Genomic DNA, 56,423 nt, shown 5'->3' on the forward strand with positions numbered 1-56,423 from the left:
GTCATCCGTTTTTTCATGGCCATCCGCTTGCCTGAAAGAGAAGGAAAGCCGGACTCTACCACCGGTTTTTACCCGAATGGATTTGACGATAATTTTCTGGGAAGCGCCTCGGAGAATAGCATGGCGGCCAGCCCGGCTGGCCGCCATCAACATGGCTTAGTAATCAAACTGACGGTAGTAACGGCGGATATTGAGGTCGTGGCCGGTATGGTGTTCAAAGTGGGCCGCCAGCCGATCCACCAGCAGGGTGGACACCACGCACGGCGCCATAATCCAGCGGAACGCGTCATCAATGCCGTTCAGCGGATAGTCGCGCGGGTCGATCACCACCAGATGGTCAGTTATCTTTTCGGCAAAGCGTTCGACGCGCTCGTCCAGCGCCCGGCATTTCCCCTCTCCTTTCACCAGAAACAGCGGGACCTCTTTTTCCAGCAGCTCCAGGGTGCCGTGGAAAAATTCAGCCGAGCTCACGGATTTCGTCCGCTTCCACTGCATCTCTTCGAGAATACACATTGAGAACAGGTAAACCTCGCCCCACATTTCCGCGCCGCCAATCCACATCATATAGTCGCAGTCGTGGTATTGTGCGGCAATGCTATCCGCCTGGAGATCGAACTGGCGTTTGGCCTGCAGAAGATTTTCCGGCAGTAATTCGAGCTGGCTGGCAAATCGCGCATAATTTTCAAACTCGCCGTGACGATAAATAACGCGGAAGAATAACCAGTACAGCAGCATATATTCATATTCCACACCGTTTTTGTGGCACATCGGAATATGCCAGCTGGCGGCGGCGGCCAATGGCGAGTCGGCATGACGGGTAATAGCCACCACGCGGATCCCCTGCGCCTTGCACCACTCGGCAATAGCTACCGACTCTTTGGTATCACCGGATTTAGATAACGTTACGACAACTGCATCTTTATTTAATTTTTTATGTCCGCGATGAATTAATTCGGCCGCCTGCTCAAGATATACCGGCACACTGGTTAATTCTTTGGCAAACTCATTAATGGCCATCATCGGTGCCAGAGAACCGCCTACCGAGGCAAAAAATAATGCGCTGCAGCCGCTGTCATAAATATCGTCGGCCACGGTTTCAGCCTGTTTACGCGCAGCGATGATCTCGCGAGCACTGGTCAGGTACTCGTCCTGATTAAAACCCAACATAGTTTTCTCCTGAATATTCAGATTTTACTTTTTAATACGCGGTCAAAATCGTCAAAAATACGTTTAGCCAGATCGATGCCTTTCAGTCCGGCGGTATGCCAGGCCAGCATCTGGACGGGAACAATCAGCAACAGCGGCGCCAGGTGATGCTCGCACGGACAGTTTAGCGCCAGCGTCTGCGCATCCTCGTCATCGCTCAGCGTTAGCGTAAAAGCCCGGGCAATGGACGGCGCCATATAGTCCCGCAGCGCCCGGGTTCGCGCATCCGGCGCATCTTCAATAAACAGCATCACATGGCGGGCGTTGGCTTCCAGATAGGGACCGTGCATATAGGCTTCCAGCTCAAAGCCGCTGGAAGGCACGCGCACCGTTTCAGTAAATTTGGTTTCAAATTCCTTCGCCACGCCAACCAGCGCACCGTAGCCGGTGGCGACAAAGCGCTCCCCGCTCCGCAGCGTTTCGCTATACCGGTCGATAAAGCGCGAGGTGCGGGCGATAACATCCGGGATCGCCGCAAGCAGCCGCTGGAATTCAGCGAGATAGTGCTGCTCCTCGACCTCGCTGACTTTCCCCTGCTGACGAGCAATGATCAGCGCTATCAGCAACAGATTCAGCACCGTCGCGCTAAAACCGCGGGTCACAAACCCTACGCTCTCGATCCCGGTATTGATATCCAGAACGCCATCGCAAGCGCGGGCTATCGGGCTTTGCGGGTCGGAGGTCAGGGCAAACACCGGCAGTCCTGAGGCCTGTACCTTACGCATCGCCTCCAGCGTTGACGCGCTTTTCCCGCTCTGTGAAATCGCCACCACCAGATCGGTATGCGGGTCGATCGCTTCGTAATGGATAAAGTTGTACGGCTCTTTAATGTCAACCAGCACGCCGAAGCGTTGTTCAAAGAAATAGCGCGCGCACAGCGCGGCATTCAGCGACGATCCGGTCGCCAGCAGCAAAATTCGGCGTACCGGGTGCTGGCGGGCAAAGGTCTCAATCGCCGCCAGCTTTTGCCGGTAGCCACGCAGGATCTGCGCCAGGCAGGCCGGCTCTTCACTGATATAGGTCATCATTGTTGGTCGCATAACTCACTCCCGTTAAAACAATCCGATCCACGAACCCAGAATGCCCACCAGCGCCATGCCGCCAATAATTGAGAGCGGTTTAACTTTCCGTCCCAGCAGCCAGTAGACGATGCCAAAACTCACCAGCGGCAGCATGCAGGGCAGAATGTCATTGATAATGTCCTGCACCTGAGTTTTGGCTTCTCCGGCACCAAAGGAGAGAGGGATGGTGATATCGATCATTGAGGCGGTCATCGCCCCGACCACCATCAGGCCGATAATCGACGCTCCGTAGGTCAGGCTCTCCATCATTCCGCTCTTCTGGATCCGCTGCAGGACCCCGGTTCCCAGCACGTAGCCCCAGCGGGTAAAGCACCAGCGCACCAGAATGTGCGGCACGTTAAACACCAGCAGAAACAGGATCGGCCCGAGGATGTTGCCCTTCAGCGCCAGGCTGGTGCCGATCCCGGTGGCGATCAGGCGCAGCGTCCCCCAGAAGAAAGAGTCCCCCAGCCCGGCCAGCGGCCCCATCAGCGAGGCTTTGACGTTATCAATCGCAGTGGCATCCATGTTTTTCTGCTGGCTGTTTTTCTCCTCCATCGCCGTGGTGATCCCCAGCAGCAGGGTGACGATATGCGGCGTGGTATTGAAAAACACCAGATGACGTTTCAGCGCCCTGGCTAGCTCCTCTTTGCGCGGATAGAGCTTTTTCAGCACCGGAATCAGCGCGTAAACAAAGGCGAGATTCATCTGCCGCTCATAGTTCCACGAGAACTCCATCTGGAAGGAGCGCCAGAACACCCGGCGTAAATCTCGTGGCGTAATCCGGGTTTCTTCCTGCTCCTGCGGTTGCAGGGTCTCTTCAGAAATCGTCTTCGTCGTCATCGCTGACTCCTTGTTCTGTCGTCGTACGAGGTGAATTCAACGCGGTGACGTTAACCATGACCACCGCCACGATGGCGCCGAGAATGGCGATGCCGGTCACCGGGATTTTCAAATAAGCCATTAGCACAAAGCCGAGGAAAAAGTACGGCGCAACTTTCTTGTTAATCAGCAACCTGGCAAGCATCGCGAAGCCGAGCGCCGGGATCATGCCGGTGGCGACGCTGAGCCCGTGTTTGATAAATTCCGGGATGGTATCGAGCAGGGATTTCACCGCGTTGCTGCCCACCAGGAATGAAACGGTGACCACCGTGGCCAGCATCAGCGACAGCCCGAAGCCGGCAATCAGATGCATCCGCTCAATGCCCCGCGTATCCGCCCGTTCCGCATACCCGTCCGCCTTCTGGCTGAGCATCGGGATAAACATCCCCAGATAAACGTTTTTCAGGATCAGGGTCAGGGTGGCGATAGGCAGGCCGAGCAACAGCGCCGTTTCCGTGCCCGCGCCGGAGGTGATGGCGAACGCCACGCCGAGAATACCGCCCGTCACCACGTCGGGCGGGATCGAGGCACCAACGGAGAAAGAGCCGATAAACGCCAGCTCCAGCGTCGCGCCCATAATGACGCCGGTCTGTACATCCCCCAGCACCAGTCCGGTCAGCAGCCCGGTGACGATAGGCCGGGAAATCAGCGACGTCCCTAAGGCATATTCCGATTGCGCGATAAACGCCACCAGACCCAGTAAGAGAGCCTCTACCATAATCTGTCCTCCGGAATTACACGCATTCCGTAAAAAGCTGTTTGCGATCGTTCGGGACCTGGCGAATCTCCACCTCGACGCCCTTCCCCACCAGTTGTTGTAGCTGCTCTATTTCTGTCGGCAGTAAATTAATCGCCTTAGAGATATTTTTACTGCCCTCTTTAGCCTTAATTCCACCGAGATTTATGCTTTTTATTTCCCCGATAGCGCTGGCAATACGCCAGGCGTCATTGACCGATTCCACGACAATAAATAAATTATATTTATCGGTCACCCCACTTTTTATCGCCTCAATAGCATCATTGATATTTTTAATCACCAGTTTTACCGAGGGCGGTTTGGCAAGCTTAATGGTGGTTTTCCGCAGTTCATCTTCAGGGACACTGTCGTTGGCGATCAAAATGCAATCGGCGCCGACATATTGGGTCCAGGAAAAGGCCACCTGGCCGTGAAGTAATCGATGGTCTACCCTTAATAACGTAATCATCATGCTTCCTCATTTCAGAAGTCTTTATCCATAGTCATCGCACTGGCAATCGTTTGATTGCAGTACTGAATGCTCTCTTTGGCGCTGGTTAATGCTTCAGTAATTAATTTTTCAGTATTCTCTTCCGCTGCGGAAATCAGCAAGTCAATAATTAACGGCAGATTTAAACCGGATAATAAATGGAAGTGTGGGCGTGATAAAAAACGCACAAACTCGTTATTCACGCTACCGGCAAAAATATCCGTAATCACTATCAGCTCATCCTGCGCCGGGAAACGCGCCAGTAGCGCCTCCACCTGCTGCGTGAGATCGGACTCCTCTTCTACATAGGCGCACAGGGTATGAATATCCGGCTGTTTACCGAGGATTAGCTCCACGGAGTTCAGCAAACCGTTAGCAAAGGTGCCATGGCTGGCAAAAATATAGTGTCGTTTCATCCTTACCTCGAAAGCGCATTCCACTGCTTTCTTAATTGCAACCGGCGTGCCAGAAACAGTGGCGCGCTGGTTAGCGCAAAGACGAACGGACTGAGGGAACTAAAACTCTTGATCTTCCTGAATAAATTCCGTTTCCCGCGTCAGAATATCGTGAATGTAGCAGAGCTCGACGACGGGGATTTTGACACTATACCCGCTCTCTATGACACTAAAAGCCTCGCGGAGCGTCGCCAGCTCGCTCTGCGGACACTGCCTTCCGGAATAATGGGATGGCGACGCGTTGCGGATCAGGCGCTCTATCAGACAGCTGATATGCACATACAGCGCCACCTTGCGATCGTTGGGCACGTCGCAGCCGGCCAGATGCTCATAGCGCAGTAAAAACTGCTCGACCTGATTGATGACCTTTGCGGTATCGAGGATCGTCACCGACTCGATCACCCGGCGCAGCGAGAAATTTTTCAGGATCAGGTTATTGATCTCGCTGACTTGTTCAGAGGAGGTCAGCTCGCCGAAGATACGCATCAGCGGGCGGCTGCCCTGACCGGAAATCAGCGAATCCAGCGAGATCCACGGCAGATCGGCAAGCTGCGGATCCAGGGTACCGACGATCGCCAGCACCTCATAGCGGCTGAGCATCGGTTGCCGCCGCGCAGGATCGGCGAGCGTTTCCACATCACAGGCCACAATATCGATCCCCAGCGCTTCAGGAATGCTGGCTTTTAACAGCGCCGACAGATTCGCTGCCGCGCCCAGACCGGTCGCGCAGGTCGTAAGAATCGCCCGCGGTTTATCGGTTTGCGGGTAATAGAGCTGGTGCTCAACCGCAAGGTCATCGCCGATGTCGCGGACGATATCTTCCAGCATAACGCCCTGCAAAATGCGCTCCCCAACGTACATCGCCATCCCGGTCGAGACGTTATTAATTATCGCCATCGGCGTACTCAGCCGACGATTAAAATGGCGATGAATGGCGTTCAGCGATCCCATATCGACCAGAATGATCAACCCTGACGCCAGAGCGTGGCTCTCAATATAGGCCATCACCTGGTTAGCAATAGCCTCCGGCGTCACGTCGAGCGGCATATCGAATGACTCAAACAGCTGGCTTTTCAGCAACCGGTTCGCCACGTTGGCGATGCTGCTGGCGGTGGCGTAACCGTGGGCGAGGATAATTGCCCGGGTCACCTGCTGCTGGCTGATGGCGCCATTTTTATGTAACCACAGCACCAGCAGCAGCAGGTCAATGCGCCGGGGTTCAATGTCCAGCTTCAGCGCCAGCGCAGCGAGGATCTCTTCGCAAAAGCGATACAGCAGCGGATATTTCTGCGCCAGAAAATCCTCCAGCAGGCGGCTTTTCTCGTTGCTCATCGTGGAAGGCCCCTGCCGGGAACGATGTATCAGGTAGTGGCTTAAAGCGTAGATACAGTTGCCGTTAAACTGGATATTGAAGCGCTTTTCAAGGCGATAAAACTCCTCCCGCACCTGATGCGTTATCAGCAGCAGCATATGCGAACTATTGGCATCGTGATTATCGAAAATCAGCCGATCGAAGAGGGTTTCAATCTCCTCGCCCATGCTTTTTTGCGCCTCTTCCCAGAGCGTTTTTTTACTCTGCACCGCCTCATACAGCGCGAGAACGCGGCACTGAGTATCGTAAATCAGCCCCTGAATCGGGTCGCGCGCGCGCAGCAGCCAGACCAGGCTGGTCTGCGGCTCGATAAGCAGCGGCTCCTGCTGGCCCATCGCTTCACTGAGCGCTGGCGTCGCAGCCATGATATTTTCCGGCAGATCGTGCAGCGTCACGGTAAGCATCTCGCTGCCCGGACACCTGGCCCAGGCCGACGCCACGGCGTATTTCACCACATTCTTCAGCTCACCGACGTTACCGCGATAAACATAGTGCGTCAGCACCTGTAGCAGCCGGGGCGTCAGCTGCAGCCGGGTAGCCAACGTGCGCGCCTCCTGCCAGAAAAACTGCAGCGTGAGCGCGTCTTTTTCGTGGCGGCTGCGGGTCTGTAAATCAGGCAGGCTAACGAGGATCGGGATACGACGAATAAAGGTGGTCAGAAACGTGCTGTGAATATCTTCGGTGGTGGCAAACACCAGCCTCAGCGAAATCGGCATCCCCTGCGCCGTTTCCCCCACCCGATAGATCTCCTTACGGTCCAGCCAGGTGAACAGCTTCTCCTGCCCCTGCGCATCCAGGCGGTGGACTTCGTCGAGAAACAGCACGCCGCCGTTTGCCGCTTCAAACGCCCCGGCTTTATCGCTCTGCGCGCCGGTAAACGCGCCTTTGACGTAACCAAACAGGTTGGCGGCCAACAGCTCCGGGTTGCTGGCATACTGGGCGCAGTTAAAGCTGACAAAAGGCGCATCGGGCGGCAGCAGCCCCTGGGCGATAGCAAACTCATGCATCAGCTCCGCCATATAGCTCTTGCCAGTTCCGCTGTCGCCAACGATCAGCAGCGGAAGCCCACCGTTGGGATAAAACAGCGCGGTTTTCATCTGTTCGATAGGCTTGCGCAGGCTACCGTCATGGCCGGTCAGCAATGAGAAATGATCCGCCTGCTCCGGCTGCCGGTCGCTCTCTGCGAGCAGCTCCGCCATGCTGGCGTACTCGCTGCGGGAAAGAGGGAAGAACTGCTGGCAGAAGGCGGCCTTATGCAGGAAATAGACTGGTCGAGTATTGATCTTCACCAGCACATCCTGGGCCACCAACTGATTGAGATAGTGGCTGGCGGTATTTCTTTGCATCGCGAAACGCTGAGCCAGGTAGCCAGCGGTGAAGACCTCGCTCAGGTTATCCGGATCGAAAAAATCGGTCTGATTTTGCAGAAAAGCCAACAGTTCCGTTTTACGCATGACATCCCCCTCTTCACCTTACAGAGGCTTATGATGCGGGAAATCCACCAGGCGTTGGCGCTAAATTCACTTTTTGCGGTTCGGAGCACAAAAAAACGGCGCCCAAATCCGCGGACGCCGCATAACAAAACCGTTACAGCCGCGCCAGGGCCTCCCGCATTCCTGAGCGCAAAATCATTTCCAGATAGCGCATGACCTGGTCGGAAAGGCCGGGAATAGCCGTCAGATCCTCGCCCCAGTGCGCGTTATCCTGTAAAACCTCCAGCACCAGTCCATGCAGTGGGCTCCCGTTCGCCACCTGCTTCCATCCTTGCGAGAAGCGGGTTAACCAGACGTCATCATCCTGCAGCGGATACACCTGTCCGTCGCGCTGGCCGCGATAGAAGGCGATAAGCGCCGCCAGGGCAAACGTTAGCCGCGGCGGGATCGCGCCGTGCTGGCGGATTGTCGTCAGCAGCTGCGGCAGGATCCGGGTGCGGAACTTAGTCATGCCGTTCAGGGCGATGGCGAGCAATTGATGGCGAATATAGGGATTAAGAAAGCGCCCGGTGACCGCATCGGCAAACTGACGAAGCTCCTCGGCCGGTAAATCGAGCGCCGGGATAATCTCTTCATCAATCGTCTGCTGTACATAATGGCGAATGGCTTCGTCCTGCATCGCTTCGCCAACGGTATCCACCCCGCACAGCCATGCTACCGGCACCAGCGCGGTATGCGCACCGTTAAGAATGGCAACCTTGCGCGCTTTATAGGGCCGGATATCCTCTACGATGCGGATATTAAGCGGGTAGCGATCCAGCCGCAGCGTTTCCGCCAGCGCCTGCGGACCCTGAATGACGAATAACCAAAAGTATTCGGCGGTATCAAGGAAAGCATCATGGTAGCCCAGCTCCGCCTCCAGCTTTTCCGCATCCTCACGCGGATAGCCGGTGACGATGCGGTCAACCAGCGTCGAACAAAATGTATTGGCGGTCTCAACCCAGTCGCGAAAAGCCGCAGGCAGTTGCCACTCTTTGGCGTAGCGTAGCACCAGCGCCTTCAGCGCTTCGCCGTTGTAGTCGATCAGCTCGCAGGGGATAATCGTCCACCCCTTATCCGCAGCGCCATTGAAATGGCGGAAACGTTCGAGCAGCAGTTGGGTCAGCTTCGCCGGGAAGCTAACCGGCGGCTTATCGTCAGGCCGGTCTCCGGCATGATAGCTAATACCCGCTTCGGTAGTATTTGAAAATACGAACGCGATCGCCGGATTACGAGCCAGCGCCAGATAGCTGGCAAAATCCTGCCAGGGATTGAGCTCGTTATTAACGGAGCGAATAATCCGCGATTCGCTCACCGCCTCGCCGCGTTCATTCAACCCACGAATGATCGTGGTATAGAGTCCGTCCTGGGTATTTAACGACGGCGGAAACGCGGTGTTGATCGGGCGAATAATGGTCACGCCCGCCGCCAGATCGGTTTGCTCATTCAGCAGATCCAGCTGCCAGTCAATAAATGCCCGCAGGAAGTTGCCCTCGCCAAACTGAATCGCGCGCGTCGGGTACTGCGGCCCGGGAAAATCTTGTCGGTTTAACGATTTCATAAGCTTACCTGCTAAAAATGAATAACGCCTTTGATCAGCTGACGATTGTTAATCACGTCGCTTTCGTAAATTTCCGCCAGCGATTTGAAGTCGTAACGGTGGGTTAACATCATCCTGGCGGTGATTTTCCCCTCGGCCATCAGCCGCCCGACCTTGGCAAAGTCCTCTTCCGTCGCATTACGACTGCCCATCATCGTCGTCTCTTTCTTATGAAATTCCGGATCAGAGAACTGCAGTTCCCCCTTAAACAGACCAACAAAAATGATGCTGCCGCCGTGACGGATTAAATTAACGGTGTTATTCATCGCCTGCTGATTTCCCGTCGCGTCAATCACTTTCTGCGCCAGAGAACCGCCAAACGTGGCAGACAGTTGCTCGATAAACAGCGGATCGGAGGGATCGAGGGTGGTCAGGCCGAGATGCTGTGCCACATGATCGCGCCGCGCCGGGCTGGTATCCGCCACTACTACCTGCGCACCGTCAGCCTTAGCGATCGCCGCCGCCCCGAGCCCAATCGGGCCCGCGCCGACCACCAGCACCTGCTCCCCTGCCCGGATAGCGGCACGACGCACCGCGTGGGCGCTAATGGCGAATGGCTCAATCAACGCCACGGCTTCAGGGTCGACGTCATCCACCACCAGCAGATTGTTTACCGGCACGCAGAGATACTCGCTAAACCCGCCGTCCCGATGCACGCCGATCACCGAAATCTTCTCGCAGCAGTTTGTCCGGCCGTTCAGACAGGCCGGACACTGGCGGCAGGCGACATAGGGAATCACAGCAACCTGTTGGCCGCTCTTCAAATTAAGAATATTTTTACCCAGCCCAATTATCTCACCGCATATTTCATGTCCAAGAACACGCGGATAACTAAAAAAAGGCTGATTGCCGCCCCATGCATGAATGTCTGTCCCACAAATCCCCACTGCCTTTATTTTAATGAGCACTTCATCATCGCCGGGAATGGGAATCTGGCGTTTTTCCCAGTGTAGTTTTTTAGGTTCCTGACACACTAAAGTATTCATCGATGTCATAATAATTGCCTCCGTATTTGTTGGCTTAGATATCGATGAAAAATAGAAACAGAGTGAAACTCATTGCAAAATCTGTGAAATGTCGCGCACAAAACTGTTTTAAATCCGGCTTTAATGGATAAAAAAGGAAAACGTTATGAGTCGCTCACAAAACCTACGTCACAATGTTATTAACCAGGTCATCAACGATATGGCGCGTGGCTTTATCCCCTCGCCGCTACCCTCGCAAAGCGCACTGGCGGAGATGTATAACATCAGCCGCACCACGGTGCGCCATATCCTTTGCCACTTATGCGAGCGCGGCGTCTTGAGCCAGGTCAATCACGACTACCAGATCCTTCGTCAGCCGGAAGTACAGGACGGCTTCGATGGTTCCAGCGCCTCGCTGACCGAACAAAACCGTCTCTTTGAACAAGCGTTTTTTACCATGATTAACCAGCGTCAGCTACGCGCCGGGGAGCGGTTCTCCGAACTGCAACTGGCGCGTGCCGCGGGCGTCAGCCCGGTCGTGGTCAGAGAATTTTTACTGAAATTCAGCCGCTACAACCTGATTGAAAGCGAAAAGCGCGGCCAGTGGAACATGAAAAAATTTGAGCAATCCTGGGCCGAGCAACTGTTCGAATTGCGGGAAATGCTGGAAACCCACGCACTTCAACATTTTCTTAATCTGCCGGACAGCGATGCCCGCTGGCTGCAGGCCAAAACCCTGCTCGAGCGCCACCGCACCCTGCGGGACAGCATCGGCAACAGCTTTCGTATGTTCTCCCAGCTCGATCGTGATTTTCATTCGCTGCTGCTTTCCGCTGCTGATAATATATTTTTTAATCAATCACTTGAAATTATTTCCGTGATCTTTCACTTCCACTATCAGTGGGATGAAAGTGACCTTAAACAGCGCAATATCATCGCCATTGATGAACATATGACGATCCTGAGCGCACTCATCTGTCGCAGCGATCTGGATGCCAACCTGGCGCTACGTAACCACCTGAACTCCGCGAAGCAATCCATGATTAACTCTCTCAAGCAAAGTGAATCGCTGGCACATTAAGTACCGATTAAAAACAGAAAATGATTAGCAACAGCACAAATCCAAAAACGTAATCCGGCGCCCTCAAAAAGGTTATTTATGCTGAAAACAAGTCGACTTACTTTACTGTGAAACAGGTGGGTGATGTTTACCCCCTTCGTTGTCACTTGGTATTCAAAAATAATAATCAGGAGTCAGGCGTGGAATCACAAAATATAACCATAGACCCGCAGACCGACTTTAAAAAGGGGGAAGCGGAAACCCTTTCAGTTCCCTTAGAAAATACACTACAACGTAGTTCTCGTATTAAAAAGATTCAAACAACGGCAATGATTCTGTTATTTCTGGCGGCGGTGATTAACTACCTCGACCGAAGTTCATTGTCCGTTGCGAACTTAACGATTCGCGAGGAGTTAGGGCTTACCGCCACTGAAATCGGGGCGCTGTTATCGGTTTTCTCTCTGGCCTATGGCATTGCGCAACTGCCCTGCGGGCCGTTGCTGGATCGCAAAGGTCCACGCATCATGCTGGGGCTGGGCATGTTTTTCTGGTCGCTATTTCAGGCGGTCTCCGGGATGGTGCACAGCTTTACGCAGTTTGTCCTGGTGCGTATCGGCATGGGGATCGGCGAAGCGCCGATGAACCCGTGCGGCGTCAAGGTGATCAACGACTGGTTTAATATTAAAGAGCGCGGTCGCCCAATGGGCTTCTTTAACGCCGCCTCGACGATTGGCGTGGCGATCAGCCCGCCGATCCTTGCCGCGATGATGCTGATGATGGGCTGGCGCTGGATGTTTATTACCATCGGCGTACTGGGGATCTTTGTCGCTATCGGCTGGTATATGCTTTATCGCAACCGGGAGGATATCCCCATCACCGCCGATGAGCAGGCCTACCTTAATGCCGGAAGCGTCAACGTGCGCCGCGACCCGCTGAGCTTTGCCGAATGGCGCAGTCTGTTTAAAAACAAAACCATGTGGGGAATGATGTTCGGCTTCAGCGGCATCAACTATACCGCGTGGCTATATCTGGCATGGCTGCCGGGTTACCTGCAAACGGCGTATAACCTCGATCTGAAAAGTACCGGGTTTATGGCCGCCATTCCTTTCCTGTTTGGTGCCGCCGGTATGCTGATCAATGGCTACGTCACCGACTGGCTGGTCAAAGGCGGCATGGCCCCGATCAAAAGCCGCAAGATCTGCATTATTGCCGGGATGTTCTGCTCCGCGGCGTTTACGCTGATCGTGCCGCATGCCACCACCTCAATCGCGGCGGTACTGTTAATCGGTATGGCGTTGTTCTGCATTCATTTTGCCGGAACGTCCTGCTGGGGGTTGATCCACGTCGCTGTAGCATCAAGAATGACGGCTTCCGTCGGCAGTATTCAGAATTTCGCCAGCTTTATCTGCGCTTCATTCGCACCGGTGGTGACCGGATTTATTGTCGATACCACCCATTCCTTCCAGCTGGCACTGGTTATATGCGGCTGTGTGACCGCTCTCGGCGCACTGGCCTACATTTTCCTGGTTCGCCAGCCGATTAGTGACCCGCGTAACGACTGAATCTTAACGCCCTGCTGACCGCAGGGCATTCATCGTTGCGCTCATTTCATACTGTTGCAGCGATAGCGGCGCATATCCCGCCGCGGCAAACAGCGGTGTAAACGTTTCCGGGACCGTCACCGCAGTCCCCACACCCGGGAACTGCTGCGCCAGCGTCACCAGCAGCTCACGCGCCAGCCCCTGACGGCGGGCGGCGGGCTCCACCCACAAAAATTGCAGTACAGGCCGTAACCCCGCCGTCGTTAGAACCGCGAAGGCGCGCTGTTCCAGCGTCACGACCTGACATGGCAGGGTGGCGAAGGTGAGCGGATCCAGCAGCCAGGGGAGCTGACTGTTACTCTCGTCAATGGCGCGCCGTAGCAGGGCCAGGGTGGGATAAAGCTGTAATACGCCCGCTACCGGAGCCAGAGGTTCATTGCTCAGGTAGCCGCAGAGCCCGTAGCGTCGCGTAAAGCCCAGCGTCTGATATAGCGCGACGGCCGCATGGTTATCGCGGATCACCTCCAGAGATACCGTCTCAACCCCCTGCTGTTGCAGGAGCATTAGCAGATCTTGCATCAGTTCCCGGCCCAGGCCTTTGCCGCGCCAGGCCGGGCGCAGGGCAAAGGCCGCCAGGCGAGCGGCACTTCCCCGGCGGGCGACAATCGCGATCGCCGCCGGTTCATCTCCGGCCAGCCAGACGCGGGAATCGATCAGGCTCATCCCCTCGGCGCTGAAACGCTGTACAAATCCCGCCACCGACTGGGTAACAGGCACCAGATAGGCTTCAAAACAGGCGTTGAGAATATCCGTTAACTGCACGCTGCTGAACTGCGTGGCGGGAACGGCGGTCAGCTCCATACTTTTCTCCCGAAGGCTGCTATGCTGAGGTGATGAAAACTAACACTATAACTGCCGGTGCCGTATTACGCCTGACTCAGGAGAGCGATATCGCCCTTCTGCCCACCATTGAACGTTCTGCCGCCCAGGCATTTCGCCAGATCCCCTCTCTCGCCTGGCTGGCGGACAGCGAGGTGATTAGCGTTGCGCGTCATCATGATTATCTGGAAACCGAGCATAGCCTGCTGGCGGAAGCCGCCGGGCAGCCGATTGGCTTTATTCTGACCGAACCGCTCGACGATGCGTTATTTATCGTCGAAGTCGCCGTCCATCAGGACTGGCAGCATCAGGGCATCGGCCGGATGCTGCTGAAGCAGGTTATTGAGGGCGCACAGCAGATGGGCTACCCGGCGGTAACCCTCACCACCTTCCGCGAGGTGCCGTGGAATGCGCCGTTTTATACCCGTCTGGGATTCACCATGCTCGATGAGCTGACCCTGCCTGCCGGACTGGCGGCAAAAAGGGAACAGGAGACCCGGCACGGCCTGCCGCCCGAGTCGCGCTGCGCCATGCGCCTGTCGCTCTGATGGTCGGCCCGCCGCGCTCCGCGCTTTACTATGGCCGCAAGGCGCAAATCTCATCATGCAATGAACGGCTGATGGTAACCCCCTGCTGCTCACTCTGCTGACGGCAGGCGAAACGCCGCTCGCCCGGCAGCCGCGCCCCCTGATCCTGCATCGCATTGAACAGCGTTTCGGCGCGCGCCAGCTGCTCTTGTGCCTGCGCGCCGAGAAAGCGCTGCGGATCCAGCGCCAGGATAAGCTCGCCGCCGTAGGGGAGCCCACCCGCGCCGTTATCCCACGCCAGCGATTCGGCGCTGGTCATATCGCCGATAAGCGGCCCGGCCAGCAGCTCAACCATTGCCGCCAGCGCCGAGCCCTTATGGCCGCCAAAGGTTAACATCGCGCCGTTCAGCACCTCCGCGGCATCGGTCGTTGGCTGTCCCTGACTGTCGATTCCCCAGCCTTCCGGTAGCGCTTTGCCGGCACGCTGATGCAGCTGGATCTCGCCGCGCGCCGCGGCGCTGGTCGCCATATCAACAATAAACGGCGGTTTGTCCCGCCGCGGCCAGCCAAAGGCGATAGGGTTGGTGCCGAACAGCGGACGCGTGCCGCCCGCCGGGGCGACCCAGGCGTGGCTTGGCGTGCAGGCCAGCCCCACCAGCCCTGCCTCGGTCAACGGCTCGATATCGGCAAACAGCGCGGAAAAATGGACGCAGCGGTTAATCGCCAGCGCCGCAATGCCGTTTTGCCGCGCCTTCTCCAGCAGCAGCGGCAGCGCGCGCTCGTAGGCCAGCAGTGAAAAAGCGCCCCCGGCGTCCGCCCGCGCAATCGCCGGCGCCTGGTCATGGATCTGCGGCTCGGCATCGGGCGATACCTTACCTTTGCGCAGGGTATCGACAATGCCCAACAGCCGCCACAGGCCGTGGGAAGCGCAGCCATCGCGTTCCCCGGCGGTCACATTGCGGGCAATCGCCGCCGCGTGGTCGGCGCTAAATCCATTGGCGCTGAGTACCTCCAGCGCCAGGTCATAAGCTTCAGGTAACGATAGAGTTACCGACTCCATACTGTTCTCCTTTACTCTTCTTCGTCTCCGCTAAAGTTAGCCTGCGGCAGGCAGCTGCGCGCGCCCCAGTAGTAAATCCCCAACGACATCGCCGCCACCAGCACCGTATCCCAGGGGTGACCGATAACATTAAGCCCGCCGAAGCTGCCCAGCCAGGAAAAGAGGATAATCAACGCATAAAACACGATCAGCCACAGCGAAGACTTCACCTGCTGCGCCAGGCTCACGGTATGTTCCGGCACCTTACCTTTGCACATCACGTAGACGACAAACATCACGATTTGCAGCCCCAACAGCCACGAGAGCGTATTCCAGCCTGACCAGTAGACAATCAGCGCCGAGATCATAAACGATACCGGGCCGATGATGCCGAAGGCGCGCACGCGGAACGGCCGCGGCAGATCCGGCGCGTTGCGGCGCAGCCCGGCGGCGGTCACCGGAGCGATGGCGTAGCTCAGCACCAGGGCAGCCGACACCACGCTAATCAGCTGTTCCCAGGAGGGGAACGGCAGCGTCCAGAAGATTGAAAGCCCGAAGGTCAGCCACAGCGCCGGACGCGGAATCCCGGACGCTTTATCGATATGGGTAAAGGCTTTAAAGAAAGTACCCGCCTTCGCCCAGCCGTAGATCACCCGCGGCGTCGCGTTCATATAGATATTGCCGGTGCCGCTCGGGGAGATGATCGCATCGCTTATCACCATAAAGGCCAGCCAGCCCATGCCGAGGGTAATGGCAATATCGCGATACGGCAGCGAGAACTGTTTGCTCACCTCGGCCCAACCGCCGTTCAGCATTTCGGTGGGGATACTGCCAAGGAACGCCAGTTGCAGCAGCACGTAGATAATCGTCGACAGCACCACTGATAAAATCAACGCAATAGGGATAGTCCGCTGCGGCTTTTGTACTTCGCTGGCCACCGAGATAATCGGCGTCAGTCCCAGATAAGCGAAGATAATTCCGCCCGCGCTGATCGCCGCTTCCACCCCGGACATGCCGAATGGCGCAATCCCCTGCGCGTGCAGGTTCTCCGGTTTAAAGAAGGCGAACAGCGTCACCACCACCAGCAGCGGCACCAAAAACTTGAGCACGCTGATGAAGTTGTTCGATCGGGCGAAGGTCTTAACGCTGTAGTAGTTAAGCGCAAAGAAGAAACAGAGCAGCAGGAACTGCACCACCCACCCCAGCAGCGTCGGCGAACTGGAACCCGGCTGGGTCAGCGCCGGAAACCAGGCGGCGGCATATTGCCGGGCGGCGACAATTTCAATCGAGATCAGGCTGGAGAAAGCGATCAGGGTGATGAACCCCAGCAGATAGCCCATCAGCTCACCGTGGGAAAAGACCGGGTAGCGAATAATGCCGCCGGCGCGCGGCAGCGCCGCCCCCAGCTCGCAGTAGACAATCCCCAGCAGCAATACTGCAAAGCCGCCGATCACCCACGAGGCGATCCCGGCCGGACCGGCGATGGAGGCCACGTGGCTGGCGGCGAATAACCATCCGGAGCCGAATATCGCCCCCAGGCCGATAAAGGTGAGATCGGTCAGGGTCAGCTGTTTTTTAAACTTACCCGACTCAGCAACGCGGGTTTGACTGTTATGCGTAGTGTGAATGGTCATGGTGATGCCCTTGCGTCAATGAGAGGAGGAAATCGCTTCCCGGGTCCACTGGCCGTTGACCAGGCGCAGCAGGTTCAAAGGGTTCGCATCCTGCAGCGCCGGCGGTAACAGGGCAGCCGGCGCGTTCTGCAGACAGACCGGGCGCAGAAAACGCTCAATCGCCCGGCTGCCGACCGAGGTCCCGCGTGCGTCGGTGGTCGCCGGCCACGGGCCGCCGTGGACCATCGCATCGCACACTTCCACGCCGGTGGGATAACCGTTAAACAGCACCCGTCCGGCCTTCTCACAAAGCAGCGGTAGAAGACTCGCCGCCAGCGGGCCATCATCCGCCTCGGCATGCAGCGTCGCGGTGAGCTGACCCTGCAGCGCTTTCACCACCGCCTGCAGCTGGGCCACGTCGTCCACTTCCACCAGTAGCGATAACGGGCCGAAAACTTCGGTCTGCAGCAGCGTATCCTGCGCCAGCAGATCTTCGACCTGAGCCTGCCACAGCAGGGTCTGCGCCTGCCCGGCGCCGGCGGCGATGCCGCTCGCCAACTTCTCGATACGCGGGTGCGCCGCAAGCGCCGCCACGCCCTGACGGTAGTGCTGAAGGGTCGGCGCATTGAGCAACACCTGCGGCGTGGAGCCCGCTACCGCCGCGCACAGCGCCGACTTAAAGCGTTCCAGCCCGGCGCCGCGCAGCGCCAGAATCAGCCCCGGACGGGTACAGAACTGGCCACCGCCGAGGGTGAATGACGCCACCAGCTCGTTTGCCAGCGCCTCGGCCCGCGTCTGCAGCGCCTGCGGCAGAATAATCAATGGGTTAATCGCCGACATTTCAGCAAACAGCGGAATTGGCTGCGGGCGCTGCTGCGCCAGCTGATACAGCGCCTTACCGCCGGCTAACGAACCGGTAAAGCCAACGGCCTGAATCGCCGGATGACGGACCAATTCGGCGCCGATATCGGTCCCGAAAATCATATTGAATACGCCGCCGGGTAAACCGCACCGTACCACCGCCCTGACGATCGCCTCGGCGGTCAGCTCGGCGGTGGCCATATGGCCCGGATGGGCCTTCACCACCACCGGGCAGCCAGCCGCCAGCGCCGAGGCGGTATCGCCGCCGGCGGTAGAAAAGGCCAACGGAAAGTTGCTGGCGCCAAACACCGCCACCGGCCCTAACGCCTGCTGATACTGGCGCAGGTCCGGGCGCGGCAACGGCTGACGGTCGGCTAAGGCGGTATCAATACGGGCGGCGAAGGTATCGCCGCGCAGGATCACGCCAGCAAACATCCGCAACTGGCCGCTGGTGCGCGCCCGTTCTCCCTGTAGCCGCGCCAGCGGCAGCGCGGTCTCCTGCCCGGCGATAGCAAAAAACGGCTCGCCCAGCGCATCGAGTTCATCAGCAATGGCGTTGAGAAAGCGCGCCCGCTGCTGCGGCGTGGTTTGTGAATAGACGGCAAAGGCCTCCTGCGCGGCTTCTGCGGCCAGTGCGGCTTCCTCACGGGAAGCCGGATAAAAGCGGTGGCCGGTGGCTTCGCCGTCCACCGCCCGCAGGCTCAATAGCGTCGCCTCACCGCTGGCAATACGGCGTCCGGCGATAAACTGCCGTCCCGCCATGGTCTGAGATGCATTCATAGTGACTCCTGTACTCAGAGGTCGACATCCGGCAGCGTCGGACGAGTGGCCAGCGCCTGTTCAACGATCGCCACCACCTGCTGGCGCGTTTCGCCTTCCAGCGCCAGACGCGGCGGACGGGTAATGGCGCTGCCGCGGCCCAGCAACTCTTCACACAGCTTGATGCACTGCACCAGATCCGGACGCGCATCGAGATGCAGCAGCGGCATGAACCAGCGGTACAGCGCCATCGCCTCTTCGTAACGCTGCTGGCGGGCGAGACGGAATAACGTTTCCCCTTCGCGCGGGAAGGCGTTGGACATTCCGGAGATCCAGCCTTCCGCGCCGACGGCGATGCTTTCCACCACCACGTCATCCAGCCCGGCAAACAGCACGAAGCGGTCGCCAACGGTGTTACGCAGGTCGATAAAGCGGCGGGTATCGCCGGAGGAGTCTTTAAAGCAGACGATGTTGTCGCAGTCAGTCAGGGTGGCGAGAATGTCCGGCGTCACGTCGTTTTTGTAAATCGGCGGGTTGTTGTAGACCATAATCGGCAGGTCGGTAGCGCTCGCCACGCTGCGGAAGTGGGCCGCGGTTTCATGCGGTTTTGAGGAGTAGACCAGCGCCGGCATCACCATGATCCCGTCGACGCCGACGCGCTCCGCCTCTTTCGCCATTTTCTGGGCGAAGGCGGTGGTGAACTCGGCCACCCCGGCGATGACCGGAATTTTGCCGCCGGCGGCATCCTTCGCCACCTCGATAATCTGTAGTTTTTCATCGGTGCTCAGCGAGGTGTTTTCACCCACGCTGCCGCATACCACCAGCCCGGAAACGCCATCTTTCACCAGGTTTTTCATCACCGCGTGAGTGGCGTCTAAATCGAGGGAGTAATCGCTACGAAACTGCGTGCTGACCGCCGGGAATACGCCGCTCCAGTGAATCGCTTTTTTGCTCATGCTCGGTTCCTTGTCGTCATTTTGTTAAGTCGAAGTGAATGAATGGTGAATATTCACTGACAGATTGACGTGTCGCGGAACCGGCGGCTTGTCGGTTTTCCCTCAATACAATGACGAAATTAGCACAGTCGGCAAAAGTGTGAGCCAGCGTTTATCCGAGCAGCGTGAGGCGAAAATCGCGCGGCGTCGAGCCGGTCATCGCCTTGAACTGGCGGCTAAAGGCGCTGTGATCGGTATACCCGCACTGCAGGGCGATATCGGTAATCGGCGTATCGCCAGCCAGCAGTTCGGTCGCTTTTTCCAGCCGCACTTTGTGGATCATCTGCCGCGGAGTGAGATGAAAGATCCGTTTGCAGTAGCGTTCGATCTGCGCAATCGACATCCCACTTAAGGCGGTTAATTCTTCCATGGCGATCGGCCGGTGATAATGGCGGCGGATATGATCGTCGACGATCGCCAGCCGCTGCCACGCCGGATGGCGGGCATGAGCCTCCTGCAGATCGTGCGAGATCCCGGCCATGCCGATCACCTGCCCGCGGACATCGCGCAGCGCCAGTTTCTGCGTCAGGCACCAGCCGCGCTCGCGGCCATTGTAGAGATGCATTTCCAGCTGATCGCGCAGGGTCACACCTTCGCGCAACACCCGCAGATCCTGTTCGGTATAACCCTGACCCAGCGCGGAAGGAAAGACATCGGCGGAGGTTTTGCCCAGCAGCGAGGAGACGCTTTTGAAACCACAGCGGCGGGCCAGCGTCAGGTTCGCCAGCAGATAGCGCGCCTGACGATCTTTGATAAAAAAGACCACATTAGGAATGGCATTGAGCAGGGGCGCAATCAGCGCCAGCGCATTCAGCAGCGCTTGCATATTTTCCGGCCGCTGGCGCGCCAGCCCTTCGCAGATCTGGCTCAGTTCATCGACGGCCAGCTCAGGTTGGTTAACCGCGCGCGGCGGCGCCGCATCAGAAACACCGATCATAAGGCCTCCTCATGGTAAGTGACCGAAGGATATTTATTCACTTTCCGTTAACACCTCAAGCAGCATCCCTCGGTTTTGCGATCCTGGATCCGCTTTACGCCTTCCCCTGATTTAGCCACTGGCGCAATGGTCACTTTCGGTTTACCACAGCATTAAGCAAATGATTAATAAGAAATAACTATGTGAAATAGAAATATACCGCGCTCATGACTGTGCAGATTTCGTCATTTTCTCTGACGAAAGCGCTCAAGCAGGTCGGGAAAGGTTGCGCCAGCATGATGAAACATGTTGTTAACTTCCGGAGAGCCTGATGACCGCGCCACGCCCCCCTGTTACGTTGAGAGCTATTGATTCACACACCGGCGGCGAACCGACCCGCCTGATCGTTGACGGATTCCCCGACCTCGGCGATGGCAGCATGGCGGAGCGCCGCGACCGCTTCGCCCGCGACTTTGACCATTGGCGTCAGGCGGCCATTCTCGAACCGCGCGGTAATGACGTACTGGTCGGCGCGCTGCTGTGCAAACCGGTCTCGGCGGCGGCTACCGCTGGCGTGATTTTCTTCAACAATGCCGGTTTTCTGAATATGTGCGGCCACGGCACAATCGGGCTTATCGCCTCGCTGGCCTGGCTTGGGCGTATCCAGCCCGGCGTACATCTGATTGAAACACCGGTCGGCGACGTAAGCGCTACGTTGCACGACGATGGCAGCGTATCGGTGCAAAACGTCCCGGCCCGCCGCTGGAAAAAACAGATCCGCGTTGAGACCGCGCATGGTCCCGTCATCGGCGATATTGCCTGGGGCGGCAACTGGTTTTTCCTGATTAACGACCACCCGTTCGCCATTACCCCCGAACATATTCCACAGCTCACCGCCTACGCCTGGGCAGTGCGCGAGGGGCTGGAAGCCGCGGGGATCCGCGGCGACGACGGCGGCGTTATCGACCATATCGAACTCTTCGCCGATGACGATACCGCCGACAGCCGCAACTTCGTACTCTGTCCGGGAAAGGCCTGGGATCGCTCGCCGTGCGGTACCGGCACCAGCGCCAAGCTGGCCTGCCTGGCGCAGGATGGCAAGCTGCAGCCGGGGGAAATCTGGCGTCAGGCCAGCATCATCGGCAGCCAGTTTACCGCCAGCTACCAGCGCACCGCGGAAGGCATCATCCCAACGATCCGCGGCGAAGCCTGGGTGTGTGGAGACAACCAGTTGATCCTCAACCCTGACGATCCCTTCTGCTGGGGGATCGCGCCGTGAAGCAGTGCGACGTCATCGTGATCGGCGCCGGGATCATCGGCGCCGCCTGCGCGTGGCAGCTGGCGAAGCGGGGGCAGAGCGTGACGCTTATCGATGACGGTCAGCCCGGCGCGACGGCGGCCGGTATGGGCCATCTGGTGTGCATGGATGACGACCCCGCCGAGCTTGCCTTGTCGGCATGGTCGCTGGAACGCTGGCGCGCTATCACGCCACGGATGCCCGACCATTGCGCCTGGCGCGGCTGCGGCACGCTGTGGCTGGCGGAAAGCGAAGAAGAGATGGCCGTGGCTGGCGACAAACAGCGGCGGCTGGCCAGCTATCAGGTGCCCAGCGAACGCCAGACCCCGCAGCAGATCGCCGGGCGCGAGCCGCTGCTGCGCGGCGGGCTGGCGGGCGGCCTGTGGGTGCCAGGCGATGGTATCGTCTACGCGCCAAACGTCGCCCGCTGGCTGATGGCCGATGCCGGAGACCATCTCACCTGCCTGCACGACAGCGCGCAGGCGATTACCGAACCGCAGGTGCTGCTCGCCAGCGGCAAACGGCTACAGGCGCGGGCCATCGTGGTGGCCTGCGGACTTGAAGCCAACGCGCTGTTAGCGGAAAACTGGCTGCGACCGAAAAAAGGCCAACTGGCGATTACCGATCGCTACCGGACGCGGGTGCATCACCAGCTGGTTGAGCTGGGTTACGGCGCCAGCGCCCATGGCGGCGGCACCTCGGTGGCGTTTAACCTTCAGCCGCGGCCAACCGGCCAGCTGCTGATTGGCTCTTCGCGTCAGTTTGATAACCGTGAGCGCGAGTTGGATCTGCCCTTGCTGGCGCAGATGCTCGATCGCGCCCGCCATTTCGTTCCGGCGCTGGCGACGTTGAATATCATCCGCTGTTGGAGCGGCCTGCGCGCCGCCTCGCAGGATGGCAACCCGCTGATCGGCCCGCACCCCACCCGCCGTGGTTTATGGCTGGCGCTGGGCCATGAAGGGCTGGGCGTCACCACCGCTCCGGCCACAGCTGAACTGCTGGCGGCGCAGATCCTCGATGAACGCTGCCCAGTGGCGTCCGACGCCTGGCTCCCGGCCCGTTTGTGTCAACAGGAGGCGATTGCATGAAGGCCACGCTCACTATCACCATTGATGGCGAAGCGCTGACGGTGCCGGAAGGCATTAGCGTGGCGGCGGCGCTGGCGTTGACCGGCGACCCCACCACCCGCCAGGCGGTTAACGGCGATCTCCGCGCGCCGTTTTGCGGCATGGGCGTCTGCCAGGAGTGCCGGGTCACCGTCGATGGCCTACGGGTGCTGGCCTGCCAGACCCTGTGCCGGGCCGGTATGCAAATAGAAAGGAGCCACGATGAACACGCTGCGCTGTGACATTTTAATCCTCGGCGCCGGCCCCGCCGGCATGGCGGCCGCGCTCTCCGCCGCCGCCTGCGATAAACAGGTGATTATTCTCGACGATAATCCCGCCCCTGGCGGGCAAATCTGGCGGGCCGGTCCGCAGGCGACGCAGCCCGCCCTGGCCCGGCGCTACCGCGACGCCATCGCCGCATCTGCCGCCATCCGGGTAGTGAACGGCGCGCGGCTGATTGCCCGCCCCTCCGCGCACAGCGTGCTGTTTGAAACCGCCGACGGCGGCGGCGTGGTTTGCTGGCAGAAACTGATCCTCTGCTGCGGCGCGCGCGAGCTGTCGCTGCCCTTTCCCGGCTGGACCTTACCCGGCGTGACCGGCGCGGGCGGCCTGCAGGCGCAAATCAAACAGGGCCTGTCGCTGAAAGGAGAAAAGGTGGTGATTGCCGGCAGCGGTCCGCTACTGCTGGCGGTGGCGGATACGGTGAACAAGGCCGGAGGCGACGTGACGAATATCATTGAGCAAGCGCCGCTCCCGGCGCTACTGCGCTTCGCCAGCGGGCTGTGGCGCTGGCCGCAGAAGCTGCGCCAGTTAGCGACGCTGGCCCCGAAAGGCTATCTGAGCGGCGCGCAGGCGATCCGCGCTCACGGCGCAACGCGGCTGGAAGCCGTTACGCTTCGCCAGCGCGGCGTCGAGCGAACTATCGCCTGCGATCGGCTGGCTATCGGCTACGGGCTGATACCCAATATCGAGACGGGGCTGCTGTTTGGCTGCGCCACGGCACAGGAGGCGATCCAGGTTAACCGCTGGCAGCAGACCAGCGTCACGGATATCTATGCCGCCGGCGAGTGCACCGGTTTCGGCGGTAGCGAGCTGGCGCTGGCGGAGGGCGAAATCGCCGGGTATGCCGCCGCCGGGGCCAGCCAGCAAGCGCAGGCGTTATTTACCCGCCGCGCCCGCTGGCAGCGTTTCGCCGAAGCAATCAACCGTACCTTCCGGCTGACGGAATCCTTGAAAGACGCCGCAACGCCGGAGAGCCTGCTGTGCCGCTGCGAGGATGTACGCTGCGGCGATGTGGCGGCCGCCGGAGGCTGGCCGCAGGCCAAACTGACCCAGCGCTGCGGAATGGGCGCCTGTCAGGGGCGCACCTGCGCCGCCAGCGCCCGCTGGTTGTACGGCTGGCCGCTGCCGCAGCCAAGAGAACCGCTGGCCCCCGCCCGCGCGGAAACGCTTATTGCCCTCGCCCGGCCGAGCGCCGAGCCGTAACCGCTACTCTTCTTCATCACCGCGCCCGGCAGGGACGCCAAGCGCAATAAACTCCTCCAGCAGCGAGGTCAGTTGCTGCAGCTTTTCCGTGGTAAACTGGGCCTCCAGCAGACGATAGGTTTCTTCCACCTCGGCCTGAGCGCTTTCATACAGCGCGGTTCCGGCAGGCGTCAGCGAGACGTACAGCTTGCGCTGATCGTTAACCGGCTTTAAGCGCAGCACCAGCCCATCCCGCTCCATGCGCGTCAAAATCCCGGTCAGGCTGGGGCGCAGGATGCAGGCGCGAAAGGCCAGATCGTGAAAATCCATCGACGGACGTTCGGCGAGAATTCGCACGATCCGCCACTGCTGTTCGGTGAGATTGTGCCGTTTGACGATCGGCCGAAAGTAGGCCATCGCCGCCTCACGCGCCTGCAACAAGGCAATGGTTAATGAATCATGCATAGTATCCCCTCTACAGCCTCATCCAAAACTTATTAACAACTTAATAATTAGCTTTAATCCTGCCATGTACAACCGGTTTCTGCACCTGAAAAGTACCAGCCTCTTCCTGAAAAACAGTCAACTCATTGATTAAAAACCAATAAGTTATTGATGTGTAAATATTGTGTTAATCCGATCACAAAACATTCACTTCCAGTTGCTAAACCTGGCCGCAAAGCATAAAAGATGATCATTAACATATTAATGAAATGCATTTAAATCCGAAATCAGTACCAGAGGAGTGGTGAATGAAAGGTACCATCTTCGCCGTTGCGCTCAATCATCGCAGCCAGCTCGACGCCTGGCGCGAAGCGTTTCAACAGGCCCCCTACAAGACGCCGCCGAAAACCGCGGTCTGGTTTATCAAGCCGCGCAATACCGTGATTGGCGACGGCGAGGCGATCCCCTATCCGCAGGGCGAGACCGTACAAAGCGGCGCGACGGTGGCGCTGATTGTCGGCAAAACCGCGCGTAAAGTGGCGGCGGCAGAGGCAGCGAACTATATCGCCGGCTACGCGCTGGCTAACGATGTGAGTCTGCCGGAAGAGAGTTTTTATCGCCCGGCGATCAAGGCGAAATGCCGCGATGGCTTCTGCCCCGTCGGCGCGCTGTCGGCGGTGCGTAACGTCGATAACCTGACCATCATCACCGAAATCAACGGCCGCGAGGCGGATAGCTGGCATACCGGCGAGCTGCAGCGTAACGCCGCGCAGCTGCTGAGCGCCTTAAGCGAGTTCGCCACCCTCAATCCCGGCGACGCGATCCTTATCGGCACGCCCCACTCTCGCGTCACGCTGCGCCCCGGCGACCGCGTACGTATTCTCGCCGACGGATTCCCGGCGCTGGAAAACCCGGTTGTCGCAGAAGGAGAGCTGGCATGAAACAGGCACGCATTGAATGGCAGGGACAGGTACGCGACGTGCTGGTCGATGAACGCGACCAGGTGCGCCTGAACGATGGCACGGTATTGAAAGAAGGCGAATTCCGCTGGTTGCCGCCCGCCGACGGCACGCTGTTCGCGCTGGGGCTGAACTACGCCGACCACGCCAGCGAGCTGGAATTTAAGCCGCCAACCGAGCCTTTGGTGTTCATCAAAGCGCCGAACACCTTTATTGGCCACCAGCAGCAGTCGGTACGCCCGGATAACGTCGAATACATGCACTACGAAGCCGAACTGGTGGTGGTGATCGGGAAAACCGCGCGCCGCGTCAGCGAAGCCGAGGCCATGGACTATGTCGCTGGCTATACCGTGTGCAACGACTACGCGATCCGCGACTACCTGGAAAACTACTACCGCCCGAACCTGCGGGTCAAAAGCCGCGATACCCTGACGCCGATTGGCCCGTGGATCGTCGCCAAAGAGGCGATCCCGGATCCGCATAATCTGGCCCTGCGCACCTGGGTCAACGGCGAACTGCGCCAGCAGGGCACCACCGCCGATCTGATCTTCAGCATCCCGTTCCTCATCGCTTATTTAAGCGAATTTATGACCCTGCAACCGGGCGACATGATCGCCACCGGCACGCCGAAAGGGCTATCCGATGTGGTGCCGGGCGACGAGGTGATCGTTGAAGTCGAGGGCGTGGGCCGCCTGGTCAACCATATCATCAGCCAGCAAGCGTATGAGGAGACACTGTCATGAAAAAGATTAACCATTGGATCAACGGTAAAAACGTTGCCGGCGCAGACTATTTTCATACCACCAACCCGGCCACCGGCGAGGTACTGGCTGAAGTCGCCTCCGGCGGCGAAGCCGAAATCAACCAGGCGGTAGCGGCGGCGAAAGAGGCCTTCCCGAAGTGGGCTAACCTGCCGATGAAAGAGCGCGCGCGCCTGATGCGCCGCCTCGGGGATCTGATCGATCAGAACGTCCCGGAGATCGCGGCGATGGAAACCGCCGATACCGGCCTGCCTATCCACCAGACCAAAAACGTGCTGATCCCGCGGGCGTCGCATAACTTCGAATTTTTCGCCGAAGTATGCCAGCAGATGAACGGCAAGACCTATCCGGTCGATGACAAGATGCTTAACTATACCCTCGTGCAGCCGGTTGGCGTGTGCGCGCTGGTGTCGCCGTGGAACGTGCCGTTCATGACCGCCACCTGGAAGGTCGCGCCGTGTCTCGCACTGGGGAATACCGCGGTGCTGAAAATGTCCGAGCTGTCGCCGCTGACCGCCGATCGTCTGGGCGAGCTGGCGCTGGAAGCCGGGATCCCGGCTGGCGTGCTCAACGTGGTGCAGGGCTATGGCGCCACCGCCGGCGACGCGCTGGTGCGCCATCATGATGTGCGCGCCGTCTCCTTCACCGGCGGCACCGCCACCGGCCGCAACATCATGAAGAACGCCGGTCTGAAAAAGTACTCTATGGAGCTCGGCGGAAAATCGCCGGTGCTGATTTTTGAAGACGCCGATATTGAGCGCGCACTCGACGCCGCGCTGTTCACCATTTTCTCGATCAACGGCGAACGCTGCACCGCCGGTTCGCGCATTTTCATTCAGCAGAGTATTTATCCGGAGTTCGTCAAGCGCTTCGCCGAGCGCGCCAACCGCCTGCGCGTGGGCGATCCGACCGATCCGAATACCCAGGTCGGCGCGCTGATTAGCAAGCAGCACTGGGAGAAAGTGTCCGGCTACATTCGCCTCGGCATCGAAGAGGGCGCCACCCTGCTGGCCGGCGGCGCGGATAAACCGTCCGACCTGCCGGCGCATCTGAAAGCCGGCAACTTCCTGCGCCCGACGGTACTGGCGGATGTCGACAACCGCATGCGCGTCGCCCAGGAAGAGATTTTTGGCCCGGTCGCCTGCCTGCTGCCGTTCAAAGACGAAGCGGAAGGGCTGCGCCTGGCGAACGATGTGGAATACGGCCTGGCGTCGTATATCTGGACCCAGGACGTCAGCAAAGTGTTGCGCCTGGCGCGCGGTATTGAAGCCGGGATGGTGTTCGTCAACACCCAGAACGTGCGCGACCTGCGCCAGCCGTTCGGCGGCGTGAAGGCCTCCGGCACCGGCCGCGAAGGCGGCGAATACAGCTTTGAAGTATTCGCCGAAATGAAAAACGTCTGCATCTCGATGGGCGACCATCCGATCCCGAAATGGGGAGTCTGATATGGGTAAGTTAGCGTTAGCAGCAAAAATCACTCACGTGCCGTCGATGTATCTGTCTGAGCTGCCGGGGAAAAACCACGGCTGCCGTCAGGGAGCTATCGACGGACATAAAGAAATTGGCAAGCGCTGCCGTGAAATGGGCGTCGATACCATTATCGTGTTCGACACCCACTGGCTGGTCAACAGCGCCTACCACATCAACTGTGCCGACCATTTCCAGGGCGTCTACACCAGTAACGAACTGCCGCATTTTATTCGCGACATGACCTACGACTACGACGGCAACCCGGAACTGGGTCACCTGATTGCCGACGAGGCCGTCAAGCTTGGCGTACGCGCCAAAGCGCACAATATTCCGAGCCTGAAGCTGGAATACGGCACCCTGGTGCCGATGCGCTACATGAATAGCGATAAGCATTTCAAAGTGGTGTCCATTTCCGCCTTCTGTACCGTTCACGATTTTGCCGACAGCCGCAAGCTGGGCGAGGCCATCCTCAAGGCCATCGACAAATATGACGGCACCGTGGCGGTGCTGGCCAGCGGTTCGCTGTCGCATCGCTTTATCGACGACCAGCGCGCCGAAGAGGGCATGAACAGCTATACCCGCGAGTTTGACCATCAAATGGATGAGCGGGTGGTGAAGCTGTGGCGGGAGGGCAAATTCAAAGAGTTCTGCACCATGCTGCCGGAGTACGCCGACTACTGCTACGGCGAAGGCAACATGCACGACACGGTGATGCTGCTCGGTCTGCTGGGTTGGGATAAATACGACGGCAAGGTGGAGTTTATCACCGAGCTATTCGCCAGCTCCGGCACCGGCCAGGTCAACGCCGTGTTCCCACTGCCGGCGCAGGCGTAAGGAGGCCCCATGCCGCATTTTATCGCCGAATGTACCGACAATATCCGTGAACAGGCCGATTTACCGGGCCTGTTCGCCAAAGTCAACGAGGCGCTGGCCGCCACCGGCATCTTTCCGATCGGCGGGATCCGCAGCCGCGCCCACTGGCTCGATACCTGGCAGATGGCCGACGGCAAGCAGGATTACGCCTTCGTGCATATGACCCTGAAGATCGGCGCCGGGCGCAGTCTGGAGAGCCGTCAGGACGTGGGAGATATGCTGTTCGCACTGATCAAAGCCCATTTTGCCGCGCTAATGGAGAGCCGCTATCTGGCGCTGTCGTTCGCCATGGAAGAACTCGACCCGACGCTGAACTACAAACAGAACAACGTGCACGCGTTATTTAAATAACGTGCAAATTGCCCGGTGGCGCTGCGCTTACCGGGCCTACAAGGGCCATGAATTTGTAGGCCGGATAATCAAAGCGCCATCCGGCAATGCAATGCCACAGGAATCACTATGCTCGATAAACAAACCCGTACCCTGATTGCCCAGCGGCTGAACCAGGCCGAAAAACAGCGTGAACAGATCCGCGCGATCTCGCTGGATTATCCGTCGATCACCATTGAGGACGCCTACGCCGTCCAGCGCGAGTGGGTCGAGATGAAGATCGCCGAAGGCCGCGTGCTCAAAGGCCACAAGATCGGCCTGACCTCTAAAGCGATGCAGGCCAGCTCGCAGATCAGCGAGCCGGACTACGGCGCGCTGCTCGACGATATGTTCTTCCACGACGGCAGCGATATTCCCACCGACCGCTTTATCGTTCCGCGTATTGAAGTCGAGCTGGCCTTCGTGCTGGCCAAACCGCTGCGCGGCCCGAACTGTACGCTGTTTGATGTCTACAACGCCACCGACTACGTTATCCCGGCGCTGGAGCTTATCGACGCGCGCTGCCACAACATCGACCCGGAAACCCAGCGTCCGCGCAAAGTGTTCGACACTATCTCCGACAACGCCGCCAACGCCGGGGTGATCCTCGGCGGCCGGCCGATTAAACCGGACGAGCTGGATCTGCGCTGGATCTCCGCCCTGCTGTATCGCAACGGCGTGATTGAGGAGACCGGCGTCGCCGCGGGCGTGCTCAATCATCCGGCCAACGGCGTGGCCTGGCTGGCCAACAAACTGGCGCCATACGATGTCCAGCTCGAAGCCGGGCAAATTATCCTCGGCGGCTCCTTCACCCGCCCGGTCCCGGCGCGCAAGGGCGATACCTTCCACGTCGACTACGGCAACATGGGCGCCATCAGCTGCCGCTTTGTTTGAGGAGAGCAACATGAACAACGCATTTAAAGAGGCGCTCAAGGCCGGCCGTCCGCAAATCGGCCTGTGGCTTGGGCTGTGCAGCAGCTACAGCGCCGAACTGCTGGCCGGCGCGGGCTTCGACTGGCTGCTGATCGACGGCGAACACGCGCCCAACAACGTACAAACGGTGCTGACCCAGTTGCAGGCCATTGCGCCCTACCCCAGCCAGCCGGTAGTGCGTCCGTCGTGGAACGATCCGGTACAAATTAAACAACTGCTGGATGTCGGCGCGCAAACTCTGCTGGTGCCGATGGTGCAGAATGCCGAAGAAGCGCGGCTGGCGGTAAGCGCCACCCGCTACCCGCCTGCCGGCATCCGCGGAGTCGGCAGCGCGCTGGCCCGCGCCTCACGCTGGAATCGTGTCCCGGATTATATCCACCAGGCCAATGACGCCATGTGCGTGCTGGTACAGATTGAGACTCGCGAAGCGCTGAAAAATCTGCCGCAGATCCTCAATGTCGACGGGGTAGATGGCGTGTTTATCGGCCCGGCGGATCTCAGCGCTGATATGGGCCACGGCGGCAATCCACAGCACCCGGAAGTGCAGGCCGCCATTGAAGATGCCATCCAGCAAATCCGTCAGGCCGGCAAGGCGCCGGGGATCCTGATGGCCAATGAACAGCTGGCGAAACGCTATCTCGAACTGGGCGCGCTGTTCGTCGCCGTCGGCGTCGATACCACCCTGCTGGCCCGCGGCGCAGAAGCGCTGGCGGCCCGTTTTACCCACACCGCAACCACCACAACCGATAACAATAAATCCGTCTATTGAACGGATAATGTGGAGCGCAACATGACTACCTCTACCCTGCAACACAATGATAATAAAGCCGTTGAAGTAGAAAACCGGGTGATCAAAAAGCTGTTCCGCCGCCTGATTACCTTCCTGTTTGTTCTCTTTGTTTTCTCATTTTTGGATCGAATTAATATCGGCTTCGCCGGTCTGACGATGGGTAAAGATCTCGGCCTGACCTCCACCATGTTCGGCCTGGCGGCGACGCTGTTCTACGTCACCTACGTGCTGTGCGGGATCCCCAGCAATATCATGCTGGCGAAAGTTGGCGCGCGCCGCTGGATCGCCGGGATCATGGTGGTCTGGGGGATCGCCTCGACCTGCACCATGTTCGCCACCAACCCGCATACGCTGTACATCCTGCGCATGCTGGTCGGCATCGCCGAGGCCGGTTTTCTACCGGGGATCCTCGTCTATCTGACCTGGTGGTTCCCGGCCTACCATCGCGCCCGCGCCAACGCCCTGTTTATGATCGCCATGCCGGTGACCATGATGCTCGGCTCGATACTTTCCGGCTATATCCTGGCGCTCGACGGCCTGTGGAACCTGAAAGGCTGGCAGTGGCTGTTTCTGCTGGAAGGCCTGCCGTCGGTGGTGCTCGGCGTCGTCACCTGGTTCTTCCTCAACGACACGCCGGATAAAGCCAACTGGCTGGATAACGAAGAGAAACAGGCGCTGAAGGCGATGATCGATCGCGAACGGGAACATGCGGCGATCGTCCCGGCTTCGCCGCGCTCCACGCTGCGCGAAGTACTGACGCCAGCGGTGCTGATGTATACCCTCGCCTACTTCTGCCTGACCAATACCCTCAGCGCCATTAATATCTGGACGCCGCAGATCCTGCAGAGCTTTAACACCGGCAGCAGCAATATCATGATTGGCCTGCTGGCGGCGATCCCGCAGTTCTGCACCATTTTCGGTATGATCTGGTGGAGCCGCCGCTCCGACCGGCGCAAAGAGCGCAAGATGCATACCATCCTGCCCTACCTGTTCGCCGCGGCGGGTTGGCTGCTGGCTTCGGCAACGCACCACAGCCTGATCCAACTGATCGGCATTATTATGGCTTCGGTGGGATCCTTTACCGCGATGGCCATTTTCTGGACCACCCCGGATCGGGTGATCAGCCTGCAATCGCGTGCGGTAGCGCTGGCGGTGATCAATGCCATCGGCAACGTCGGCTCTGCCGTCAGCCCGCTGTTGATCGGCATATTACGCGATACCACCGGCAGCTTTAGCTCCGGGCTGTGGTTTGTCGCCGGGCTGCTGATCGTCGGCGCGCTGGTGCTCACCCGCATTCCGATGAGCCAGCGCGAGGACGCCGCCGCCGCACCGGGCTTAGCGGCGCAAAAAGGCCACTAAGGAGCGGGTATGTGCCAGCATCCAATCGCCAACATCGACATCAATAAAGATTACGACGAGAGTCTGGGCACCGAAGAGGTGCACTACCAGTCGTTTTCCCGCATGGCGGCCTTTTTTGGCCGCGACATGCAGGCGCATCGTCACGACCGTTATTTCCAGATGCACTACCTTGATACCGGGCAGATTGAGCTGCAGCTTGATGACCATCGCTATTCGGTGCAGGCGCCGCTGTTTGTGTTAACGCCGCCCTCGGTGCCGCACGCCTTTATTACCGAGTCCGATAGCGATGGTCACGTGTTGACGGTGCACGAAGAACTCATCTGGCCGCTGCTGGAGGTGCTTTATCCCGGCACGCGGGAGACCTTCGGCCTGCCGGGGATCTGTCTGTCGCTGGCGGATAAACCCGACGAGCTGGCGGCGCTGGCCCACTACTGGCAACTGATTCGTCGGGAATCTACCGCCCAGTTGCCCGGGCGGGAACACACCCTGGCGCTGCTGGCGCAGGCGGTATTTACCCTGCTGCTGCGCAACGCCAGGCTCGACGATCATGCCGCCAGCGGGATGCGCGGCGAGCTGAAGCTATTCCAGCGCTTTAACCAGATGATCGACAGCCACTACCATCAGCACTGGACGGTACCGGATTACGCCAGGGAGCTGCATCTGACCGAATCGCGGCTGACCGATATCTGCCGCCGCTTCGCCAACCGCCCGCCGAAGCGATTGATATTCGACCGCCAGCTACGCGAGGCGAAGCGGCTGCTGCTGTTTTCCGATAGCGCGGTCAATGAGATAGCCTGGCAACTGGGGTTTAAAGATCCCGCTTATTTTGCGCGCTTTTTTAGCCGCCAGGTCGGCTGCTCGCCAAGCAGTTACCGGGCGCAAAAAGTACCTGTGTCGTAATACCCCGGCGGCGCCGCGCTTGCCGGGGCTACGGTCCATAGGGCCTGTCAGCGCCGCGCCGCCCGCCAAAAGCTGCAGAGATCACAAAATTCGCTCCCGCCTGAAAAGTACCCGCCGTTGTCGCAAACGTCCCTTCACGACAAGCGCAATAACCGCTTCAATTAAACAACAAAAACAAAACATATATTTAACATCATTATTCCGATAAATACTGAAGAGGCCCCTATGAAACCTGAAGATTTCCGCGCCGACGCGAAACGCCCGTTAACTGGCGAAGAGTATTTAAAAAGCCTGCAGGATGGCCGCGAAATTTATATCTACGGCGAGCGCGTGAAGGATGTCACCACGCATCCGGCCTTCCGTAATGCCGCGGCTTCTGTCGCTCAGCTGTACGATGCGCTGCACAAACCGGAGATGCAGGATTCCTTGTGCTGGGGCACCGATACCGGCAGCGGCGGCTACACCCACAAATTCTTCCGCGTGGCGAAAAGCGCCGACGATCTGCGCCAGCAGCGCGACGCCATCGCCGAATGGTCGCGCTTAAGCTACGGCTGGATGGGCCGCACCCCGGACTACAAAGCCGCTTTCGGCTGCGCGCTGGGCGCCAACCCGGCGTTTTACGGCCAGTTCGAGCAGAACGCCCGCAACTGGTACACCCGCATTCAGGAAACCGGCCTGTACTTTAACCACGCTATCGTCAACCCGCCGATCGACCGCCACAAGCCGGCTGATGAAGTGAAGGATGTCTACATCAAGCTGGAAAAAGAGACCGATGCCGGGATCATCGTCAGCGGCGCGAAAGTGGTCGCCACCAACTCGGCGCTGACCCACTACAACATGATCGGCTTCGGCTCCGCACAGGTGATGGGCGAGAACCCGGACTTCGCGCTGATGTTCGTCGCGCCGATGGATGCCGAAGGCGTCAAGCTTATCTCCCGCGCCTCCTATGAGATGGTCGCCGGCGCGACCGGATCGCCGTACGACTATCCGCTTTCCAGCCGTTTCGACGAGAACGACGCGATTCTGGTAATGGATAAGGTGCTGATCCCCTGGGAGAACGTACTGATTTATCGCGACTTTGACCGCTGCCGCCGCTGGACCATGGAAGGTGGTTTCGCCCGCATGTACCCGCTGCAGGCCTGCGTACGCCTGGCGGTAAAACTGGACTTTATCACCGCCCTGCTGAAACGTTCTCTGGAATGTACCGGCACCCTCGAATTCCGCGGCGTACAGGCCGACCTTGGCGAAGTGGTGGCGTGGCGCAACATGTTCTGGGCGTTAAGCGATTCCATGTGCTCGGAAGCGACGCCGTGGGTCAACGGCGCATGGCTGCCGGATCACGCCGCGCTGCAGACCTATCGCGTGATGGCGCCGATGGCCTACGCCAAGATCAAGAACATCATCGAGCGTAACGTCACCAGCGGCCTGATTTATCTGCCGTCCAGCGCCCGCGATCTGAACAACCCGCAGATCGATCAGTATCTGGCGAAGTACGTGCGCGGCTCCAACGGTATGGATCACGTTGAACGTATCAAGATCCTCAAACTGATGTGGGACGCCATCGGCAGCGAATTCGGCGGCCGCCATGAACTGTATGAGATCAACTACTCCGGTAGCCAGGATGAAATTCGCCTGCAGTGTCTGCGCCAGGCGCAGAGCTCCGGCAATATGGACAAAATGATGGCGATGGTCGACCGCTGCCTGTCCGAGTACGACCAGAACGGCTGGACGGTGCCGCATCTGCACAATAACGCTGATATCAACATGTTGGATAAGCTGCTGAAGTAATTCACAGCGGGAGGTCATAATGCAATTAGATGAACAACGCCTGCGTTTTCGCGATGCCATGGCCAGCCTGTCGGCTGCGGTTAACGTTGTCACCACCGCAGGTGAAGCCGGCCGCTGCGGCATTACCGCCACGGCGGTTTGCTCGGTGACGGATACGCCGCCATCGGTGATGGTTTGTATCAACGCCAACAGCGCGATGAACCCTGTATTTCAGGGCAACGGCAAGTTGTGCATCAACGTGCTGAACCACGAGCAGGAAATCATGGCCCGCCACTTCGCCGGGATGACTGGGGTGACGATGGAAGAACGGTTTGCCCTCAGCGGCTGGCAGCAGGGCGCGCTCGGACAGCCGGTACTGAAGGGTTCGCTGGCCAGTCTCGAAGGCGAGATTAGCCAGGTGCAAACCATTGGTACCCACCTGGTGTATCTGGTGGAGATCCGCAATATTACCCTGAGCCCGCAAGGGCACGGCCTGATTTACTTTAAACGCCGTTTCCACCCGGTGATGATGGAAATGGAAGTGGCAGTCTAAAATCCGCGCCCAGGTTTACTTATCGCCCGATGCGTAAACCTGGCGCTTAATATGCGTCATCTCACCCGCCAGCCTTATTCAACAGCGCGACATGAAGCCCAATCAAAACGTCCACCGCCGCGGAAATTTTGTTCCCGGTAGTCAGCAGGTAATGTTAAGTGCCAGCCTTTTCGCCTGGCGGTACAGGCAATAACCGGAAATTGAGAATAATCTATAGCGTCATGAATAAATTGTTGTTTACCTATATTTGTTAAAAAGGCATCTCCCCGATTCCAGATAGCTTTTTTTAACTTGATATTCCAGGTCTGATAGCTTTCGCCAGCAATTGTATAACCTTCACCTTCAGGCGCTTTTTTGGTCCAGTCAATCTCGCCGCCATCGTATAAATATTGCCATACAGCATAGCGCTCAAGGGTAAACTGGCTGGGTAAAGTACTGACATTTTTAGAATCGATTTTATCGAGTAATTGCGAATTCGCTAACAGTAGCGCCATGGCTTTATGCATGTAACCCAACATAATATCGGGACGTTCGGGCACTCCCTCTTCTGCTTCAAACAAAGAGATATAAGCGAGATAGAGCGCATCATCACGCACTTTTTGACCGTTCGCCGCGGCGTTGGCGACGATTTTCGCCGCCCGATATTGTAAACTTCCCCAGGATTCCTCACCGCTAACAGGCCTGTAGCGATTATTGTATTTTTCTCCCGTCAGGTAGCCCTGAGCTGCGTTTAAATCGTTAGCGTTTAACGCCGATTTAGCGCGCTGATGGTCGGATAAGGTCATTATATTGCGCCCCGTATTTCTGGCAATATAATACGACTGACGACAATCAGAAAGGAGCATAACCATAATGACCATGGCAATAATTCTAAAAAAAATCTTATATATTCTCACCGTGAAGTCCTTTAATTTATTTATAAATATAATGTTTGGAAACTTGTCTCGGTTCGATGTATAGCAAAACGGTTACCCGACCTTTTTTATAAGTACGTTGCCAGGTAGAACAATTTGTTATTTTATTCAGATCTAATCTTTTACTATACCACTCCTGCTGTTTTGCAATGCAGGCGGAAAGACTTTGATAGAATTTCCCTTTGTCTGCAATGAACTCTTCTTTGATTGTCGCTGGCCCATATTCTCGATCAAGGACCTTAACTTCCTCATTATATAAGGCGAGTGCTTCCCGGCCATCATCAACTTTATAGGCCTGCTGACTGGAATCAACATCAGCGCTAACAAAAACACTTTTCATCCCTTTATTCTTATCGAAATAAAGCTTCATCTCCTGATATTTCAATGCCCCCACTTCCTGGGGAGTCAGCGTTGAGATAATCAGATCCGGGTCTTTTCCGGCATAATTGATATCTGATACCTCAAGAGAATATAAAGGCGTGTTTCTGGCTTCATCGTAACTCATCCCCCAGCGCAAATTATAAGGGGCTGCCGGCTCATCAACAGCCTGATGTATCTCTCTTGCATGAGCAAATGTTAAATAAAAAGCACTGGCGACGATCATTATCTTTACAAATTTCATAACACGAATTCCCTTTGCTAAACGCTATCCATACGACATGACAAAGCCAGCATAATATCAAAATACCTCTATTTGAAATAAAGATAGTAATCTGCGGGTGATAAAAACCGTTATCCTCAGTTTGAAAGCATATCTTTGAGATGCGCAGAATAATATTGTGAACTTAATCACACATTTACGCGCTCTCGTACTCATATCTAACCGCTTACCCCTTCCAGTAACCGCTTAACCCCCTATACAACCACTCACCCATTTACCCAACTTTACGCGCGCGCTGTTCTGGCAAGATCGAAGGCAGCCTAGCTAATCAATACCTCCATCAACCCTTACTTAAAACCAGACGGCTTCGGCCAATTATTCATCTAATTAACGCCAGGTTTTACTATGGATACCAAAAAACTATTCAAGCACATACCCTGGGTGATTCTCGGAATCATCGGGGCATTTTGCCTCTCAGTCGTCGCGTTGCGCCGCGGTGAGCACGTCAGTGCCCTGTGGATCGTCGTCGCCTCGGTTTCTGTGTACCTCGTCGCCTACCGTTATTACAGCCTGTACATCGCGCAGAAGGTGATGAAGCTTGACCCAACGCGCTCGACGCCGGCGGTTATTAATAACGATGGCCTGAACTACGTGCCAACCAACCGCTACGTGCTGTTTGGCCACCACTTTGCCGCCATTGCCGGCGCCGGCCCGCTGGTTGGCCCGGTGCTGGCCGCGCAGATGGGCTATCTGCCGGGCACCCTGTGGCTGCTGGCCGGCGTGGTGCTGGCGGGCGCGGTACAGGACTTCATGGTGCTGTTTATCTCCTCACGGCGTAACGGCGCCTCGCTGGGCGAGATGATCAAGCAGGAAATGGGGCCGGTTCCGGGCTCTATCGCGCTGTTCGGCTGCTTCCTGATTATGATCATCATCCTCGCGGTGCTGGCGCTCATCGTGGTGAAAGCGCTGGCGGAAAGCCCGTGGGGCGTCTTTACCGTCTGCTCGACGGTACCTATTGCCCTGTTTATGGGGATCTACATGCGCTTCCTGCGCCCTGGCCGCGTGGGTGAAGTCTCGGTTATCGGTATCGTGCTGCTGGTGGCGTCCATCTGGTTTGGCGGCATCATTGCCCACGACCCATACTGGGGCCCGGCGCTGACCTTTAAAGACACCACCATCACCTTTACCCTGATTGGCTACGCGTTTATTTCCGCCCTGCTGCCGGTATGGCTGATTCTGGCGCCGCGTGACTATCTGGCCACCTTCCTGAAAATCGGCGTGATCGTCGGCCTGGCGCTGGGGATCGTTATCCTCAACCCGGACCTGAAAATGCCGGCGGTGACCCAGTACATTGATGGTACCGGCCCGCTGTGGAAAGGCGCGCTGTTCCCGTTCCTGTTTATCACCATCGCCTGCGGCGCGGTCTCCGGCTTCCACGCGCTGATCGCCTCCGGCACCACGCCGAAGCTGCTGGCCAACGAAACCGATGCCCGCTTTATCGGCTACGGTGCGATGCTGATGGAGTCGTTCGTGGCCATCATGGCGCTGGTCGCCGCCTCGATTATCGAACCGGGTCTCTACTTCGCGATGAACACCCCGCCAGCGGGCCTTGGCATCGTCATGCCGAACCTGCATGAAATGGGCGGTGAAAACGCGGCGATGATCGCCGCTCAGCTGAAAGAAGTGACCGTCCATGCGGCGGCGACCGTCAGCTCCTGGGGCTTCGTGATCTCCCCTGAGCAGATCCTGCAGACGGCGAAAGATATCGGCGAACCTTCGGTACTGAACCGCGCCGGCGGCGCGCCGACGCTGGCCGTTGGTATCGCCCATGTGTTCCATAAAATCATCCCGATGGCGGATATGGGCTTCTGGTACCACTTTGGTATCCTGTTTGAAGCGCTGTTTATCCTCACCGCGCTGGATGCCGGTACCCGCGCAGGCCGCTTTATGCTGCAGGATCTGCTGGGTAACTTCGTGCCGTTCCTGAAAAAAACCGACTCGCTGGTCGCCGGGATTATCGGTACCGCGGGCTGCGTCGGCCTGTGGGGCTACCTGCTGTATCAGGGCGTGGTCGACCCGCTGGGCGGTGTGAAGAGCCTGTGGCCGCTGTTCGGTATCTCTAACCAGATGCTGGCCGCCGTGGCGCTGGTGCTTGGCACCGTGGTGCTGGTCAAGATGCAGCGCACCAAATATATCTGGGTCACCGTTATCCCGGCAGCGTGGCTGCTGCTGTGCACCACCTGGGCGCTGGGTCTGAAGCTGTTCAGCAGCAATCCGCAGATGGAAGGCTTCTTCTTTATGGCTCAGCAGTATAAAGAGAAGATTGCCGCCGGCGGCGAGCTGACCGCGCAGCAGATTGCCAACATGAATCATATCGTGGTCAACAACTACACCAACGCCGGGCTGAGTATCCTGTTCCTGGTGGTGGTGTACAGCATCATCTTCTACGGCATCAAAACCTGGCTCAACGTGCGCAACAATAAGGTGCGTACCGACAAAGAGACCCCGTACGTGCCGGTACCGGAAGGCGGCGTGAAGACCTCGTCACATCATTAACCCTGATGCCGGATAGTGCTACGCGTATCCGGCCTACAGAAAAGTGCATCAACGTAGGCCGGATAAGGCGCTAGCCGCCATCCGGCTTTATTCGTTATCTGGAACTTACAATGTTTGGTAACTTAGGTCAGGCAAAAAAATATCTCGGTCAGGCGGCAAAAATGCTGATTGGCATTCCGGATTACGACAACTACGTCACGCATATGCAAACCAACCATCCGGATCAGCCGTACATGACTTATGAAGAATTCTTCCGCGAACGCCAGCAGGCCCGCTACGGCGGAGACGGCAAAGGCGGCGTACGCTGCTGTTAATGGAGGCAATAATGGCACCGATTGCAGTCACCCTACTCACCGGTTTTCTCGGCGCAGGAAAAACCACCCTGTTGCGCCACATCCTGAATGAGCAGCACGGTTTCAAAATCGCCGTGATTGAAAATGAATTTGGCGAAGTTTCCGTTGACGATCAATTGATCGGCGACCGCGCCACGCAGATTAAAACCCTGACCAACGGCTGTATTTGCTGCACGCGCTCCAACGAACTGGAAGACGCCCTGCTCGATCTCCTCGACAGTCGCGATCGGGGCGAAATCGAGTTTGACCGGCTGGTGATTGAGTGCACCGGCATGGCCGACCCGGGGCCGATTATCCAGACCTTTTTCTCCCATGAGGTGCTCTGCGAGCGCTATCTGCTGGACGGCGTGATCGCCCTGGTGGATGCCGTCCATGCCGACCAGCAGATGGATCAGTTCACCATCGCCCAGTCGCAGGTCGGCTATGCGGACCGCATTTTGCTAACCAAAACCGACGTTGCCGGCGACACCGAGAAGCTGCGCGAACGGCTGGCGCGCATCAATGCGCGGGCGCCAGTATATACCGTCATTCACGGCGATATCGATCTAAGCCAGCTGTTTAACACCAGCGGCTTTATGCTGGAAGAAAAGGTTGTCAGCGCCACACCGCGTTTTCATTTTGTTGCAGAAAAGCAGAACGACGTCTCGTCGATTGTGGTCGAGCTCGACTATCCGGTGGATATCAGTGAAGTTTCACGGGTGATGGAAAACCTGCTGCTCTCTTTCGCCGAGCAACTGATGCGCTATAAAGGCATGCTGTGGATCGACGGCGAGCCAAATCGCCTGCTGTTCCAGGGCGTGCAGCGCCTCTACAGCGCCGACTGGGATCGCCCGTGGGGCGATGAAACGCCGCACAGCACGCTGGTATTTATCGGCATTCAGCTGCCGGAAGAGGAAATTCGCGCCGCATTTCTCGGGTTACGACGCTAACCTGCCCGCCTGCGCCCCAAGGCGCAGGCACCATCCTCTCTCTGACACCTCGTCAAAAACAGGGACCAAACGTCGGCAGCGCGTCGAAAAATGTAAAGCAACATTTTAATAAGTAACAGCAGAAACACTTTTGGAAATAATAAGAAACTAAATGAATAGGATCCTTAATAATTAATGCCCGCCCTGTTCAGTTTCTGTTTAGCCCACCCATTAAACCGCGGCTAAACAGACCAAATTTGATGATTGACCTCGCCGTAACCCAACGTCATTACAACATTTTCAAAACACCTCCCTGACAAACCCAGCATAAAAAAATTGACGTAAGTCACATTTGCAGAGGTAAACATCGATTGTTAAGGTGCGCTCAGACAAATTTAATGACGAGGAGCAAACCATGAAAAAGCTTAACATCCTGATTGTTGCTGCCCTGACCGCGGTCTCTGGTTCCGCCATGGCGATGGGATTTACCGTTGAACAAGGTAAAAACTTTACCAACCTGAATATGGAAATGGGTAAATCCTCTTCCGGCCTGTATGCCGAAAGCCACTGGCTGAAGAATACCGATGATGGTAGCCAGACCGGCGGCGTTGGCGCGGGTTACAATCTGGAAGTTGGCCCGGTGATGCTCAACGCTGGCGCGAAAGCTATCTACCTCGGGCCGAAAAAAGGCGATAACGGCGTCGCGTTTCCGGTCGGCGGCGGGGTGAACGTGGCCCTGACCGACAGCATCCACGTGTTTGGCGAAGGGTATGTCGCGCCGGACGGCCTGAACAACAGCGTAAAAAACTATGTCGAAGCGAACGGCGGCGTAAGCTGGTCCCCGATTGGTCCAGTGACGTTGAAAGTGGGTTACCGTCACGTGAGCGTTGACGGCAAAGAGGGTCGCCCAAACCACACCCTGATTGATGGCGCCTACGTGGGCGGCGGGGTCACCTTCTGATAGCGGCCAACGTCCCTGCAATAAGATTGACATGCAATAAAGTCTATTCATAAAAAACCTGCCGGATGGCAGGTTTTTTATTGCCGGGTTAAGGGCTTAGCGGCGCACCACCACCAGCTTCTGGTTCACAAACTCTTTGATGCCGAGATCGGAGAGCTCCCGTCCGTAACCGGAACGCTTCACGCCGCCAAACGGCAGCTCCGGCGCGGTATCGGTAAGCCAGTTGATATAAACCATCCCGGTTTCAATGGCGGAGGCCATCCGTTTGGCGCGTTCGATATCCTGACTGAAGACCGCGCCGCCCAGACCATAGTGGGAATCATTGGCCAGTTGGATTGCCTCCTCGTCATTTTTCACCACGTAGATCTGCGCCACCGGGCCAAAGAACTCTTCGAAGTACGCCGGGTTGTCACGGGTGATACCGGTCAAAATGGTGGGTTCAAAGAAATTGCCTTCTCGTGCCACCGCTTTGCCGCCCAGATGCAGCGTAGCGCCATTTTTCACCGCCTCGTCCACCTGTTTGCTTAGGGTGTCCAGCGCATCTTTGGAAGAGAGCGGCCCCAGCGTGGTGCTTTCATCCAGCGGATCGCCGATTTTCACCTGGCGAAACGCCTCACTAAATTTCGCCAGAAACGACTCAGCGATATTTTCGTGCAGGATAAAACGCTTGGCAGCGGTACACACCTGGCCGGCGTTATTCAGCCGCGCCTGGACGCCGATTTTCACCGCGCGTTCCAGGTCGGCATCGTCCAGTACCACAAATACATCGTTACCGCCCAGTTCCAGCGTCGATTTCTTAATATGCTTCGCCGCCTGCGCCGCCACCACGCTGCCGGCTTTCTCCGACCCGGTGAGCGCCGCGCCCTGCACGCGATCGTCGGCGATAATCTTCGCCACCTGCTCCTGGGAGATAAACAGGTTGGTCCACGCCCCTTCCGGTGCGCCGGCCTCACGCACCAGATGGGCAAAGGTCTCCGCGCAGTGCGGCACAATGCTGGCGTGTTTGGCGATAACCGGGTTGCCGGCCGCCAGGTTTGGCGCCAGGACGCGCATCAGCTGGTAATAGGGGAAGTTCCACGGCTCCACCGCCATTAAGACGCCGATGGGATGATGCTCAACCCAGGCGTCGCCGAGTTCGGAGGGATATTTCACCGGCGCCAGCAACGATTTGGCGTTATCGGCGTAATAGCGGGCGATCTGCGCGCAAAGTTTCACTTCGCCGCGGCTCTGCTTAATGAGTTTCCCCATCTCCTGGCTGGCGATTTTTGCCAGTTCCTCCGCCCGGCTGTCGATCAGATCAGCCAGCTTATGCAGTACCGCCAGCCGCGGTTCAATATCGCCTTTTGCCCAGGCAGAATGGTAGAGCGCATCCGCCTGCTGCAGCGCCGCCTCCACGTCCGCGTCGCTGTGCGCCGGGTACGTTTTAATAAGCTGATTGTTCGCAGGATTCACCGTCTGATAGGCCATATCGCATGTCTCCTTGTTATCGCTATTAAGGCAGTCAAAAATGCCGCCAAGGATATTAAGGGTAGTCGAGATGGCTGGCGATGCGGGTAAAGTTAGGTATATCCGGAATATTCCATAAAGAGGCTAACCGGGGCTACCCTCAGGCCGCCCCGGCGTTATCAATGTTCCAGCGTGGCGATCTCGTCGGCGGCCAGGCCAGTGATTTTCACCACCGTCTCGCGGGCAATACCGTCGTCCAGCATCCTCTGTGCAATGCGCAGCGCCTCGGCATGCTGTCCTTCTTGCCGGCCTTCCCGTTTGCCTTTTCTGCGGCCCACTTCCTGTAATCTTTCGGCGATGGTCATTAAGCTCTCCCTGTGCTGAGGAACCCGTTGCGCCACTTCGTGGATAAACCGGCCAAAGCGGCGCGCGTTGCCAGTCTGCAGCAGATAATTAAACAGCGTTTTTAGCTGTCTGTCATTAGCGTCACCGCTAAGTAAAATCGTCGTCAGTTGCTCAACAATGCCCATTAAATCGCGCTGGCGAATATGCTTCTGTATCAGCTCGAGTAATGCCACGCGCCGGTGGCGAACGATCTCATCGTCGGGGATCACCGTGACATCCACCAGCGGAAAGGGCGATGCATAAAGCTCCCTCGCCAGCTGTGGATCGGCAAAACAGTCCAGCCAGTTGAGTGACCACGGGTATGGCGTGGTCGCTCCGTGATAGAACAGCATCGGCACCACCAGCGGTAGTCTGGTATGACCCCCATCAAGATGGCGCTGCATCGCGGCGATGGCGTAGCGCATCAGGCGAAAAGCCATCTGCGCGTCCGGCGAGCTCTGATGTTCGATAACCACATAAATGTAGCCCTCGCCAGACGCGGTTTTGAGTGACCACAGCACATCGGAGTACCAGGCCCGCAGGCTCTCCTCGATAAAGCTTGCCGATTCCAGCTGTAAGGTATCGAGGTCGCAGCGCTGACGCAGCGCAGGCGGTAAGTGGATCGCCAGGAAATCACGCGCGGTGTCGGCCTGAGTGAGAAACTGTTTAAACACCGCATCATGCGGCGTCGAGGTGGTGCCCTTTGCCATCGGCTCATCCCTGCCTGCTTATCCTGCAGGGACTCTACGCGCTCGGAATGTCTCTGACACCCGGGCAATACAACCTTTACGCACCGCCACGAAAATAGATTTCCCCGGACTGCAAGCGCGACATCCTTTTTCGAGGCGGTACGCAAATCCAGGCGGGCGACAGCCTCCGCGCAGCATGCTATAAACGACCTCTCCCTCCTCAGCAAAGGTCGATGCGGTGAACCATACCCGAGATATCCCCCAAACCTTCTGGCGAGACGATCGTCTACCGTGGCTGGAGCTGCGCAGCACCTGGCGCAGCCGCCAGGCCTACAAACGCCACAGCCACCCGCAGCTCTCGGTGGGGGCGATTATCGAGGGGGAAACGCGCTGCCTGTGCAATGGTGAGGAATATCTCCTGCAGCCCGGGGATCTGATCGTGATCCCCCCGCACGCGCCGCATAGCTGTAATCCGCTGCATGACAGGCCGCGCAGCTATCATATGCTGTACCTGGAGGCGGCATGGTGCCACGCGCAGCGCCCGGATATTCCCCCTGGCGCCAGTATCGCCTCGCCGCAGCCACTGTTGCGCGACAGCCCTCTCTTTGCCTGTTTCCAGCAGGTTGTCGCCCTGATGAGCCGCGGGAGCCTTGAACAACTGCCCGCCCGGCTGGCGCAACTCCTGCACGCGCTGCCGCTGTGCGCCGCCGCGCCGCAGGCGCCACATCACGCCAGCGCCCTGCTGTTTCAGCGCCTGGCGACAGATCTGCCAGCGCCGCCGTCGCTGGATAAGCTGGCCCACGACAGCGCGCTTCGTAAAGAGACCGTTATCCGCGCCGTGAAACAGGATACCGGCCTGACACCCGCCAGTTTGATCAACATGGCGCGCATCGAATATGCGAAAACGCGTTTACGCGCCGGGGACCCTATTGCCGATGTCGGCTATCAGGCTGGCTTTGCCGATCAGAGCCATTTCCATAAAACCTTTGTCAGCTATACCGCCGCCACGCCGCGGCAATATGCGCACAGCAGATCAATATCCGACAATAAGTAATACGGCACTTCGCTTAGGGTGGCCTCAGTACCATTATCGAGGCCACTATGCATACCTTATCGACGCTCTTTCCCGCCGCCTTCCCGGCGCTAGCCCTGTCTCACTTTGTCGCTCTGCTCAGCCCGGGCCCTGATTTTTTTCTGCTGGTCGGCTACGCCGTGCGCTACCGGATCCGCGGCAGCATCGGATTGTGTCTCGGCATCGCCGCCGGCAATGCGCTGTATATTGTTCTCGCCATCGTCGGCTGGGGGCTTCTGCGCCAGGCGCCGCTGCTGTTTTTGCTCATTGAGCTGTTGGGGGCGGGCTATTTACTGTGGGTTGGCAGCCTGCTGATACGCAGCCGTCCCGCGACGCTGGCGGTGGAGAGCATTCGCGCATCGCGTCCGGGGTTCGGCAGGCAGCTGCTGCTCGGGCTGGGGTCATCGCTGCTCAACCCCAAAAACGCTCTGTTTTATCTGGCGCTGATGACTTCCCTGCTCGGGCCGGCGGTCACCCTGCTGCAGCAAACGGTGAGCGGGTTGTGGATGGTCAGCGTGGTGTTCTTCTGGGATTTACTGCTGGTGAGTGCGATTGCGCTGCCGCAGGTACAGCGCCGCCTGGGCGCCATCGTCTGGCGAGTCGAGCGGGCGGCAGGGGCGATCCTGATGATCTTCGGTCTGTGGATTATCTGGCGATTTTTGCACGACCTCGCCGTCAGGTTATATGCTTAAGTTTATGGAAAAACTCGCTGAACTCAAACGCGCCAAACTGCTGGCGCTGTCGCTGCTGCTGATCGCCGCCGCGCTATTTATCACCACCCTGCTGCTGCCGCCGACGCCGTGGGTCAGCGCGCTAAAGGCCATTTCCGAAGCGGCGATGGTCGGGGCGCTGGCCGACTGGTTTGCGGTGGTCGCGTTGTTTCGTCGTATTCCGCTGCCCTTTGTCGCCCGACATACCGCGATTATCCCGCGTAACAAAGACCGCATCGCCGATAATCTTGGCCGCTTTGTCGAGGAGAAGTTCCTCGATACCCCGTCGCTGGTCGCGTTGATCCGCCGCTATGAGCCAGCCCTGATGCTCGGCAACTGGTTCAGCCAGCCGGAGAATGCCCGGCGGGTCGGCCAGCATCTGCTGCAGGTGATGAGCGGTTTTCTTGAACTGACCGACGACGCACGCATTCAGCGCCTGCTGCGCCGCGCGGTACATAAGGCGATCGATAAAGTCGACCTGACGCAGACCAGCGCCATGATGCTGGAGGGAATGACCCGCGACAATCGCCACCAGAAGCTGCTGGATTCGCTGATAAGCCAGCTTATCGCCCTGCTGCAGCGGGACAACTCCCGCGCCTTTATCGCTCGCGGCATCGTGCGCTGGCTGGAGACCGAGCACCCGCTGAAGGCCAAACTGTTACCCACCGAGTGGCTCGGCGAGCACAGCGCCGAGATGGTCACCGATGCGGTGAATACCCTGCTGGACGAGGTGAGCCATGACCGTACCCACCAGATCCGCCAGGCCTTCGACCACGCGGTGCAGAAGCTTATCGACAACCTGAAATCCGACCCGCTCATGGCGCAGAAGGCCGAGAACATCAAAGCATATCTGAAAAATGATGAGACCTTTAACCGCTATCTCGGTGAAGTGTGGGGCGACCTGCGCAGCTGGGTAAAAAACGATATCAGCAGCGATGACTCACGTATTAAGCAGCGCATCGCCGAGGCTGGCCAGTGGTTCGGTGAAACCTTACTCCGCGACGACGCCCTGCGCGAATCGCTTAACGAACACCTGGAACAGGCGGCGCACCGGGTGGCGCCGGAGTTCGCCGCCTTCCTCACCCGCCATATCAGCGACACGGTGAAGAGCTGGGACGCCCGCGATATGTCGCGGCAGATCGAGCTCAATATCGGTAAAGATCTGCAGTTTATCCGCATCAACGGCACCCTGGTGGGGGGGACCATCGGCCTGATGTTGTGGCTGTTCTCGCAGATCCCCTCGCTGCTGCATCTGCATATTGGTTAGCAATGATACTATCCGAACAATAGCGCTGATAAATATTCCACAGGGAGGGAAAAATGATGCACCGGATTTCCCACTGGCTGACCCGCCACGCCGCCGCGCTGTTCTTCCCGGCGGCGCTCATTCTGTATGATTTTTCAGCCTATCTCACTACCGACCTGATCCAGCCGGGGATCCTGCACGTGGTGCGGGATTTCAATGCCGATGTGGCGCTGGCTCCTGCCTCGGTGAGCCTGTATATGGCCGGCGGCATGGCGCTGCAATGGCTGTTGGGGCCGCTCTCTGACCGGATCGGACGGCGTCCGGTACTGCTCACCGGCGCGCTGATTTTCACCCTCGCGTGCCTGGCGACGTTGTTCACCACCTCCATGACCCAGTTCCTGATTGCCCGCTTCGTGCAGGGCACCAGCATCTGCTTTATCGCCACCGTCGGCTACGTCACCGTGCAGGAGGCCTTTGAGGAAAAAAGATCGATCAGGCTGATGGCGGTGATCACCTCCGTCGTGCTGGTGGCGCCGATCGTCGGCCCGCTCTCCGGCGCGGCGCTGATGCATTTCATCCACTGGAAAGCGCTGTTCGGCATCATCGCCGCCATGGGGCTGGTGGCCTGGCTCGGCCTGCTGTTGACCATGCCGGAGACGGTGCGCCGCGGCGATGTGCCATTCAGCCTGCCCGGCGTGCTGCGGGATTTCCGCGCCGTCTTTCGTAACCGCATCTTTTTACTCGGCGCCGCCACGCTGTCGCTGAGCTATATTCCGCTGATGAGCTGGGTGGCGGTATCGCCAGTGATTTTAATGGACGCCGGCGGACTGACCACCAGCGAGTTCGCCTGGAGCCAGGTACCAGTCTTTAGCGCCGTCATCATCGCTAATCTGTCGGTGGCGCGCTGGGTAAAAGATCCCACCCGCCCGCGCTTTGTGCTCAGCGCGGTCCCGATACAGATGCTCGGCCTGGCCATCCTGATCGTTGGGAATCTGATATGGCCGCACGTCTGGCTGTGGTCAGTGCTCGGCACCTGCTTCTACGCCTTCGGCATCGGGCTGATTTTCCCGACGCTGTTTCGCTTTACCCTCTTTTCCAACGACCTGCCGAAAGGCACGGTCTCCGCCTCGCTGAATATCGTGATCCTCAGCGTCAGCGCGTTATCGATTGAAGGCGCGCGCTGGCTGTGGTTCCATGGCGGCAGACTCCCCTTCCACCTGTTGGCGGTGGCCGCCGGGATCGTCGCCGCCTGCTGCCTGGCCGGACTGTTACGCCATCAGCGCCAGTGTGGGCAAGCGGTGATCGAAGCCCGGCAGTCGTGAGCCCTTTTACGGAGAAAGCTCCATCATGAACGACATTGAACTCAGCCCGGCACAGCGCGACCTGCTGCGCGATAAGCTCAGCAAGTACTGCGAAGAGACCTTCAACCTCGAGCTGGAGCAGTTTGACGCCGAGTTTTTTGTCGACTTTATCGCCAAAGAGCTGGGGCCGCTGTTTTACAACGCCGGTATCGAAGAGGCTATCCGCACCCATCTGGCGTGGAGCGAGCGGATCCAGGAAGAGATGGATTTGAAGAAGGTCTATTAACGCCGCGCGCAGACGCAGGAGATCAATAAAAGCTCACAAACAACAGGGCTATAATGGCGACTCTTTCAGCATCTCCCGTGTACGGGGAAGGAAAATCATGTCGCTTATCACCGATCTACCCGCCATTTTTGACCAGTTCTCAGAAGCTCGCCAGAAGGGCTTTCTCACCGTCATGGATCTTAAAGAGCAGAACGTGCCGCTGGTGGGCACCTACTGCACCTTTATGCCTCAGGAGATCGCCATGGCGGCGGGCGCCATTGTCGTTTCACTGTGCTCCACCTCCGATGAAACCATCGAGGAAGCGGAAAAAGATCTGCCGCGCAACCTCTGCCCGCTTATCAAAAGCAGCTATGGCTTCGGCAAAACCGATAAATGCCCGTACTTCTATTTCTCTGACCTGGTGGTTGGGGAAACCACCTGCGACGGCAAAAAGAAAATGTATGAGTACATGGCCGAGTTCAAGGCGGTCCACGTCATGCAGTTGCCGAACAGCGCCAGCGACGCCGCCTCCCGCGCGCTGTGGAAAGCGGAGATCCTGCGCCTGCAGCAGGTGATTGAGACCCGGTTTGGCACGCCGATTAGCGAGGCGGCGCTACGCGAAGCCATCGTGTTGAAAAATCGCGAGCGCCGGGCGCTGGCCCACTTTTATCGTCTCGGGCAACTCAATCCGCCGGCGCTCAGCGGCGGCGACATCCTGAAAGTGGTGTATGGCGCCACCTTCCGTTTCGACAAAACCGCCCTGATTGATGAACTACATGCCATGGCGGACCGCATCCATCAGGAGTGGCGGCAGGGTAAACGGCTGGAACCTCGTCCGCGGATCCTGATCACCGGCTGCCCGATCGGCGGCGCGGCGGAAAAAGTGGTCCGCGCCATCGAGGAAAACGGCGGCTGGGTGGTCGGCTATGAAAACTGCACCGGCGCGAAAGCCACCGAGCGCTGCGTGGCGGAAGAGGGCGACGTCTACGACGCCTTAACCGATAAATATCTCGCCATCGGCTGCTCCTGTATCTCCCCCAACGACCAGCGTCTGCAGCTGCTGAGCCAGATGGTGGAGGAGTATCAGGCCGACGGGGTGATCGACGTCATTCTGCAGGCCTGCCATACCTATGCCGTGGAATCGCTGGCGATTAAACGCCATCTGCGCCAGCAGCACGACCTTCCTTATATGGCGATAGAAACCGACTATTCGACGGCGGACCTCGGCCAGCTCAGCACCCGCGTCGCCGCCTTTATCGAAATGCTGTAAGGAGCTGGCGTGAACTATACGGTTGGCATTGATTCCGGCTCCACCGCCACAAAAGGCATCCTGCTGGCGGACGGCGTCATCGTGCGCCGCTTCCTCTGCCCCACTCCCTTTCGCCCCGCCGACGCCATCCATAAGGCCTGGGAAACGCTACGCGCTGGCCTCACGGAGACGCCTTTTTTAACCCTCACCGGCTATGGCCGCCAGCTGGTGGATTATGCCGATAAGCAGGTGACGGAGATCTCTTGTCACGGCCTCGGCGCACGCCTGCTGGCGCCGGAAACCCGCACGGTGATCGACATCGGCGGCCAGGACAGCAAAGTCATCCAGCTGGACGCCGAGGGCAATCTCAGCGACTTCCTGATGAATGATAAATGCGCCGCCGGCACCGGCCGCTTTCTGGACGTCATTTCGCGGACGCTTGGCGCCAGCGTCGAACAACTCGACAGCATCACTACAGACGTCGAGCCGCATGCGATTACCAGCATGTGCACGGTGTTTGCCGAATCGGAGGTCATTAGCCTGCGGTCGGCCGGCGTCGCGCCGGAGGCGATTCTGGCCGGGGTGATTAACGCCATGGCCCGGCGCAGCGCGAACTTTATTGGCCGCTTATCGGCGCAGGGGCCGCTGCTGTTTACCGGCGGCGTCAGCCACTGCGCCACCTTTGCCCGGATGCTGGAAAGCCATGTCGGCATGGCGGTGACAACCCATCCCGACGCCCAGTTTGCCGGGGCGATCGGCGCGGCGCTGATCGGCCAGCGCCAGCGGAGGCGCGGATGACAACCTTCCTGTTTTTATTTCATTCCACGGTGGGGGTGGTGCGGATGCGCAAAGCCCTGCAGGCGGCGGGAATGACCTTCGAGGTGAAGGATATTCCGCGCCAGCTGCGCAGCGGCTGCGGATTGTGCATTTACCTGAGCTGCATGCCAGGCGATGAGCAACGATGGGTTATACCCGGCGAAACGGTAGCCCTGTTTCGCGTCGCCGGAAGTGACTATCACCTGTTGGCGACCTATGCGCACCGCGGTAGCCCGGATGAGGCGTTAGCCGACATCCGGGACGCTTCCCCGGTAGCGCTTACGCTTACCGGGGCTACCGACAAAATGCCCAACCGTAGCCCGGGTAAGGCGTAAGCCGCTACCCGGGGGCTGACAGCTTAGCCTCAGCCCAACAGCTGGCGAACGCAGGATTTGAATACCCGCACGCCATCCGCCAGCGCGGTGCGATCGAAATGCATTTCCGGATGATGCAGGCCCGGCAGCAGGTTGCAGCCCAGTCCCCAGAAGCCACCTTTCACCGCCGGGCGCAGACGCAAATAGTGGAAAAAATCTTCGCTGCCCGGCGTACTCTTCGCGGCCGTTAAGCCCGCCTCGCCAAAGGTTTCGCATATTGCCTGGCTTATGATAGCCGTGGCTTCAGCGTCGATAATCGCCGCCGGCATTTCTTTGACTACCCGGATGTCGACGCTGGCGCCATATGCTGCTGCGCTACTCTCGATAGCCCTGACCACGCGTTCTTTGAGTGTCGCCATGCCGTCATTTTCCTCGCAGCGCAGATCCCAACAGACGTGCGCTTTCGCCGGCACCGAATTGGTGACGCCCGCATCGCAAAGAAAGCGCGTCGCTTTCGCGCTCCAGGTGAGCGACGGCGCCAGATGGATACCGTTCACCGCCTGTACTGCATGCGAGGCGGCATCCAGCGCGTTAATGCCCAGATGCGGACGAGCGGCGTGAGCGGCTTTGCCGTGAAAATCCACCATCACCGTCGCCGAAGCGGAATAGTACATTGCCGGTACCGCCTGGCCCATCGGACACTCTTCCAGCGGCCGGAGATGGAAGCCGAACAGCATCTCTACGTCATCCAGTACCCCGGCCTCCGTTAAAGCGATCGCGCCCGTACCCAGCTCTTCAGCAGGCTGAAAAAGCACTTTTAACTTCCCACGCTTTACCAGCCCCTCGGCGAGGATCTCTTCGGCGGCGGTTAATACCACCGAAGAGTGGCCATCATGACCGCAGGTATGACGGGCCTCTAAGCGGCCATCGATAATATGGCCCAACGCATCCATATCTGCCCGTAGCGCCACCACTGGCCCCGGTTCCCCGCTATCGATTTCGGCGACAATCCCGGTAGTCCCGCCAACGTTGCGGTGAACCCGGAACCCTGCCGCCGCCAGGGCGTCGCCGATGTAAGCCGAGGTTTTGTACTCCTCAAAGCCCAGCTCAGGTATTTGGTGCAGATAATTGAAATGCTCTAACGTTCGCGACACAACTGACTCCTTGCCTTTCATTATGCCATCACGCGCATGACCAGCATGGCGATGACGGCGTTGATAATGCTCACCGCCATCAGCAGCGGCCAGTATTTTTTCGGGACATCCGCCACCCCAAGCAGCCGCCCCATATACTGTAGTTGCGAACCCATCAGGAAGATGGCCGGGATCAGGATGGTGACGTCCGCCACGTTGAGGGTGCCTTTACTCAACAGGCTCACCGCCACTCCCGTCCCCGCCGAGGCGGAAAGCCAGGAGGTGAGCAGCACGGTAATCGCTTCGCCCGGTAAGCCAAACAGGCCCATCAGCGGCGCGCAGACCTGGCCTATCAACTGCATCACCCCGAGCAAATTAAGCATTTCGGCGATCACATATGCCATTAATACATTCGGCATCAGGTTGTTTATGGCAATATTAAATCCTTTACGTGCACCGATAACAAAAATATCAAACGGATTACTGGCCACTTTTTCCGAATTACTCATTATCAAAATCCCCTTTATAGGCCGTATTCAAAACCAGACGGGTGATTGCCGCGCCAACGAATTTCAGCACAAACATTAACAGCAGCGGAATAATAATAGGGATGGTTAACGACGCGAAAAGCGCTGAGCCAATGGAGAAATAGTTATTGATCAGACCGGCGCCGGAATATTGCCATGCCCCCATAATCACCACATCTTTCCGACTAATTTTTTTGCTGTCATACAGCTCTTTGGTCAACGCGGCCCCGGCATCGGTGCTTTGGAGGTCGGTAATTAACGCCAGACCGGTATAACCCGGGATCCCCAGTAACGGGCGTAACAACGGCGTCAGCAGCTTATGCGCTGCACGTATCGCGCCATAATGGGTAAAGATTTCCAGCAACCCCAGCGCCAGCATCACCGTAGGGACCAGCGACAGCGCAAACAAGAAACCGGCCTTGGCGCTGATGCCGCCGCTGCCGATAAAAGTGTTAGTTTCCGGGGTCTTCATCGTACCAAATGCGCCGCCGAGGGTGGTAAAGTCGAAAGCCCCCAGCCAGGCCATCCCTTCCACTTTAAACAGCAGCCCGGAGAAGACTAATAACACCACCACCAGCGAGATCCATGCCCCAGGTCCTACCCGCCACTCATTTGTCGCGTCGTCGGAGGAACGTTCCAACGTTTTATTTTCACTCATACCCTGTCCTCACATTATGAAATATCTTATTGGTCTTTTGCCATTTGGACGCTTTTCAATGTATTGGTTTTGGCATTGATTATTTTGACGTAAAACACCCATCAATAAATAAGGTGCCTCTCTTTTCCCGAAAAGCCGGCAACAGGCATATACCTCACTTATTTATCTTTTTACTGGCATATCGATATCTTATTATTGGCAACCACCGGTGGTACTGGTTTATTGCCATGGCAGTTAATCCGTTCCGTGACTCCCCTTGTCTGTTATGTACCTGAATCACGATTATCTATAACTAGCCGGGATGATAAATGTCTGGTAAAGGATGTTATTGTTGACCTGAAGTCAACAAAGGAGGGAGACAGGATGTTGCACGAACGTCCCATGAGCTATCTGTACGAAGTGGGGATCCAGGGGGGCATTCGGCGGGCCGCTGATATTCTGGGGATTAATCCGTCGGTTATCAGCCGCCAGATAGCGCAGCTGGAGCGAACGCTGGAACTCCCTCTGCTGGAGCGACAGGGGCGCAATGTGGCGCTCACTGAAGCCGGACGTTTGCTGGCCGAGGATTACCACGAAAGCCGCCAGCGGCGGGAAAAGCTGGAGAGTCATCTAAAGGATTTACGCCATATGCGTGGCGGCACCATCTCTGTGAGAATTGGCGGGGGGTTGGTGACGACCTTTATCGAGTCGGTGATGAGCACGTTTTCGCAGTCGTGGCCGAACGTATTCGTTGATATTAGCGTCGGCAATATGCAGGAGATGCTCAACGATATCGCCAGCGGTGAAGCGGATATGGCGGTCGCCTTCGGCCCCATCGGCAATCCGGAGCTTAAACGCCACAGTTTCCAGTGGGGGCCCATCTGCGCGGTGGTCTCTCCGCAGCATCCCATCGCGCGACAGTCAATGGTGACCATCGATGAGCTGACGCAATATCGCCTGATCGCCCTGACAGAAAGCTTTGGCCTACAGCGCCATATGAACGCCATGTTTAAAACCGCCGGGCGGCAGTTTCATCCGGCCTATCGCTGCAACCTCTTTTCCACCGCCATGAGCCTGAGCCAGGCCGGTCTGGGGATCTCTTTCATGACCGAATTCGCCGCCCGGGAAGCAATCGCTCACGGCATACTAAAGGCGGTCCCCATCGACCATCCGATCGCCAGCAGCGCCCAGTGCCACTTATTACGCAACTCGAACCGCCGCTTTCCCCCCGCCGCGCACCATATGTGGCGCTTACTCCATAACGCCTTTCGCGATGCGCAGCGGGCGATGACGGTGTGACCCTATTCGCTCACCACAAAGCGCGTCGCCGCAAAGCAGTTCAGCAGACGGTGCATGAGAAAGACCAGAGTCAGCGTCACCACCAGCGAGACCGTCACCGAGGTGATGCGGTACAGGTCGCTGAATACCAGATCCTGATAGGGATGCAGATTCTGGCCGAACATAATGCCGATGGTGGTGATGCTGGCGAAGCCCACCCCGGCGCCCACTTTCTCCATCACGTGCAGGCGGGCGCTGAAGGCCAGCCCGAGACCAATCAGCGGCATCATCAGGATCATGTGGTTGCTGAAATCATAGATGATCAGTTGCACCACCAGAATATAGAGACAGGCCAGCACCACCCCGACGACGCGCCAGATCGAGCTGATCACCGCCCCGCGATAGTGCATCGGAAACAGGATCAGGATCCCGGCCATCAGCGCCGACAGCGAGTCACTGAGATCGCAGATCTGGAACACCACAAAGATGATCGTCGCGACCGTACCGGAGAGCAGCGACTCGTGGCGAATGCGGGCGGCGTCTTTTTCAATGCGCGGCGGCGGCTTGCGCGGTTCGACGTCCGGGATCAGGTAATGCAGCAGCGCGCTCAGCGCCACCGCCAGCACGCAGGCTTCCATATTGGAGAACATCAGGGTGTGCCAGTTGCTGGTGGGATAGCTCATAAAGTTGAGCATCGTGCTCTGGCACACCACGCCCATCGACCCCAGCAGAAACAGCGGCCCCTGGCTCATAAAGCGAAAACGCATCACGTACAGGGCGAACACCACCAGGGTCATGATCACCGGCCACTGTGACAAATAGCCGACAATCAATACCATTTCGACGCAGTTCACCGCCGCGCTGAACACAAACTGGCGGGCGACATGGCGGTTGAACACCGGCACCAGCGACATCAGCATCAGCGGATACACCACAAAAAATACGCCGTACTGCACGTCGTAGAAGGTGGAGATACTGAGCGCAATCGTCCCGGCCACGGCGATACGCACCGTCTGGCGAAAATCATTCGCCGTGTAGACGATATTGCCGTGCGGCGTAAAGACGTGCGCCAGGGTATTAATAGACATAGTGCAACCAGCTCACCAGGTGGATCTGCAGGCCGGCGAAGGTGCGGGCGAAAGGTCCCTCGCTATTGTACAGCTGCACCGTGGCGCGGGCGCCGGTCGGCAGCGGTTTCGCCAGCGGCTGATCCAGCGCGACGTGAATGCGCATGCGCTGTGCGTCGCGCACCCAGCGGGTGGACTGCTCCGGCTGCGACAGCTGGCCGTTCACCGCCTCCTGCCCCGCCAGAATCCCGGCATCGCTGCTGGTGACGTGCGCCGGGAAGACTTGCCCCGGCAGGGCATCAAAGACCACCGCTGCATCGGTATTCACCGCCGTGTGGCGCAGGCTCTTTTCACGGAAGTCGGCGACGATGTCAGTGTTGTTGTTGACCAGCGCCAGCACAGCCGTCGCCGCGGTGGCGTAGATCCCCGGGTTAAGCTGCAGGTTGCTGACCATACCATCAGTTTCGGCACGCACCTGGGTCCAGGCCAGGTTCAGCTGCGCCTCCTCCAGCGCATTACGGT

Annotated in this window: 56 protein-coding genes and 2 pseudogenes (2 of these 58 only partly in view); 32 read left to right on the forward strand and 26 right to left on the reverse strand. The window is 58.2% G+C overall.

The annotated features are described in order from the left end of the window. The 10 genes from AS136_RS10950 to AS136_RS10995 all read right to left on the reverse strand — a co-directional run. On the reverse strand, positions 1 to 23 hold the 5' portion of the coding sequence (locus tag AS136_RS10950) for an Rpn family recombination-promoting nuclease/putative transposase (RefSeq protein ID WP_162823402.1). It extends 928 nt beyond the left edge of the window; 23 of the gene's 951 nt are visible here — the first part of the coding sequence; the start codon lies at positions 21 to 23; its stop codon lies beyond the left edge, outside the window. A 133-nt stretch (positions 24 to 156) separates the two neighbouring features. After that, positions 157 to 1,167, reverse strand: a complete 1,011-nt coding sequence (locus AS136_RS10955; RefSeq protein WP_008807549.1) for an SIS domain-containing protein — start codon at positions 1,165 to 1,167, stop codon at positions 157 to 159. A 17-nt stretch (positions 1,168 to 1,184) separates the two neighbouring features. Then, complete coding sequence (locus AS136_RS10960) at positions 1,185 to 2,246, reverse strand: SIS domain-containing protein (RefSeq protein ID WP_043875835.1); 1,062 nt, start codon at positions 2,244 to 2,246, stop codon at positions 1,185 to 1,187. 12 nt (positions 2,247 to 2,258) lie between these two features. Continuing rightward, positions 2,259 to 3,110 (reverse strand): PTS system mannose/fructose/sorbose family transporter subunit IID, encoded by an 852-nt coding sequence (locus AS136_RS10965; protein WP_012542940.1) that lies wholly within the window; start codon positions 3,108 to 3,110, stop codon positions 2,259 to 2,261. Next, positions 3,088 to 3,867 carry a PTS mannose/fructose/sorbose/N-acetylgalactosamine transporter subunit IIC gene (locus AS136_RS10970; RefSeq protein WP_008807552.1) on the reverse strand — a complete coding sequence of 260 codons (780 nt, stop codon included), beginning with the start codon at positions 3,865 to 3,867 and terminating at the stop codon, positions 3,088 to 3,090. Before AS136_RS10970 ends, AS136_RS10965 begins: the two co-directional genes overlap by 23 nt. 16 nt (positions 3,868 to 3,883) lie before the next feature. Then, entirely contained in the window at positions 3,884 to 4,354 is a 471-nt protein-coding gene (locus AS136_RS10975) for a PTS sugar transporter subunit IIB (protein ID WP_012968994.1), read from the reverse strand. A gap of 14 nt (positions 4,355 to 4,368) precedes the next feature. After that, a complete protein-coding gene (locus AS136_RS10980) occupies positions 4,369 to 4,791 on the reverse strand; it encodes a PTS sugar transporter subunit IIA (RefSeq protein ID WP_012542942.1) in 423 nt (140 codons plus the stop codon). 99 nt (positions 4,792 to 4,890) lie between these two features. Continuing rightward, on the reverse strand, positions 4,891 to 7,656 hold the full coding sequence (locus AS136_RS10985; protein ID WP_063266765.1) for a sigma 54-interacting transcriptional regulator: 2,766 nt from the start codon (positions 7,654 to 7,656) through the stop codon (positions 4,891 to 4,893). Between the two features lie 133 nt (positions 7,657 to 7,789). Beyond that, on the reverse strand, positions 7,790 to 9,235 hold the full coding sequence (locus AS136_RS10990) for a tagaturonate reductase (RefSeq protein WP_063266766.1): 1,446 nt from the start codon (positions 9,233 to 9,235) through the stop codon (positions 7,790 to 7,792). 11 nt (positions 9,236 to 9,246) lie between these two features. After that, a complete protein-coding gene (locus AS136_RS10995) occupies positions 9,247 to 10,269 on the reverse strand; it encodes a zinc-binding alcohol dehydrogenase family protein (protein ID WP_022065573.1) in 1,023 nt (340 codons plus the stop codon). A gap of 136 nt (positions 10,270 to 10,405) precedes the next feature. Here AS136_RS10995 and AS136_RS11000 point away from each other — a divergent pair, with 136 nt between their 5' ends. Next, complete coding sequence (locus tag AS136_RS11000; RefSeq protein ID WP_008807558.1) at positions 10,406 to 11,320, forward strand: GntR family transcriptional regulator; 915 nt, start codon at positions 10,406 to 10,408, stop codon at positions 11,318 to 11,320. A gap of 179 nt (positions 11,321 to 11,499) precedes the next feature. Beyond that, positions 11,500 to 12,861, forward strand: a complete 1,362-nt coding sequence (locus AS136_RS11005) for an MFS transporter (RefSeq protein ID WP_063266767.1) — start codon at positions 11,500 to 11,502, stop codon at positions 12,859 to 12,861. A gap of 3 nt (positions 12,862 to 12,864) precedes the next feature. On the opposite strand, the gene AS136_RS11010 is transcribed toward AS136_RS11005, so the two are convergent. Continuing rightward, positions 12,865 to 13,701 (reverse strand): GNAT family N-acetyltransferase, encoded by an 837-nt coding sequence (locus AS136_RS11010; protein ID WP_063266768.1) that lies wholly within the window; start codon positions 13,699 to 13,701, stop codon positions 12,865 to 12,867. 32 nt (positions 13,702 to 13,733) lie between these two features. On the opposite strand from AS136_RS11010, the gene AS136_RS11015 reads away from it, so the two are divergent. Beyond that, the gene (locus AS136_RS11015) at positions 13,734 to 14,267 is read left to right on the forward strand and encodes a GNAT family N-acetyltransferase (protein ID WP_016160244.1); all 534 of its coding nucleotides are present in this window, start codon (positions 13,734 to 13,736) and stop codon (positions 14,265 to 14,267) included. 28 nt (positions 14,268 to 14,295) lie between these two features. Here the strand turns inward: AS136_RS11015 and AS136_RS11020 are convergent, their stop codons facing one another. The 5 genes from AS136_RS11020 to AS136_RS11040 all read right to left on the reverse strand — a co-directional run bounded on the left by AS136_RS11020 (position 14,296) and on the right by AS136_RS11040 (position 20,450). After that, positions 14,296 to 15,306, reverse strand: coding sequence for an Ldh family oxidoreductase (locus AS136_RS11020; RefSeq protein WP_048267421.1), 1,011 nt, complete (start codon positions 15,304 to 15,306; stop codon positions 14,296 to 14,298). A gap of 11 nt (positions 15,307 to 15,317) precedes the next feature. After that, positions 15,318 to 16,919 carry an APC family permease gene (locus AS136_RS11025; RefSeq protein WP_012542949.1) on the reverse strand — a complete coding sequence of 534 codons (1,602 nt, stop codon included), beginning with the start codon at positions 16,917 to 16,919 and terminating at the stop codon, positions 15,318 to 15,320. Positions 16,920 to 16,934: 15 nt separating this feature from the next. After that, positions 16,935 to 18,539 (reverse strand): aldehyde dehydrogenase (NADP(+)), encoded by a 1,605-nt coding sequence (locus AS136_RS11030; RefSeq protein WP_063266769.1) that lies wholly within the window; start codon positions 18,537 to 18,539, stop codon positions 16,935 to 16,937. A 14-nt stretch (positions 18,540 to 18,553) separates the two neighbouring features. Next, on the reverse strand, positions 18,554 to 19,474 hold the full coding sequence (locus AS136_RS11035) for a dihydrodipicolinate synthase family protein (RefSeq protein WP_063266770.1): 921 nt from the start codon (positions 19,472 to 19,474) through the stop codon (positions 18,554 to 18,556). A gap of 151 nt (positions 19,475 to 19,625) precedes the next feature. Further along, positions 19,626 to 20,450: an AraC family transcriptional regulator gene (locus tag AS136_RS11040; protein ID WP_063266771.1), complete on the reverse strand. Its 825-nt coding sequence runs from the start codon at positions 20,448 to 20,450 to the stop codon at positions 19,626 to 19,628. A 310-nt stretch (positions 20,451 to 20,760) separates the two neighbouring features. On the opposite strand from AS136_RS11040, the gene AS136_RS11045 reads away from it, so the two are divergent. Genes AS136_RS11045 through AS136_RS11060 form a run of 4 tightly spaced genes read left to right on the forward strand, consistent with a single transcriptional unit; the run spans position 20,761 to position 24,317 of the window. Then, positions 20,761 to 21,708, forward strand: a complete 948-nt coding sequence (locus AS136_RS11045; protein WP_048267419.1) for a 4-hydroxyproline epimerase — start codon at positions 20,761 to 20,763, stop codon at positions 21,706 to 21,708. Then, on the forward strand, positions 21,705 to 22,814 hold the full coding sequence (locus AS136_RS11050) for an NAD(P)/FAD-dependent oxidoreductase (protein WP_063266772.1): 1,110 nt from the start codon (positions 21,705 to 21,707) through the stop codon (positions 22,812 to 22,814). Before AS136_RS11045 ends, AS136_RS11050 begins: the two co-directional genes overlap by 4 nt. Continuing rightward, on the forward strand, positions 22,811 to 23,074 hold the full coding sequence (locus AS136_RS11055; protein ID WP_039102812.1) for a (2Fe-2S)-binding protein: 264 nt from the start codon (positions 22,811 to 22,813) through the stop codon (positions 23,072 to 23,074). The genes AS136_RS11050 and AS136_RS11055 overlap by 4 nt, the downstream gene beginning before the upstream one ends. Beyond that, a complete protein-coding gene (locus AS136_RS11060; protein ID WP_044649693.1) occupies positions 23,055 to 24,317 on the forward strand; it encodes an NAD(P)/FAD-dependent oxidoreductase in 1,263 nt (420 codons plus the stop codon). The genes AS136_RS11055 and AS136_RS11060 overlap by 20 nt, the downstream gene beginning before the upstream one ends. A gap of 3 nt (positions 24,318 to 24,320) precedes the next feature. Here the strand turns inward: AS136_RS11060 and hpaR are convergent, their stop codons facing one another. Next, a complete protein-coding gene (gene hpaR / locus AS136_RS11065; protein WP_002887503.1) occupies positions 24,321 to 24,761 on the reverse strand; it encodes a homoprotocatechuate degradation operon regulator HpaR in 441 nt (146 codons plus the stop codon). A 64-nt stretch (positions 24,762 to 24,825) separates the two neighbouring features. Between hpaR and AS136_RS28630 the strand changes: the two are divergent. The 12 genes and pseudogenes from AS136_RS28630 to AS136_RS11120 all read left to right on the forward strand — a co-directional run bounded on the left by AS136_RS28630 (position 24,826) and on the right by AS136_RS11120 (position 35,474). Further along, positions 24,826 to 24,990 (forward strand): annotated as a pseudogene (locus AS136_RS28630) (hypothetical protein). A gap of 58 nt (positions 24,991 to 25,048) precedes the next feature. Beyond that, positions 25,049 to 25,681, forward strand: a complete 633-nt coding sequence (locus tag AS136_RS11070) for a fumarylacetoacetate hydrolase family protein (RefSeq protein ID WP_044649694.1) — start codon at positions 25,049 to 25,051, stop codon at positions 25,679 to 25,681. Beyond that, the gene (locus tag AS136_RS11075; protein WP_008807571.1) at positions 25,678 to 26,442 is read left to right on the forward strand and encodes a fumarylacetoacetate hydrolase family protein; all 765 of its coding nucleotides are present in this window, start codon (positions 25,678 to 25,680) and stop codon (positions 26,440 to 26,442) included. The genes AS136_RS11070 and AS136_RS11075 overlap by 4 nt, the downstream gene beginning before the upstream one ends. Continuing rightward, complete coding sequence (gene hpaE, locus AS136_RS11080; RefSeq protein WP_008807572.1) at positions 26,439 to 27,905, forward strand: 5-carboxymethyl-2-hydroxymuconate semialdehyde dehydrogenase; 1,467 nt, start codon at positions 26,439 to 26,441, stop codon at positions 27,903 to 27,905. Before AS136_RS11075 ends, hpaE begins: the two co-directional genes overlap by 4 nt. 1 nt (position 27,906) lies before the next feature. Next, on the forward strand, positions 27,907 to 28,764 hold the full coding sequence (gene hpaD / locus AS136_RS11085) for a 3,4-dihydroxyphenylacetate 2,3-dioxygenase (RefSeq protein ID WP_009485358.1): 858 nt from the start codon (positions 27,907 to 27,909) through the stop codon (positions 28,762 to 28,764). 9 nt (positions 28,765 to 28,773) lie between these two features. After that, entirely contained in the window at positions 28,774 to 29,154 is a 381-nt protein-coding gene (locus AS136_RS11090) for a 5-carboxymethyl-2-hydroxymuconate Delta-isomerase (protein WP_008807573.1), read from the forward strand. Positions 29,155 to 29,262: 108 nt separating this feature from the next. Further along, positions 29,263 to 30,066 carry a 2-oxo-hept-4-ene-1,7-dioate hydratase gene (hpaH, locus tag AS136_RS11095; RefSeq protein ID WP_002887487.1) on the forward strand — a complete coding sequence of 268 codons (804 nt, stop codon included), beginning with the start codon at positions 29,263 to 29,265 and terminating at the stop codon, positions 30,064 to 30,066. 10 nt (positions 30,067 to 30,076) lie between these two features. Beyond that, positions 30,077 to 30,874, forward strand: a complete 798-nt coding sequence (hpaI, locus tag AS136_RS11100; protein WP_008807575.1) for a 4-hydroxy-2-oxoheptanedioate aldolase — start codon at positions 30,077 to 30,079, stop codon at positions 30,872 to 30,874. Positions 30,875 to 30,895: 21 nt separating this feature from the next. Further along, a complete protein-coding gene (gene hpaX / locus AS136_RS11105; protein ID WP_004222447.1) occupies positions 30,896 to 32,254 on the forward strand; it encodes a 4-hydroxyphenylacetate permease in 1,359 nt (452 codons plus the stop codon). 9 nt (positions 32,255 to 32,263) lie between these two features. Further along, on the forward strand, positions 32,264 to 33,154 hold the full coding sequence (gene hpaA, locus AS136_RS11110) for a 4-hydroxyphenylacetate catabolism regulatory protein HpaA (protein ID WP_063266773.1): 891 nt from the start codon (positions 32,264 to 32,266) through the stop codon (positions 33,152 to 33,154). A gap of 225 nt (positions 33,155 to 33,379) precedes the next feature. Next, on the forward strand, positions 33,380 to 34,942 hold the full coding sequence (hpaB, locus tag AS136_RS11115) for a 4-hydroxyphenylacetate 3-monooxygenase, oxygenase component (RefSeq protein WP_002887473.1): 1,563 nt from the start codon (positions 33,380 to 33,382) through the stop codon (positions 34,940 to 34,942). A gap of 19 nt (positions 34,943 to 34,961) precedes the next feature. Beyond that, a complete protein-coding gene (locus tag AS136_RS11120) occupies positions 34,962 to 35,474 on the forward strand; it encodes a 4-hydroxyphenylacetate 3-monooxygenase reductase subunit (RefSeq protein ID WP_002887467.1) in 513 nt (170 codons plus the stop codon). A gap of 74 nt (positions 35,475 to 35,548) precedes the next feature. On the opposite strand, the gene AS136_RS11125 is transcribed toward AS136_RS11120, so the two are convergent. Both AS136_RS11125 and AS136_RS11130 read right to left on the reverse strand, forming a co-directional pair. After that, positions 35,549 to 36,259 (reverse strand): transcriptional regulator, encoded by a 711-nt coding sequence (locus tag AS136_RS11125; protein WP_074183194.1) that lies wholly within the window; start codon positions 36,257 to 36,259, stop codon positions 35,549 to 35,551. Positions 36,260 to 36,386: 127 nt separating this feature from the next. Further along, positions 36,387 to 37,010 (reverse strand): hypothetical protein, encoded by a 624-nt coding sequence (locus AS136_RS11130; protein ID WP_063266774.1) that lies wholly within the window; start codon positions 37,008 to 37,010, stop codon positions 36,387 to 36,389. Between the two features lie 384 nt (positions 37,011 to 37,394). On the opposite strand from AS136_RS11130, the gene AS136_RS11135 reads away from it, so the two are divergent. From AS136_RS11135 to AS136_RS11150, 4 genes are all read left to right on the forward strand, one after another. Next, positions 37,395 to 39,545, forward strand: a complete 2,151-nt coding sequence (locus AS136_RS11135) for a carbon starvation CstA family protein (protein ID WP_008807580.1) — start codon at positions 37,395 to 37,397, stop codon at positions 39,543 to 39,545. Between the two features lie 110 nt (positions 39,546 to 39,655). Further along, positions 39,656 to 39,859 (forward strand): YbdD/YjiX family protein, encoded by a 204-nt coding sequence (locus AS136_RS11140; RefSeq protein WP_002887451.1) that lies wholly within the window; start codon positions 39,656 to 39,658, stop codon positions 39,857 to 39,859. Between the two features lie 11 nt (positions 39,860 to 39,870). Next, complete coding sequence (yjiA, locus tag AS136_RS11145) at positions 39,871 to 40,827, forward strand: GTPase (RefSeq protein ID WP_023322022.1); 957 nt, start codon at positions 39,871 to 39,873, stop codon at positions 40,825 to 40,827. A 394-nt stretch (positions 40,828 to 41,221) separates the two neighbouring features. Continuing rightward, the gene (locus AS136_RS11150) at positions 41,222 to 41,767 is read left to right on the forward strand and encodes a YfaZ family outer membrane protein (protein WP_008807582.1); all 546 of its coding nucleotides are present in this window, start codon (positions 41,222 to 41,224) and stop codon (positions 41,765 to 41,767) included. Positions 41,768 to 41,863: 96 nt separating this feature from the next. Here AS136_RS11150 and AS136_RS11155 read toward each other — a convergent pair whose 3' ends face one another. Continuing rightward, a complete protein-coding gene (locus AS136_RS11155) occupies positions 41,864 to 43,234 on the reverse strand; it encodes an NAD-dependent succinate-semialdehyde dehydrogenase (RefSeq protein ID WP_022065036.1) in 1,371 nt (456 codons plus the stop codon). A 158-nt stretch (positions 43,235 to 43,392) separates the two neighbouring features. Further along, positions 43,393 to 44,307 (reverse strand): Rpn family recombination-promoting nuclease/putative transposase, encoded by a 915-nt coding sequence (locus AS136_RS11160; RefSeq protein WP_063266775.1) that lies wholly within the window; start codon positions 44,305 to 44,307, stop codon positions 43,393 to 43,395. Between the two features lie 217 nt (positions 44,308 to 44,524). Between AS136_RS11160 and AS136_RS11165 the strand changes: the two genes are divergently transcribed. The 8 genes and pseudogenes from AS136_RS11165 to AS136_RS11200 form a co-directional block, all read left to right on the forward strand. After that, entirely contained in the window at positions 44,525 to 45,340 is an 816-nt protein-coding gene (locus AS136_RS11165; protein ID WP_016160229.1) for an AraC family transcriptional regulator, read from the forward strand. 47 nt (positions 45,341 to 45,387) lie between these two features. Next, positions 45,388 to 46,050: a LysE family translocator gene (locus AS136_RS11170; protein ID WP_046882156.1), complete on the forward strand. Its 663-nt coding sequence runs from the start codon at positions 45,388 to 45,390 to the stop codon at positions 46,048 to 46,050. Further along, entirely contained in the window at positions 46,043 to 47,335 is a 1,293-nt protein-coding gene (locus tag AS136_RS11175; protein ID WP_008807587.1) for a DUF445 domain-containing protein, read from the forward strand. Before AS136_RS11170 ends, AS136_RS11175 begins: the two co-directional genes overlap by 8 nt. 53 nt (positions 47,336 to 47,388) lie before the next feature. After that, entirely contained in the window at positions 47,389 to 48,636 is a 1,248-nt protein-coding gene (gene mdtM / locus AS136_RS11180) for a multidrug efflux MFS transporter MdtM (protein ID WP_012969015.1), read from the forward strand. 25 nt (positions 48,637 to 48,661) lie between these two features. Further along, positions 48,662 to 48,901: a DUF2164 domain-containing protein gene (locus AS136_RS11185; RefSeq protein ID WP_008807589.1), complete on the forward strand. Its 240-nt coding sequence runs from the start codon at positions 48,662 to 48,664 to the stop codon at positions 48,899 to 48,901. A gap of 97 nt (positions 48,902 to 48,998) precedes the next feature. Beyond that, entirely contained in the window at positions 48,999 to 50,150 is a 1,152-nt protein-coding gene (locus AS136_RS11190) for a double-cubane-cluster-containing anaerobic reductase (RefSeq protein WP_047667374.1), read from the forward strand. Between the two features lie 9 nt (positions 50,151 to 50,159). Next, a complete protein-coding gene (gene yjiL, locus AS136_RS11195) occupies positions 50,160 to 50,927 on the forward strand; it encodes a putative 2-hydroxyacyl-CoA dehydratase activator YjiL (protein ID WP_063266776.1) in 768 nt (255 codons plus the stop codon). Then, positions 50,924 to 51,175 (forward strand): annotated as a pseudogene (locus AS136_RS11200) (DUF3343 domain-containing protein); the annotation flags it as partial. The gene yjiL and the pseudogene AS136_RS11200, both read left to right, overlap by 4 nt. Positions 51,176 to 51,309: 134 nt before the next feature. Here AS136_RS11200 and AS136_RS11205 read toward each other — a convergent pair. Genes AS136_RS11205 through AS136_RS11215 form a run of 3 tightly spaced genes read right to left on the reverse strand, consistent with a single transcriptional unit; the run spans position 51,310 to position 53,577 of the window. Next, positions 51,310 to 52,413 carry a M20 peptidase aminoacylase family protein gene (locus AS136_RS11205; RefSeq protein ID WP_032732454.1) on the reverse strand — a complete coding sequence of 368 codons (1,104 nt, stop codon included), beginning with the start codon at positions 52,411 to 52,413 and terminating at the stop codon, positions 51,310 to 51,312. 20 nt (positions 52,414 to 52,433) lie between these two features. Beyond that, positions 52,434 to 52,901 (reverse strand): YjiG family protein, encoded by a 468-nt coding sequence (locus AS136_RS11210; protein ID WP_038422074.1) that lies wholly within the window; start codon positions 52,899 to 52,901, stop codon positions 52,434 to 52,436. Continuing rightward, complete coding sequence (locus AS136_RS11215) at positions 52,894 to 53,577, reverse strand: nucleoside recognition domain-containing protein (RefSeq protein ID WP_008807594.1); 684 nt, start codon at positions 53,575 to 53,577, stop codon at positions 52,894 to 52,896. Before AS136_RS11215 ends, AS136_RS11210 begins: the two co-directional genes overlap by 8 nt. A 363-nt stretch (positions 53,578 to 53,940) precedes the next feature. Here AS136_RS11215 and AS136_RS11220 point away from each other — a divergent pair, with 363 nt between their 5' ends. After that, positions 53,941 to 54,855, forward strand: coding sequence for a LysR family transcriptional regulator (locus AS136_RS11220; protein ID WP_008807595.1), 915 nt, complete (start codon positions 53,941 to 53,943; stop codon positions 54,853 to 54,855). 2 nt (positions 54,856 to 54,857) lie between these two features. Here the strand turns inward: AS136_RS11220 and AS136_RS11225 are convergent, their stop codons facing one another. Together AS136_RS11225 and AS136_RS11230 are read right to left on the reverse strand one after the other, a co-directional pair. After that, positions 54,858 to 55,922, reverse strand: coding sequence for a DUF2955 domain-containing protein (locus tag AS136_RS11225; protein WP_008807596.1), 1,065 nt, complete (start codon positions 55,920 to 55,922; stop codon positions 54,858 to 54,860). Continuing rightward, positions 55,912 to 56,423, reverse strand: partial view of an HlyD family secretion protein gene (locus tag AS136_RS11230; protein WP_008807597.1) — the 3' portion only. Its footprint extends 556 nt past the window's final position; only the last 512 of its 1,068 coding nucleotides appear in the window; its start codon lies beyond the right edge, outside the window; the stop codon is at positions 55,912 to 55,914. Before AS136_RS11230 ends, AS136_RS11225 begins: the two co-directional genes overlap by 11 nt.

Source organism: Klebsiella sp. D5A, assembly GCF_001620885.1.
GTDB lineage: Bacteria > Pseudomonadota > Gammaproteobacteria > Enterobacterales > Enterobacteriaceae > Klebsiella > Klebsiella variicola.

Bases quoted from the DNA above. Each gene is read 5' to 3' on its own strand.
- AS136_RS10955 (WP_008807549.1), bottom strand. From the start codon at position 1,167: ATGTTGGGTTTTAATCAGGACGAGTACCTGACCAGTGCTCGCGAGATC.
- AS136_RS10960 (WP_043875835.1), bottom strand. From the start codon at position 2,246: ATGCGACCAACAATGATGACCTATATCAGTGAAGAGCCGGCCTGCCTG.
- AS136_RS10965 (WP_012542940.1), bottom strand. From the start codon at position 3,110: ATGACGACGAAGACGATTTCTGAAGAGACCCTGCAACCGCAGGAGCAG.
- AS136_RS10970 (WP_008807552.1), bottom strand. From the start codon at position 3,867: ATGGTAGAGGCTCTCTTACTGGGTCTGGTGGCGTTTATCGCGCAATCG.
- AS136_RS10975 (WP_012968994.1), bottom strand. From the start codon at position 4,354: ATGATTACGTTATTAAGGGTAGACCATCGATTACTTCACGGCCAGGTG.
- AS136_RS10980 (WP_012542942.1), bottom strand. From the start codon at position 4,791: ATGAAACGACACTATATTTTTGCCAGCCATGGCACCTTTGCTAACGGT.
- AS136_RS10985 (WP_063266765.1), bottom strand. From the start codon at position 7,656: ATGCGTAAAACGGAACTGTTGGCTTTTCTGCAAAATCAGACCGATTTT.
- AS136_RS10990 (WP_063266766.1), bottom strand. From the start codon at position 9,235: ATGAAATCGTTAAACCGACAAGATTTTCCCGGGCCGCAGTACCCGACG.
- AS136_RS10995 (WP_022065573.1), bottom strand. From the start codon at position 10,269: ATGACATCGATGAATACTTTAGTGTGTCAGGAACCTAAAAAACTACAC.
- AS136_RS11000 (WP_008807558.1), top strand. From the start codon at position 10,406: ATGAGTCGCTCACAAAACCTACGTCACAATGTTATTAACCAGGTCATC.
- AS136_RS11010 (WP_063266768.1), bottom strand. From the start codon at position 13,701: ATGGAGCTGACCGCCGTTCCCGCCACGCAGTTCAGCAGCGTGCAGTTA.
- AS136_RS11015 (WP_016160244.1), top strand. From the start codon at position 13,734: ATGAAAACTAACACTATAACTGCCGGTGCCGTATTACGCCTGACTCAG.
- AS136_RS11020 (WP_048267421.1), bottom strand. From the start codon at position 15,306: ATGGAGTCGGTAACTCTATCGTTACCTGAAGCTTATGACCTGGCGCTG.
- AS136_RS11025 (WP_012542949.1), bottom strand. From the start codon at position 16,919: ATGACCATTCACACTACGCATAACAGTCAAACCCGCGTTGCTGAGTCG.
- AS136_RS11030 (WP_063266769.1), bottom strand. From the start codon at position 18,539: ATGAATGCATCTCAGACCATGGCGGGACGGCAGTTTATCGCCGGACGC.
- AS136_RS11035 (WP_063266770.1), bottom strand. From the start codon at position 19,474: ATGAGCAAAAAAGCGATTCACTGGAGCGGCGTATTCCCGGCGGTCAGC.
- AS136_RS11040 (WP_063266771.1), bottom strand. From the start codon at position 20,450: ATGATCGGTGTTTCTGATGCGGCGCCGCCGCGCGCGGTTAACCAACCT.
- AS136_RS11045 (WP_048267419.1), top strand. From the start codon at position 20,761: ATGACCGCGCCACGCCCCCCTGTTACGTTGAGAGCTATTGATTCACAC.
- AS136_RS11055 (WP_039102812.1), top strand. From the start codon at position 22,811: ATGAAGGCCACGCTCACTATCACCATTGATGGCGAAGCGCTGACGGTG.
- AS136_RS11060 (WP_044649693.1), top strand. From the start codon at position 23,055: ATGAACACGCTGCGCTGTGACATTTTAATCCTCGGCGCCGGCCCCGCC.
- hpaR (WP_002887503.1), bottom strand. From the start codon at position 24,761: ATGCATGATTCATTAACCATTGCCTTGTTGCAGGCGCGTGAGGCGGCG.
- AS136_RS11070 (WP_044649694.1), top strand. From the start codon at position 25,049: ATGAAAGGTACCATCTTCGCCGTTGCGCTCAATCATCGCAGCCAGCTC.
- AS136_RS11075 (WP_008807571.1), top strand. From the start codon at position 25,678: ATGAAACAGGCACGCATTGAATGGCAGGGACAGGTACGCGACGTGCTG.
- hpaE (WP_008807572.1), top strand. From the start codon at position 26,439: ATGAAAAAGATTAACCATTGGATCAACGGTAAAAACGTTGCCGGCGCA.
- hpaD (WP_009485358.1), top strand. From the start codon at position 27,907: ATGGGTAAGTTAGCGTTAGCAGCAAAAATCACTCACGTGCCGTCGATG.
- AS136_RS11090 (WP_008807573.1), top strand. From the start codon at position 28,774: ATGCCGCATTTTATCGCCGAATGTACCGACAATATCCGTGAACAGGCC.
- hpaH (WP_002887487.1), top strand. From the start codon at position 29,263: ATGCTCGATAAACAAACCCGTACCCTGATTGCCCAGCGGCTGAACCAG.
- hpaI (WP_008807575.1), top strand. From the start codon at position 30,077: ATGAACAACGCATTTAAAGAGGCGCTCAAGGCCGGCCGTCCGCAAATC.
- hpaX (WP_004222447.1), top strand. From the start codon at position 30,896: ATGACTACCTCTACCCTGCAACACAATGATAATAAAGCCGTTGAAGTA.
- hpaA (WP_063266773.1), top strand. From the start codon at position 32,264: ATGTGCCAGCATCCAATCGCCAACATCGACATCAATAAAGATTACGAC.
- hpaB (WP_002887473.1), top strand. From the start codon at position 33,380: ATGAAACCTGAAGATTTCCGCGCCGACGCGAAACGCCCGTTAACTGGC.
- AS136_RS11120 (WP_002887467.1), top strand. From the start codon at position 34,962: ATGCAATTAGATGAACAACGCCTGCGTTTTCGCGATGCCATGGCCAGC.
- AS136_RS11125 (WP_074183194.1), bottom strand. From the start codon at position 36,259: ATGACCTTATCCGACCATCAGCGCGCTAAATCGGCGTTAAACGCTAAC.
- AS136_RS11130 (WP_063266774.1), bottom strand. From the start codon at position 37,010: ATGAAATTTGTAAAGATAATGATCGTCGCCAGTGCTTTTTATTTAACA.
- AS136_RS11135 (WP_008807580.1), top strand. From the start codon at position 37,395: ATGGATACCAAAAAACTATTCAAGCACATACCCTGGGTGATTCTCGGA.
- AS136_RS11140 (WP_002887451.1), top strand. From the start codon at position 39,656: ATGTTTGGTAACTTAGGTCAGGCAAAAAAATATCTCGGTCAGGCGGCA.
- yjiA (WP_023322022.1), top strand. From the start codon at position 39,871: ATGGCACCGATTGCAGTCACCCTACTCACCGGTTTTCTCGGCGCAGGA.
- AS136_RS11150 (WP_008807582.1), top strand. From the start codon at position 41,222: ATGAAAAAGCTTAACATCCTGATTGTTGCTGCCCTGACCGCGGTCTCT.
- AS136_RS11155 (WP_022065036.1), bottom strand. From the start codon at position 43,234: ATGGCCTATCAGACGGTGAATCCTGCGAACAATCAGCTTATTAAAACG.
- AS136_RS11160 (WP_063266775.1), bottom strand. From the start codon at position 44,307: ATGGCAAAGGGCACCACCTCGACGCCGCATGATGCGGTGTTTAAACAG.
- AS136_RS11170 (WP_046882156.1), top strand. From the start codon at position 45,388: ATGCATACCTTATCGACGCTCTTTCCCGCCGCCTTCCCGGCGCTAGCC.
- AS136_RS11175 (WP_008807587.1), top strand. From the start codon at position 46,043: ATGCTTAAGTTTATGGAAAAACTCGCTGAACTCAAACGCGCCAAACTG.
- mdtM (WP_012969015.1), top strand. From the start codon at position 47,389: ATGATGCACCGGATTTCCCACTGGCTGACCCGCCACGCCGCCGCGCTG.
- AS136_RS11185 (WP_008807589.1), top strand. From the start codon at position 48,662: ATGAACGACATTGAACTCAGCCCGGCACAGCGCGACCTGCTGCGCGAT.
- AS136_RS11190 (WP_047667374.1), top strand. From the start codon at position 48,999: ATGTCGCTTATCACCGATCTACCCGCCATTTTTGACCAGTTCTCAGAA.
- AS136_RS11210 (WP_038422074.1), bottom strand. From the start codon at position 52,901: ATGAGTAATTCGGAAAAAGTGGCCAGTAATCCGTTTGATATTTTTGTT.
- AS136_RS11215 (WP_008807594.1), bottom strand. From the start codon at position 53,577: ATGAGTGAAAATAAAACGTTGGAACGTTCCTCCGACGACGCGACAAAT.
- AS136_RS11220 (WP_008807595.1), top strand. From the start codon at position 53,941: ATGTTGCACGAACGTCCCATGAGCTATCTGTACGAAGTGGGGATCCAG.
- AS136_RS11225 (WP_008807596.1), bottom strand. From the start codon at position 55,922: ATGTCTATTAATACCCTGGCGCACGTCTTTACGCCGCACGGCAATATC.